General features: G+C 69.3%; 49 protein-coding genes (1 of these 49 running past the window's edge). 20 read left to right on the top strand and 29 right to left on the bottom strand.

Translation table 11 applies throughout. The annotated features are described in order from the left end of the window. Window positions 1–158: 158 nt before the first annotated feature. Complete coding sequence (locus ACGFH8_RS02515; protein ID WP_393362284.1) at window positions 159–2,870, top strand: RICIN domain-containing protein; 2,712 nt, start codon at window positions 159–161, stop codon at window positions 2,868–2,870. A gap of 210 nt (window positions 2,871–3,080) precedes the next feature. On the opposite strand, the gene ACGFH8_RS02510 is transcribed toward ACGFH8_RS02515, so the two are convergent. From ACGFH8_RS02510 to ACGFH8_RS02500, 3 genes are all read right to left on the bottom strand, one after another. Further along, window positions 3,081–5,939, bottom strand: coding sequence for a glycoside hydrolase N-terminal domain-containing protein (locus ACGFH8_RS02510; protein ID WP_393362281.1), 2,859 nt, complete (start codon window positions 5,937–5,939; stop codon window positions 3,081–3,083). 8 nt (window positions 5,940–5,947) lie between these two features. Then, window positions 5,948–8,839 (bottom strand): glycoside hydrolase N-terminal domain-containing protein, encoded by a 2,892-nt coding sequence (locus tag ACGFH8_RS02505; protein ID WP_393362278.1) that lies wholly within the window; start codon window positions 8,837–8,839, stop codon window positions 5,948–5,950. A gap of 515 nt (window positions 8,840–9,354) precedes the next feature. Further along, on the bottom strand, window positions 9,355–10,842 hold the full coding sequence (locus tag ACGFH8_RS02500; RefSeq protein WP_393362275.1) for a serine/threonine-protein kinase: 1,488 nt from the start codon (window positions 10,840–10,842) through the stop codon (window positions 9,355–9,357). Window positions 10,843–11,423: 581 nt separating this feature from the next. On the opposite strand from ACGFH8_RS02500, the gene ACGFH8_RS02495 reads away from it, so the two are divergent. Then, window positions 11,424–12,986, top strand: coding sequence for a family 43 glycosylhydrolase (locus ACGFH8_RS02495; RefSeq protein WP_393362272.1), 1,563 nt, complete (start codon window positions 11,424–11,426; stop codon window positions 12,984–12,986). Window positions 12,987–13,067: 81 nt separating this feature from the next. On the opposite strand, the gene ACGFH8_RS02490 is transcribed toward ACGFH8_RS02495, so the two are convergent. The 4 genes from ACGFH8_RS02490 to ACGFH8_RS02475 all read right to left on the bottom strand — a co-directional run bounded on the left by ACGFH8_RS02490 (window position 13,068) and on the right by ACGFH8_RS02475 (window position 18,544). Further along, window positions 13,068–16,043 carry an immunoglobulin-like domain-containing protein gene (locus tag ACGFH8_RS02490; RefSeq protein WP_393362269.1) on the bottom strand — a complete coding sequence of 992 codons (2,976 nt, stop codon included), beginning with the start codon at window positions 16,041–16,043 and terminating at the stop codon, window positions 13,068–13,070. 135 nt (window positions 16,044–16,178) lie between these two features. Beyond that, entirely contained in the window at window positions 16,179–16,748 is a 570-nt protein-coding gene (locus ACGFH8_RS02485; RefSeq protein ID WP_393362266.1) for a hypothetical protein, read from the bottom strand. Between the two features lie 57 nt (window positions 16,749–16,805). Beyond that, window positions 16,806–17,462, bottom strand: coding sequence for a response regulator (locus tag ACGFH8_RS02480; RefSeq protein WP_393362263.1), 657 nt, complete (start codon window positions 17,460–17,462; stop codon window positions 16,806–16,808). After that, on the bottom strand, window positions 17,459–18,544 hold the full coding sequence (locus tag ACGFH8_RS02475) for a sensor histidine kinase (protein WP_393362260.1): 1,086 nt from the start codon (window positions 18,542–18,544) through the stop codon (window positions 17,459–17,461). The genes ACGFH8_RS02480 and ACGFH8_RS02475 overlap by 4 nt, the downstream gene beginning before the upstream one ends. 313 nt (window positions 18,545–18,857) lie before the next feature. Between ACGFH8_RS02475 and ACGFH8_RS02470 the strand changes: the two genes are divergently transcribed. Both ACGFH8_RS02470 and ACGFH8_RS02465 read left to right on the top strand, forming a co-directional pair. Continuing rightward, entirely contained in the window at window positions 18,858–19,577 is a 720-nt protein-coding gene (locus ACGFH8_RS02470; protein WP_393362257.1) for a transcriptional regulator, read from the top strand. 171 nt (window positions 19,578–19,748) lie between these two features. Beyond that, the gene (locus ACGFH8_RS02465; RefSeq protein ID WP_393362254.1) at window positions 19,749–20,759 is read left to right on the top strand and encodes a mechanosensitive ion channel family protein; all 1,011 of its coding nucleotides are present in this window, start codon (window positions 19,749–19,751) and stop codon (window positions 20,757–20,759) included. Between the two features lie 3 nt (window positions 20,760–20,762). Here the strand turns inward: ACGFH8_RS02465 and ACGFH8_RS02460 are convergent, their stop codons facing one another. From ACGFH8_RS02460 to ACGFH8_RS02445, 4 genes are all read right to left on the bottom strand, one after another. Then, window positions 20,763–21,587 (bottom strand): hypothetical protein, encoded by an 825-nt coding sequence (locus ACGFH8_RS02460; protein WP_393362251.1) that lies wholly within the window; start codon window positions 21,585–21,587, stop codon window positions 20,763–20,765. A 167-nt stretch (window positions 21,588–21,754) separates the two neighbouring features. Continuing rightward, window positions 21,755–22,162, bottom strand: a complete 408-nt coding sequence (locus ACGFH8_RS02455) for a DUF2267 domain-containing protein (RefSeq protein ID WP_393362248.1) — start codon at window positions 22,160–22,162, stop codon at window positions 21,755–21,757. A gap of 73 nt (window positions 22,163–22,235) precedes the next feature. Continuing rightward, a complete protein-coding gene (locus ACGFH8_RS02450; protein WP_393362245.1) occupies window positions 22,236–22,916 on the bottom strand; it encodes a TMEM175 family protein in 681 nt (226 codons plus the stop codon). A gap of 121 nt (window positions 22,917–23,037) precedes the next feature. Beyond that, window positions 23,038–23,619: a type 1 glutamine amidotransferase domain-containing protein gene (locus ACGFH8_RS02445; RefSeq protein WP_393362242.1), complete on the bottom strand. Its 582-nt coding sequence runs from the start codon at window positions 23,617–23,619 to the stop codon at window positions 23,038–23,040. Between the two features lie 231 nt (window positions 23,620–23,850). Here ACGFH8_RS02445 and ACGFH8_RS02440 point away from each other — a divergent pair, with 231 nt between their 5' ends. From ACGFH8_RS02440 to ACGFH8_RS02430, 3 genes are all read left to right on the top strand, one after another. Next, window positions 23,851–24,693: an aldo/keto reductase gene (locus ACGFH8_RS02440; protein WP_393362239.1), complete on the top strand. Its 843-nt coding sequence runs from the start codon at window positions 23,851–23,853 to the stop codon at window positions 24,691–24,693. A 154-nt stretch (window positions 24,694–24,847) separates the two neighbouring features. Beyond that, window positions 24,848–25,336 carry a hypothetical protein gene (locus tag ACGFH8_RS02435; RefSeq protein ID WP_393362236.1) on the top strand — a complete coding sequence of 163 codons (489 nt, stop codon included), beginning with the start codon at window positions 24,848–24,850 and terminating at the stop codon, window positions 25,334–25,336. Then, the gene (locus ACGFH8_RS02430; protein ID WP_393362233.1) at window positions 25,333–26,508 is read left to right on the top strand and encodes a zinc-dependent alcohol dehydrogenase; all 1,176 of its coding nucleotides are present in this window, start codon (window positions 25,333–25,335) and stop codon (window positions 26,506–26,508) included. Before ACGFH8_RS02435 ends, ACGFH8_RS02430 begins: the two co-directional genes overlap by 4 nt. Window positions 26,509–26,663: 155 nt before the next feature. On the opposite strand, the gene ACGFH8_RS02425 is transcribed toward ACGFH8_RS02430, so the two are convergent. Continuing rightward, window positions 26,664–28,100, bottom strand: a complete 1,437-nt coding sequence (locus ACGFH8_RS02425; protein WP_393362231.1) for a DHA2 family efflux MFS transporter permease subunit — start codon at window positions 28,098–28,100, stop codon at window positions 26,664–26,666. 93 nt (window positions 28,101–28,193) lie between these two features. On the opposite strand from ACGFH8_RS02425, the gene ACGFH8_RS02420 reads away from it, so the two are divergent. Then, the gene (locus tag ACGFH8_RS02420; protein WP_393362228.1) at window positions 28,194–28,793 is read left to right on the top strand and encodes a TetR/AcrR family transcriptional regulator; all 600 of its coding nucleotides are present in this window, start codon (window positions 28,194–28,196) and stop codon (window positions 28,791–28,793) included. Between the two features lie 107 nt (window positions 28,794–28,900). On the opposite strand, the gene ACGFH8_RS02415 is transcribed toward ACGFH8_RS02420, so the two are convergent. Next, on the bottom strand, window positions 28,901–29,395 hold the full coding sequence (locus tag ACGFH8_RS02415; RefSeq protein WP_393362225.1) for a hypothetical protein: 495 nt from the start codon (window positions 29,393–29,395) through the stop codon (window positions 28,901–28,903). Between the two features lie 96 nt (window positions 29,396–29,491). Here ACGFH8_RS02415 and ACGFH8_RS02410 point away from each other — a divergent pair, with 96 nt between their 5' ends. Beyond that, complete coding sequence (locus ACGFH8_RS02410) at window positions 29,492–30,238, top strand: CbrC family protein (RefSeq protein WP_393362222.1); 747 nt, start codon at window positions 29,492–29,494, stop codon at window positions 30,236–30,238. 64 nt (window positions 30,239–30,302) lie between these two features. On the opposite strand, the gene ACGFH8_RS02405 is transcribed toward ACGFH8_RS02410, so the two are convergent. Together ACGFH8_RS02405 and ACGFH8_RS02400 are read right to left on the bottom strand one after the other, a co-directional pair. After that, window positions 30,303–31,283: an aldo/keto reductase gene (locus ACGFH8_RS02405; protein ID WP_393362219.1), complete on the bottom strand. Its 981-nt coding sequence runs from the start codon at window positions 31,281–31,283 to the stop codon at window positions 30,303–30,305. A gap of 43 nt (window positions 31,284–31,326) precedes the next feature. Continuing rightward, entirely contained in the window at window positions 31,327–32,259 is a 933-nt protein-coding gene (locus ACGFH8_RS02400; protein WP_393362216.1) for an NADP-dependent oxidoreductase, read from the bottom strand. Between the two features lie 279 nt (window positions 32,260–32,538). Between ACGFH8_RS02400 and ACGFH8_RS02395 the strand changes: the two genes are divergently transcribed. Then, window positions 32,539–33,162, top strand: a complete 624-nt coding sequence (locus ACGFH8_RS02395; RefSeq protein WP_393362214.1) for a TetR/AcrR family transcriptional regulator — start codon at window positions 32,539–32,541, stop codon at window positions 33,160–33,162. A gap of 42 nt (window positions 33,163–33,204) precedes the next feature. Here ACGFH8_RS02395 and ACGFH8_RS02390 read toward each other — a convergent pair whose 3' ends face one another. From ACGFH8_RS02390 to ACGFH8_RS02365, 6 genes are all read right to left on the bottom strand, one after another. Continuing rightward, the gene (locus tag ACGFH8_RS02390; RefSeq protein WP_393362211.1) at window positions 33,205–34,596 is read right to left on the bottom strand and encodes a nitrate/nitrite transporter; all 1,392 of its coding nucleotides are present in this window, start codon (window positions 34,594–34,596) and stop codon (window positions 33,205–33,207) included. A 53-nt stretch (window positions 34,597–34,649) separates the two neighbouring features. Further along, complete coding sequence (locus ACGFH8_RS02385; protein ID WP_393362208.1) at window positions 34,650–34,979, bottom strand: Rieske (2Fe-2S) protein; 330 nt, start codon at window positions 34,977–34,979, stop codon at window positions 34,650–34,652. Next, window positions 34,979–37,495 (bottom strand): nitrite reductase large subunit NirB, encoded by a 2,517-nt coding sequence (nirB, locus tag ACGFH8_RS02380; RefSeq protein ID WP_393362205.1) that lies wholly within the window; start codon window positions 37,493–37,495, stop codon window positions 34,979–34,981. The genes ACGFH8_RS02385 and nirB overlap by 1 nt, the downstream gene beginning before the upstream one ends. After that, complete coding sequence (locus tag ACGFH8_RS02375; RefSeq protein WP_007462233.1) at window positions 37,495–37,842, bottom strand: hypothetical protein; 348 nt, start codon at window positions 37,840–37,842, stop codon at window positions 37,495–37,497. The genes nirB and ACGFH8_RS02375 overlap by 1 nt, the downstream gene beginning before the upstream one ends. Window positions 37,843–37,858: 16 nt before the next feature. Beyond that, window positions 37,859–39,985 (bottom strand): molybdopterin oxidoreductase family protein, encoded by a 2,127-nt coding sequence (locus ACGFH8_RS02370; RefSeq protein ID WP_393364431.1) that lies wholly within the window; start codon window positions 39,983–39,985, stop codon window positions 37,859–37,861. Window positions 39,986–40,123: 138 nt separating this feature from the next. Beyond that, entirely contained in the window at window positions 40,124–42,334 is a 2,211-nt protein-coding gene (locus ACGFH8_RS02365) for a hypothetical protein (RefSeq protein ID WP_393362202.1), read from the bottom strand. A gap of 260 nt (window positions 42,335–42,594) precedes the next feature. On the opposite strand from ACGFH8_RS02365, the gene ACGFH8_RS02360 reads away from it, so the two are divergent. Beyond that, complete coding sequence (locus ACGFH8_RS02360) at window positions 42,595–43,797, top strand: low temperature requirement protein A (RefSeq protein WP_393362199.1); 1,203 nt, start codon at window positions 42,595–42,597, stop codon at window positions 43,795–43,797. Window positions 43,798–43,819: 22 nt separating this feature from the next. On the opposite strand, the gene ACGFH8_RS02355 is transcribed toward ACGFH8_RS02360, so the two are convergent. The 3 genes from ACGFH8_RS02355 to ACGFH8_RS02345 are packed head-to-tail and all read right to left on the bottom strand — an operon-like array spanning window position 43,820 to window position 46,125. Next, window positions 43,820–44,500 carry a GPP34 family phosphoprotein gene (locus ACGFH8_RS02355; RefSeq protein ID WP_393362196.1) on the bottom strand — a complete coding sequence of 227 codons (681 nt, stop codon included), beginning with the start codon at window positions 44,498–44,500 and terminating at the stop codon, window positions 43,820–43,822. Next, window positions 44,497–45,216 carry an ABC transporter permease gene (locus tag ACGFH8_RS02350; RefSeq protein ID WP_393362193.1) on the bottom strand — a complete coding sequence of 240 codons (720 nt, stop codon included), beginning with the start codon at window positions 45,214–45,216 and terminating at the stop codon, window positions 44,497–44,499. Before ACGFH8_RS02350 ends, ACGFH8_RS02355 begins: the two co-directional genes overlap by 4 nt. A 27-nt stretch (window positions 45,217–45,243) precedes the next feature. Continuing rightward, the gene (locus ACGFH8_RS02345) at window positions 45,244–46,125 is read right to left on the bottom strand and encodes an ABC transporter ATP-binding protein (protein ID WP_393362190.1); all 882 of its coding nucleotides are present in this window, start codon (window positions 46,123–46,125) and stop codon (window positions 45,244–45,246) included. A 107-nt stretch (window positions 46,126–46,232) separates the two neighbouring features. Between ACGFH8_RS02345 and ACGFH8_RS02340 the strand changes: the two genes are divergently transcribed. The 5 genes from ACGFH8_RS02340 (at window position 46,233) to gap (ending at window position 49,698) form a co-directional block, all read left to right on the top strand. Continuing rightward, on the top strand, window positions 46,233–46,988 hold the full coding sequence (locus tag ACGFH8_RS02340) for a histidine kinase (RefSeq protein WP_393362187.1): 756 nt from the start codon (window positions 46,233–46,235) through the stop codon (window positions 46,986–46,988). 72 nt (window positions 46,989–47,060) lie between these two features. Beyond that, window positions 47,061–47,375, top strand: a complete 315-nt coding sequence (locus ACGFH8_RS02335) for a hypothetical protein (RefSeq protein ID WP_393362185.1) — start codon at window positions 47,061–47,063, stop codon at window positions 47,373–47,375. Beyond that, window positions 47,372–47,974: a DNA-binding response regulator gene (locus ACGFH8_RS02330; protein ID WP_393362182.1), complete on the top strand. Its 603-nt coding sequence runs from the start codon at window positions 47,372–47,374 to the stop codon at window positions 47,972–47,974. Before ACGFH8_RS02335 ends, ACGFH8_RS02330 begins: the two co-directional genes overlap by 4 nt. 120 nt (window positions 47,975–48,094) lie before the next feature. Beyond that, a complete protein-coding gene (locus ACGFH8_RS02325) occupies window positions 48,095–48,691 on the top strand; it encodes a TetR/AcrR family transcriptional regulator (protein ID WP_393362180.1) in 597 nt (198 codons plus the stop codon). After that, window positions 48,688–49,698 carry a type I glyceraldehyde-3-phosphate dehydrogenase gene (gap, locus tag ACGFH8_RS02320; protein ID WP_393362177.1) on the top strand — a complete coding sequence of 337 codons (1,011 nt, stop codon included), beginning with the start codon at window positions 48,688–48,690 and terminating at the stop codon, window positions 49,696–49,698. Before ACGFH8_RS02325 ends, gap begins: the two co-directional genes overlap by 4 nt. A gap of 102 nt (window positions 49,699–49,800) precedes the next feature. On the opposite strand, the gene ACGFH8_RS02315 is transcribed toward gap, so the two are convergent. Continuing rightward, window positions 49,801–51,219, bottom strand: a complete 1,419-nt coding sequence (locus ACGFH8_RS02315) for an MFS transporter (RefSeq protein ID WP_393362174.1) — start codon at window positions 51,217–51,219, stop codon at window positions 49,801–49,803. An 85-nt stretch (window positions 51,220–51,304) separates the two neighbouring features. Here ACGFH8_RS02315 and ACGFH8_RS02310 point away from each other — a divergent pair, with 85 nt between their 5' ends. Continuing rightward, window positions 51,305–52,270, top strand: a complete 966-nt coding sequence (locus ACGFH8_RS02310; RefSeq protein ID WP_393362171.1) for an Lrp/AsnC family transcriptional regulator — start codon at window positions 51,305–51,307, stop codon at window positions 52,268–52,270. 115 nt (window positions 52,271–52,385) lie between these two features. Here ACGFH8_RS02310 and ACGFH8_RS02305 read toward each other — a convergent pair whose 3' ends face one another. Continuing rightward, window positions 52,386–53,267, bottom strand: a complete 882-nt coding sequence (locus tag ACGFH8_RS02305) for a hypothetical protein (protein ID WP_393362169.1) — start codon at window positions 53,265–53,267, stop codon at window positions 52,386–52,388. 191 nt (window positions 53,268–53,458) lie between these two features. Here ACGFH8_RS02305 and ACGFH8_RS02300 point away from each other — a divergent pair, with 191 nt between their 5' ends. After that, window positions 53,459–53,866 (top strand): nitroreductase family deazaflavin-dependent oxidoreductase, encoded by a 408-nt coding sequence (locus ACGFH8_RS02300; RefSeq protein ID WP_393362166.1) that lies wholly within the window; start codon window positions 53,459–53,461, stop codon window positions 53,864–53,866. A gap of 30 nt (window positions 53,867–53,896) precedes the next feature. On the opposite strand, the gene ACGFH8_RS02295 is transcribed toward ACGFH8_RS02300, so the two are convergent. Further along, a complete protein-coding gene (locus ACGFH8_RS02295) occupies window positions 53,897–54,616 on the bottom strand; it encodes a VOC family protein (RefSeq protein ID WP_393362163.1) in 720 nt (239 codons plus the stop codon). Between the two features lie 202 nt (window positions 54,617–54,818). On the opposite strand from ACGFH8_RS02295, the gene ACGFH8_RS02290 reads away from it, so the two are divergent. After that, on the top strand, window positions 54,819–55,088 hold the full coding sequence (locus tag ACGFH8_RS02290) for a hypothetical protein (protein ID WP_393362161.1): 270 nt from the start codon (window positions 54,819–54,821) through the stop codon (window positions 55,086–55,088). A 92-nt stretch (window positions 55,089–55,180) separates the two neighbouring features. Here the strand turns inward: ACGFH8_RS02290 and ACGFH8_RS02285 are convergent, their stop codons facing one another. Further along, window positions 55,181–55,480 carry a hypothetical protein gene (locus ACGFH8_RS02285; protein ID WP_393362158.1) on the bottom strand — a complete coding sequence of 100 codons (300 nt, stop codon included), beginning with the start codon at window positions 55,478–55,480 and terminating at the stop codon, window positions 55,181–55,183. A 197-nt stretch (window positions 55,481–55,677) separates the two neighbouring features. Next, window positions 55,678–56,805 carry a hypothetical protein gene (locus ACGFH8_RS02280; RefSeq protein ID WP_393362155.1) on the bottom strand — a complete coding sequence of 376 codons (1,128 nt, stop codon included), beginning with the start codon at window positions 56,803–56,805 and terminating at the stop codon, window positions 55,678–55,680. 188 nt (window positions 56,806–56,993) lie between these two features. Between ACGFH8_RS02280 and ACGFH8_RS02275 the strand changes: the two genes are divergently transcribed. Further along, on the top strand, window positions 56,994–57,006 hold the beginning of the coding sequence (locus ACGFH8_RS02275; RefSeq protein ID WP_393362152.1) for an ABC transporter substrate-binding protein. The gene runs 887 nt beyond the window's last position; the window shows 13 of its 900 coding nt (coding positions 1–13); its start codon is at window positions 56,994–56,996; its stop codon lies off the right edge, out of view.

Here is a 57,006-nt window from a genome sequence, read left to right as displayed (position 1 = left end):
TGCGCCTTTTGATACAGGTCTATGTATCTGGGCCGCAACCATCCTTCCCGGATGGTCGGCGACGCCGGCAGATTTGTCGAATCGATTCGAGTCTCGGCCGTGAGGCTGTGCCCTGAACCGGTGTTGCGGAGCTGGCGGATGAGTCACAGGAGGTAACCGTGCATCGTACGAACGTCCACTGGGGTGGCCGATTGTCGGCAATGGCCAGAGGGCTGGCCGCGACCGTGGCGCTCGCCCTGCCCCTGACGCTGGGCGGCCTGACCCTGACGACCCCCGGGTCGACCCTGGCCGCGCCGGTCGCGAAGCAGAGTGTCGCGGCCGCCGGTGTTGACGGTGTGGCGGCCGGCAACGCCGCGGTCGCCTCGGTCGACCTGGCCGGGACGTGGAACTTCACGCCCGCGGGCCGGGGGGCGACCACGATCGCGGTACCCGGTGGCGGCTGGTACAAGCAGGGCTTCACCACCGTGAACGAGGCGGTGTACTCGCGCAGCATCACCGTGCCGGACTCGGGGCAGCCGCAGTCGACCTGGATCGAGTTCGGTGCCGTCAACCACCAGGCGACACTGTCGGTCGACGGCCGCGTGGTCGCCACCCAGACGACGGCGTTCACCCCGTCGAACTTCGACATCAGCGCATACGCGGCGCCCGGCACCACCCACACGATCACGGTGAACGTGAAGGGCCGCGGCGCGTTGAAGGCATCCAACGGCCGGTACCTGGTGCCCGACGCCGCCACGTGGTCCGAGGCGGTCCCGCAGGGGATCTTCGGGTCCGCGTTCCTGCGGGTGTACCCGGCGGTGTACGTCAGCGACACATTCGTGCGTACGTCGGTGGCGAACAAGACGCTGACCTACGACGTGACGGTGCGGAACACGTCGGGCAGTTCCCGGTCGGTGACGTTGACCGGGTCGCTGTCGTCCAGCAACGGAACGGCCTTCAGCTACCCGGCACTGCCCAGCCGTACGGTCACCGTGGCGGCCCGCTCGACCGCGACCGTGACCGTCGGGCCGGTCGCGTGGAACCTCGACAGCACCTCGTACTGGTGGCCCAACGTGCCGTACCGGTCGGGGTACCGGGCGCAGCTGCACGGGCTGACGGTGCATGCCGCCACCGACGACGGCCGGACGAGCGACGCCGAGTACCGGTTCGGGTTCCGGGAGGCCACCCAGAACGGTGACTACTACTACCTCAACGGCGTGCGCGTGAACTTCCGCGGCGACAACCTCCAGGGTGCCGACTATGACCGGATCAACAACGGCGGCAAGGGCGACGCGTACCACACCCTGCCCGGCTTCCTGCCCCCGTCGTCCGGCAACGGCGGCTGGCCGCAGGCGGTGGACAACTACCAGCGGCTGAACTACAACGTGGTGCGCATCCACCAGGAGCCCGGAAGCCCGTACATGTTGGATGTCGCCGACGAGATGGGCCTGATGATCATCGACGAGGTCGCGATTCGCGGCTCTCAATCCTCGCAGGAGTGGCAGAACTCCGTCGGACGCGACAACATGATCAACCACGCCCGTGCGCTGGTCCTGCGCGACCGCAACCACCCCGCGATCATCCGCTGGAGCCAGAACAACGAGCCGAACCAGAGCGGCCAGGACTCCGAGCAGTTCGAGAAGGACCTGTACGCGGCGATGAACGGCGCCGACGGCACCCGGCCGATCATCGTCGAGGTGGGCGTCGGCAACAACGTCAGCCTGTATCCCGGGATGACGTACGCCAACTTCGCGGTCATCCCGCACTACGTCGACGGCTTCGGCAGGTACGGGGAGGGCCTGGTCACCGTGAACGGGCGGCCCGACGGCGAGGGCGAGTTCATCTGGCCGGCATGCAACAACAAGCAGGGCTTCGAGTGGTTCGCCACCGCAACTGCTGCCAAGCGCGGCAAGGGCGCCACCGACCTGCGCCCGTACACGCTGCTGTCCGCCTGGGCCAGCGTCGTGCCCGGCGTGCGGTCCACCGACTTCACCCCGGAGGAGGGCGGTCACCCCATCTACGGCGTCGACAACCTGCCCGACCCGTGGAGCAACCCGCAGATCCAGCGCGTGCAGGCGGCGTTCAACCCGGTGGCCGCGATCGACCTTCCCTACTGGTCGGCCTCCGGCAATTCCGACTCCAACGGCAACTTCCCGCTGGCGCAGGCCGTGCCCACCTACGCCCGCAACGCCACGGTGACCCGCAACATCACCGTGTTCAACGACGACCTCACCAACACCTCGGTGGGCTTCACCTGGACCGCCCGGCTCGACAGCCCCACCGGCGCGGTCGTCGCGTCCGGCAGCACCACCCTGACCGTCCCGCTCGGCTCACGGGTGACCCAGCCGGTGTCCTTCACCGCTCCCGCCACCGGCAGCCGCGTGTACCTGCAGCTGTCGACCGCCAAGTCCGGCAGCACCGTCTTCACCGACGCGGTCGAGTACGTCAACCTCAGTGGAAGCGGCGGCGGAACCGGGCCCGCAGCGGGCACCTACCGCATCGTCAACCGCAACAGCGGCAAGCCCCTCGCCATCGCCGGCAACTCCACCGCCGACGGTGCCAAGGCGGTCCAGCAGAGCGGCACCCCCACGTGGACGATCAGCGCCACGCAGGACGCCTACACCCTGCGCTACACCGCCTCCGGAAAGATGCTCGACGTCAACGCCGGCAGCACCACCCAGGGCCTGCAACTACAGCAGTGGTCGGCCAATGGCGGCGCGAACCAGTCGTGGTACCTGCGGCCTACCGGTGACGGCTACTACACAATCGTCGCCCGCAGCAGCGGACTGGTAGCCGATGTCTCCGGTGCCTCGACCAGCGACGGGGCGCAGGTCGTGCAGTGGGCCGCCAACGGCGGGACCAACCAGCAGTGGCAGTTCGTACCCGCCTGACCAGTGGCAGGGGTGAGCGTCAAGTTCGGCCGCCGGTAACCGGCTGCCGATAGTCGCGCCGACTCGGGGGCACGGTTTGTGCTCCCGAGTCGGCCGCGATCCAATCACCGTGGAACGCCGCGATTGCGGCGGCGCTGACAACACACCCGATACACCGACGCGCGGTGGGTCAACCGGCCCTTGCGCGGTCCGTAGCGGTGAACCAGCCGGCTAGATTCGTTGAAGTTTGAATCGCTGGTTGGCGCCGGCGCCGGGGGTCCACTGGGAGATGCGGGCACCGTCGGCGGTCGAAGCCTGCCACACGTCCATTGCCAGGCCGCTTTGCCGGTTGATGAGTCTGACCACCCCGCCGCCCTGGTCGTCGACCCGCCATTGCTGGCTGGCGGCGTTGGATGCATCGGGTTGCTGGGTGATGTCGGCGCCGGTGCTGTTGCTGGCGGCCTGCAGGAACAGGCCGCTGTGCCGCGCCCTGATCCGGAAGTGGCCCCCGTCCGCCGACACGAACTCGAACTGCTGGTTCTGTCCGCTGGAGCTCTGCCACTGGATCAGCAACCCGCCGGCGGCGGTGGACGCACCGTTGATGTCGGCGGCCTTGCCGCTGTGCTGGGCCACGAGCCGGTAGTACGCACCAGTCTCGACCGGCCCCGAGTTGACCCCGGACGCGCGGTAGGTGTGGCCGGCCAGCCCGGTGAACTCCACGAGATCGGCCTCGATCCGCGTCGGCTGGACGGCGCTGCCGCTCGTCTCGTCGCGCAGTTCGAAGGTGCCGGCGAAGATCCGGTTGCGAACGCGGATGGGTCCGGCGCGATCGGGAACGACGACGAGCTCGGTTCGGCTGCTGCTCCACGAGGCGCCAACGGTGTATCCGCCGCGGCCCCGGAGCCCGGTGACCTGCCCGGTTGGCCAGGCGGATGGTAGTGCGGGCAGGAGGTGTAGTTCGCCCGCGTGGCTGTGGAGCAGCATTTCGGCGATGCCGGAGGTGGCGCCGAAGTTGCCGTCGATCTGGAAGGGCGGGTGCAGGTCGAACATGTTCGGCGCGAGCCGGTCGGTGCGCACCAGGTCGCGGAGGAGCTTGTGGGCGCGGGTGGCGTCTTCGAGTCGTGCCCAATAGTTGATCTTCCAGGCGAGGGACCAGCCGGTGCCGTCGTCGCCGCGCAGTTCCAGGGTCTGTCGTGCGGCCTGGTGCAGTTGTGGGGTTCCGCGTTTGGTGATCTGGTTGCTGGGGTGCAGCCCGTACAGGTGGGAGACGTGCCGGTGAGTCCGCTCGGTCTCCACCCAGTCGGCGAGCCATTCCTGGACGTTGCCGCGGGACCCGACACGCGTCGGCGGCAGCCGGTCCCGGGCGGTCAGTACCTGGGCGCGGTAGGTGGCATCCACATTGAGGACCTCGGCGGCCCGTGCGACGCCATTGAACAGGTCACGCAGGATCTGGTTGTCCATCGTCGGCCCCGCGCAGACGCTGGCGTTCGTGTGATGACGCAGCTCGGGCGAGTTCGACGGGTTGGTGACGAGGTAGCCGAGCGTCGGGTGGCTGACCAGCGTGTCGAGGAAGAACTGGGCGGCGCCCTTCATGGCCGGGTAGTTGGCGCGCAGGAACTCGACGTCTCCGGTGAACTGGTAGTGGTCCCAGATCATGGTGGCCAGCCAGGCGCCGCCGGTCTGCCACATCCCCCACAGGGCTTCGTCGACCACCGACGAGCCGCGCCACGCGTCGGTGTTGTGGTGGGTGACCCAACCCCCCGCGTTGTACTGCACCTGAGCAGTACGGGCGCCGGTCACCGTCAAATCTTTGATCAGGTCGAAGACCGGCAGGTAACACTCGGCCAGGTTGGTGGTGTCGGCCGGCCAGTAGTTCATCGGCAGGTTCGCGTTGATGGTGAACTTCGAGTCCCAGGAGGGCGCCATCTGGTCATTCCAGATCCCCTGCAGGTTCGCCGGCTGGCTGCCCGGCCGTGAGGAGGAGATCAGCAGGTAGCGACCGTACTGGAACAGCAGCGCGGAGAATTGCGGATCGTTGACGCTCGCGTGCTGCGCGATCCGTACGTCGGTGGTTTGGTCGGCCGCCGTCGTGCGTCCCAGATCGATCGACACCCGGTTGAACAGCGCCTGGTAGTCGGCCACATGGCGAGTGCGCAACTGGTCGAAGCCGATGGTACGGGCCGCGTCGAGGTGCCGCCGCGCGATGCCCTGGTAGTCGCCGTTGACGGTCCGGTAGTTGACGTAACTGGAACCGATCGACACCAACAGGGTGACGCTTGTCGCGCCGGAGACCCGCAGCGTGCCACCGGAGCTGCTGACCGTGCCGCCGCTCACGGCGGCATTGGCCAGGGCAAGGAACCGGACCTGCCCGTTGATGCCCTCCATGTTGCCGGAGACACCGTCGAGGCCGATCGTGGCGGCGTCCGGGCTGGACACGGTCGTCCGTTGCGGGCTGCTGAACGTGGCGGTGAACGTGATCGCGTTTGCCCGGTCGGCGGTCAGGCGGATCACGATCACCTGGTCCGGTGCGCTGGCGAAGACCTCACGCTGAAACCGCACCCCGTTGAGCACGTAGCTGGTGGTCGTGGTGGCCGTGGTCAGATCGAGGGTCCGCTGGTACTGCGACGCCCCGCTGGCACTGCCAAAAGCCAGCCGCAGGTCGCCGACCGGCTGGTAGGCCAACTGCCCGACCGGACTGCCCAGCATGGTCTGGTTGATCAGATCCTGCGCCTGCGTCCACTGATCGGCGAAGACCCGCCGCCGAATCTCCGCCAGGTTGGCCGCACCACGGGTGTTGGCCGAGTCGTACGGGCCACCGGCCCACACGGTGTCCTCGTTAAGCTGCAGCCGCTCGGTGTCGACATTCCCGAACACCATCGCGCCCAACCGGCCGTTGCCGATCGGCAGAGCCCGTAGCCAATCCGTACCCGCCGCCTCGTCGTACCACAACGCCAGGTCGTTGGCTGCCAGCACGCTTGGGGGTGCGGTCGACCCGGCCCGAGCGGCTGCGGTCCAACCCGCCGGCAGCAGCATGACACCAGCCCCCGCCGCCCCGGCGCCGAGAAGTTTCCTTCGTGTCACTTCGGACATGTTGCCTCCTAGACATCAACGATCTGCCATTCCTGGCTGATCTCGGAGCTGACCGGTTGCTGGATCACTCTGGCGCCGTCCGCGGTGGAGCCGCCTTCGACCCCGACACACCAGCCATTGCTCACATTGACGAGCCGGTGGTATCCGCTTGTCGTCGCCGGGACGAGATTCCACCACTGGTTACGTCCGCCGTTGTCGGCCCATTGCACGAGCGCCGCGCCCTGGCCCGAGCCACCTGGACTGTCCAGGACCTTCCCGCTCTTGACACCGGACAGCCGGAATGAGCCGTCGCTGTTGGGCAGCAGCCGCCACTGCTGGTTGGCCGCGCCAGTCCACGGCCACTGGATGACGGTTGCCCCGTCCGTGGTGGAGCCGCCGTTGACGTCCAGCACCTTCGCGCTGCGCCGGTTGACAAGTCGAACGACGCCGCTGGCGGCGGCGGCCGGCAGGCCGACGACGACCTGTATCTGTTGCCCGGCCGTCAACGAGATCACCCGGGCGTGCGGGCCGAGCGGCGAGGAGGTGACAGTCGCGGACGTGGTGATGGATGCCATCCCGCGCCGGCTGATCAGGGTGATCGCCTGGGTGATCGTCGAGGTGAGTGCCACGGTTACCGAGCGACCGGGCAGGTCCCAGGAGAGGCTGTGGATGCGGACCTGGTTGCGTCCGCGGACGCCGGTGATGGTGCCCCTGGCGAGCTGGCCGGGCACGGCGGGCAGCAGCTCGATGATGCCCGGCCTGGTGTAGACAAGCGCCTCGCTGAGTACGGCCGGCAGCGTGTTGGCCGCATCGGCGTTGTAGGTCTCCAGGTTCGGGTTGTGTGCTGTCATCAGCGACCGGAAGATCATGTTGTTGCCGATGATCTTCCGGAGGTTGCTGTAGACGCCCGCGGCGTCCTTCAGCCGAGCGGAGGCGAGGGCTCGATGCAGGCTGCCGTGCGCCGAGGTGTTCTCGTCACCCCGCAGCGCCAGCGCCCTGAGCGCGGCGGTGACCAGCCCGGGCGCCTCCTCGGGATTGATCTCGTGCAGGGGCCACGCGCCGTACAGGTGATGGACGTGCCGATGGTTGTAGCGGTCCGTGAGCCCCGGCCAGGACCATTCGGCGAGGGCGCCGCTGCCGTTGACCGTGTAGGGCGGGAGCTTCGCCAGCAGGGCCGTCCAGCGTGCGACACCCTGACCGGCACCCTGCTCGACACCGAGCGTGTTGGCGGCCTCGACGGCCGCCCGCAGGGCGTGTCTGCCGGCCTGGATGTCGCCGGTGGCGTTTATCGCCAGCAGGACGTTCGTGCTGGCTGGCGAGTTCTCCATCGAGAACGACGGCACGAACACCACACGGCCGGCCGAGTCGGTGCGGGTCAGGAAGTCCTCGTAGAACAGCGCCGGCTCCATCAGCGCCGGTCCCAGCTTCTCAGCCAGGAACGTCCGGTCCCCGGTGACCTGGTAATACTCCAGCAGCGGGTAGAGCAGCCAGTCCGCGCCGCCGGTCCAGCACTGGCCGGGGAAGCCGGGGTCGAAGTGCAGCATGTACCCGTACTCGCCGTCGGTGCGCGATGGGGCCAGGAAGCCGCGGGCGCCGTACAGGTTGCGAGCGTTGGTGCGCCAGTGCGCGAGCTGGCCGAGGATCAGGTTGAAGTAGCCCTGCATGGCGTCGGTGAGGTCGAGAATGTTGCCGCCCGCGACCTGCAGGTTGATGTTGGCATCGGTGGTGAAATCGTCGGCCCAGGCGCCATTCCAGGTGCCGGCCCAGATTCCGGTCAACCGCGGCGGCAGTACGCCGCTGGAGCTGATGAACAGGTACCGGCCGCTGTCGTAGAGGCGCTCCAGCAGGGCCAGATCGATGGTGTTGCGGTTGGCGTTCTGCCGGGCGATCAGCTGGGTGGTCGACAGCTGTCGGTCGGCGGCGGAGACGTTCAGGTCCAGGCGGGAGCGGTCGAACATCGCCGAGTGCAGGGTGACGTGCCGGGTCCGCAGCTCGGCATAGTCGGCGCGCACCGCGGCCAGCGCCGCGTGCAACGGCCTGCTGTCCCAGGCGGTGGGTGACTCGTACCGGTCGAGTTTGGTCAGCAGGACGAGCCTGGTCGCCGCGGTGACGACGATGCTCGACCCGTTCGCGGCTACCGTGCCACCGGTGGCGACGACCCGGGTGACGCCCTCGAAGCCGAACGCGCCCTGCCCGGACGGGTAGGTGCCGCGCAGGTTCAGGTAACCGGAACCGTCGATGACGCTGGCCAGGGTGGTGAAACGGACCGAGCCGGGGACGCCCGCGAGGGAGGTGTTGACGCTGAGCGTCGCGTCGATCGAGCGGCCGGACGCCGGGGTCAGTTCGTGTACGACGACGTGGTCGGCTCGGGAGGCGAAGGCGCGGCGGGTCCAGGTGCCGTAGCTGTCGGTCCAGGTGGAGGTGACCTCCCCGGTCCGGAAGTCGGTGCTGCGGGCGTACCCGTTGGCGGTGGTCATGCCGGGCGTACTGATCTGCAGCTCGAAGCCGGGGTGGTAGGTCTGGGTCCAGCGCAGGCTCCAGCCGGCCGCGAAGTCCGTGTTGGCTCCGGCGTAGTTCCCGGCCAGTGCCTTGTCTCGTACGCCGGCCAGCCGCCCGGAGATTACCGGCGGGGTCACGCCGCGGCTGCCGTTGGGCAGCACGAAGCGGTGGTGATTGAAGATCACCTTCTCGAGGGTCGGGGTTCCGTACAGGACGGCGCCGTACTCGCCGTTGCCGGTGAGGAACCCGTCCGTCCAGGTCGTCGCCGCCGACGCGTCGTAGATCCCGCGCTCGGGCAGCGTGGCCTGAGGCGCGGCGGCGGCGGCCCGTCCGGCGCCCACGGCCGGGATCAGGGCCGCCGAGCCGGCGGTCAGCGCGGCGGTGGCGAGCAGGTGCCTCCGGCTCACGGGCAGGTCTGTCATCAGAAGTTCCTCTCGATACCGCGCGCCGTCACTGGTTGCCGCGGCGTATCGATCGCGGCGTTGCCGGCCGTCACGTCGTCAAGTCCCGCGGCCGCGACACTTCGCGTCGCGACCGGCACGGCCGGGGCCGACCCGGGAGTTGCCAGGGTCAGGCCACCCAGCGTCAGGGGGAGGCCGAGCTCCACGGTCGCGGCCAGCCCTCTGACCGACGCCGACAATCGGTCACCCCAGCGGACGTTCCTACGATGCACGGCAACCTCCTGTGGCTCACCCGGCAGCCTGACGACTTCGGGTCAAGGCTTCGCTGCCGGCGGTCGTCGAATCGATTCGACGGCGCGCCAGCATCGTCGGTCACCCGGGAGGGCGAACATGGCCGACACGTAGATGTGATTAACCGGCAACATGGGCACTGAGTCAAGGATTTAGACTGATCTATCTTACGACGAAGCCTGAAATTCCATCAATCCCGACAAAAGCCTCAACAAAGGTAGGATGAAAGGCCGCACCGGGCGCGTTCACTGGCGGCTCTCCTTGATCTTCGGCAACGGCGTGCCGTTGTCGCACCGCGCCTTGATCTCGCTCTTGTTGTCCGTGGACAGCAGCACCACGCGGATCTCCTTGGTAGGACCCGATTCGTACTCCGTGACTCGGTAGCCGGAGGCAGGAGCGACGTTCGCAACGTGAGCCTGGCCGCCGGTGCAGAGCACGGTCACCAAGCCACCGAGTGCCCGAACGGGGCTGCCCGGCTTCGCGGCCGCCGGTGCCGGTGCGGCAGTGGCCGTCATCTGCTCGCCGCTCCGTGGCGCGGTAGGGGGAGTGGTCGACGACCCGGCTCCGACAGGTGCAGCCGGCCCAGCCGGAGCGGCGAACGTTCGGCTTGGCCGTGAAGGTGGTGCGGGCTCCGCGGAGGTCTGCCGGGGAGTGGGTGCCTCAGTGGCAGGCGCATCGGCGGCGCCCGGTGGGGTGGCACCGTGTCGAGAGGCGGCCCCGTCCGACCTGCCGTCGACAGCCGAGAAGTGGGGGAGGAGGAGCCAGATGATCCCTGCCGTCACCATCAGAGCGGGGATCGACAACGAGCCGAGGAGGCGGCGACGCCGGCCGGTGGAGGAACTGGCGGTGGCCGAGGCCGGTACGAGCGGGACGGGCACCTGCTGCGCCGTTCGTGCCACCTGCCGCTCGGCGTCGTCGCTCAGACCGTGCAGGGCCGTCGCCACCTCCCTGGCGTCCGGCCGGTCAGCGGGATCCCGGGCGAGGCAACGGTCGAGGAGACGATGAGCCTCGGCTGACACTCCCGCAATGTCCGGCAGTGGTGCCGGATCGACGTACACGTGCGCATCCAACATCTGCGTGGGGGTCTCCGCCGACCAGGGCAGCTCGTTGGTGAGCGCTCGGTACAGCAACAGTCCGAGCGCGTACACGTCGGAGGCAGGCAGGACGGTGCCACCGGTGAGCCGTTCCGGCGCAAGGTAGGCCGCGGTGCCCAACAGTTTCCCGTCCGCCTCCAGCTCCGGCCGACCGACGGTGGCGGCCAGACCGAAGTCGACAACCTTCACGCCAGCGGGTGTCAGCATCACGTTTGACGGTTTGATGTCCCGGTGCACCAGATTGCGATCATGCGCGGCGGCCAGCGCCTCGGCGACCTGCGCGCACGTCCGCATCGCTGCGGGCGGCGGCAGGGGACCGGCGGCAAGTCGCTGAGACAGGGTCTGGCCGGGCAACAGTTCCATCACCACGTACGACACCTGACGCCCAGCGGCATCGGTGTGTTCGCCGAAGTCGTACACGCTCGTCACGTGGGGGTGCCAGAGGCCCGCCGCGGCCCTGGCCTCCGCATGGATGCGTTGTCGTGCGCCCTGGGCGGCAGCTTGCGCGCCGGCCAGGACCTTGACGGCCACCGCGCGTTCGAGGACCCGGTCCCACGCCCGCCAGACGACCGACATGCCACCGGCGCCGAGACGGCTCTCGACCTGATACCTGTCGCCCAACAGATCACCGACGATCACTGGGACAGCTTGCCAGAGCGGACTCGTCGTGGCATGGCGACCTGCTCCGACGCGTGTCACAAACCGTCCTGCACCACCCTGCTCGACACCATGATCAGTCTTGTCGCATCGCATTGATGCTCTTGACACGCTCCAAATAGCACCGTTAACATCACCGAAACGTTGTTAGCGCTAACAGCCGCCGGTCGCTGATTCGCGCCGGACGAGACCGAGTCGATGGGCGTGTGCGCGGGAAGCCCATCTGGTCGAGCGGAAATCCTTCTCCCATCCTTCGTGATCAGCGTCGAACGATGCCTCACCTCCAGCAATTAACCACGCCAGTCGGGCTGTTCGTAAATCGGACTGCCCGTTGTCAGCGCTAAATGCGCCCAGACGGAAGGTGGCAATTAATGGTTATCGAGAGGGCCGCCGGCAATCGACGTCGAGGGTTAGCGGCTATTGGCCTTGCTCTCGTGGTAGGAGTGGGCGTGGGTCAACTGACGCCTATCGTGTCGGCCTCGGCGGAGAAACCCGCGCCGCCGGCGGCACCCGGCGCCGGGGCTCACACCCCGTCCGCCAAGGTGCCACTGGCCGGTGTCGACATGTCTCAGACGTACGTCAACCCGATCAATCTGCCCGGGATGGCCGTGCGCAACATCGTCGGAACGATGCCGCCTACGGACCAGAATGTCGCAGACACTTCGCAGATCCCGGCCAGCCTGGACCTGGAGACGTGGACGGCGGCGTCCGGGCGGACTCTCGCGAGCCGATCCACCGCCGGGTTCAGCAGGATTTCCGAGAACTCCGCACGGACCGGGGCGGACTGGTCCGCGCTGAACGTCGACGGGACCATCTACCTCTACGCATCAGGCGCCATGCAGAACGCGCCGAACAACAACCGCACTGTCTGGTCCACCACCGACTACCTCACGTGGACGCCCCACCAGATGAACCTCGGCCTGGTCGCACCAACAGTCGTGCAGCTCGGCGACACGTTCTACATGGCCGGCAACAACACGCCTGTCTATCAGGCGGACTCGCCCACCGGGCCGTGGACCAGCATGGGAAGTTTCCTGCGCCCGAACGGCCAGACCCTGAGCGTCGGCGACGTGCAGTTCTTCCCGGACACGGACGGTCGGCTGTACCTGACGTACAACATCGGCTCGCCGATCATGGGCGCCGAACTCGACCCGAACAATCCTCGGCAACTCCTCAGCGACCCGGTCGTGCTGTGGACCTTCGACCCGCGCCAGGAGTGGCAGCACATCGGTGACAACAAGGCGACCTACACCCATGGGTACGTGGAGGGTTCGCAGCTGTTCAAGGTGGGGGACACGTACTACCTGTCGGTCGCGTCCGGCGGCACGGAGTTCACCACGTACGCGACAGGTGTGATGACGTCGAAGAAGCCACTGTCCGGGTTCAAGGTCACCCAGCAGAACCCGATCGGCTACGGAAACAACCACCCGAGTGCGGTATATCCGAACGCCGGGCACGGCAGTTTCGTCGTCGACAAGTCCGGCAACCTGGTGTTCTTCTACACCTATGTCATCGCGTACGAGGAGTTCTTCGAGCGGCGACTGGGGATGGACATCTGCACCGTGAATCCCGCCGGTCCGAAACGGGGAGCGATCGATTGCGAGTTGTCCAACACCCCGCAACTGGCCCCGGGGAAGAAGATCTCGGGCAGGGACGACACCGGACTCTACAATGTCGCCACCAACAGCCAGGCGTACTGGGCAAGCAGCTATGCGCCCGGGCGCAACCCGTACTACGGAAGCGACCGCTCCCTCTCCACCTGGTGGGAGCCGGCTGACGGCGACACCGCGCCCACGTACATCAGGGGCTTCGGGACCGTCTTCCACATCTCCGCCGCACAGATCCAGTGGAAGGAACTCGGACGCGCGTTCACCAAGGACAACGCGGTGCGGTACACGCTGGAGTACAAGGACATCCCCACCAACACGTGGCGGCCCCTGGTCGACAGGAGTACGAACTCCACCGCGTACACGGCTGACTACGTCACCTTCGACCGGGTGCTCACGAACGCGGTCCGACTGAAGGTCCTGGGTACGACCGAGAACGTCAAGGTCGGAGTCCACGAACTGAACGTTTTCGGGGAGAACTACAACCTGGCCGTCGAGAAGGGCATGCTCACTCGATAGTCCGGTCGCTGGGCCGTGCGGTAGGAGCGGGCGAGATCAACAGACCTCGCCCGCTCCTACCTGTGCCGCATCTCCGCACGCCTAGGGGTGCCGGTGTGGCTTCCGTACCGTCAATTTCTGGGAATCGGCGGCATGGGGCTGGTAGGTCGGGTTGCCGGAGTAGGCAACGTGGACCCGGTAGGACCCGGGCTGCAGATCGGCGGTCGGCAGCTCGACGACGGCCCTACCGTCCGCAAGTGGCACGACGTGCACGGTGCCGCCGAAGGTGACGGTGACCTCGCCGGTGGGGGTCGGAGCGTGGTGCTTGCGCCCGCCCGGCTCAACTGTCACGTTCAATCTGAACGTGTCCCCGCGGACAACCGATGCCGGCGCGGCCTTCGCCTGGACCTTGACGGCGGTCGGGCCGGAGGGCACCCCGAACGATGCCGTACCCGCCGACGCCAACAGGTAGTCGAAGCCGAGGTACTCGGCCTTTACCGTCCGGGCACCCGCCGGCAGACCTGTCGGCAGCGTGACCGTCGCTGCGCCGTCGGTCAGGTGGACGAGCGTCGACCACGAGCCGATGCTGAGCCGCACCTGACCGCCGGTCTCGAACCCGTCGGCCGCCGTGACTGTCACGGTTGCCGTGGTCGTCTGGGCGCCGTTCGCGTACGGCTCGACCGCCACCTCGGTGGTGGTCGTGACGTCGCTGTTCGGGATTCCGCGGATGTCGTTCCACTCGCGAACGGTCAGCGGGATCACGGTGCCGTGACGCGGACGGACGACACCCGCGTTGGTCATCGTGATCGCCTTGGCGTTCCAGGTCGGGGCCTCGATGTTCTCGTGACACGCGGCCTGGTATCCGCCACCGTTCGTGTACCGGTCACCCCAGAGGTAGAACTGGCCGGGGCAGGAGGTGTCACCGGGGTTCGCCTTGAAGATGACAGGTCCCTCGTACCCCTGGTTGGCGACCCACGTCGTGCGACCCAGAGCCGGCGCGACCAACGTCCAGTTGTCGATGTCGCTGTCCAGGAAGTCCGTGTGCTTCTCCGAGAAGATGTCCGAGCCCTGGTTGCCGGCCTCGTTCTTGGTCACCCGGTAGTAGTGGTCGCCGACCCGGATCGCGGTCGTGTCGATCCGCGACAACGGGGCCGGATCCTGCCAGACCTGGGGAGCGGAGAACGTCTGGAAGTCTCGCGTCGTGGCGTACCACATCTGCGCGTTGCCCTGACCGGTGCGGTTCACGGGGTCGCTCCACAGCGACTGCGCCCAGAACACGACGTAGGCGCCGATCTCCTCGACCCACAGCGACTCTGGCGCGAAGGCGTTGCCCGCGTTGTCGGGCGCGACCTTCACGTGCCGCTGAGGGGTCCAGTTGACCAGATCGTGCGACTCGAACACCTCGATGTACTGGGTGTCGTTGATCGCGTATCCGCCCTGGTCGTACCAGTTCAGGTCGGTGGCGATCATATAGAAGGTGTCGCCGTCGGGTGAGCGGACGATGTGCGGGTCACGAAGCCCCTGGTCGCCCAGTTGGGAGATGAGCGACGGCCGACCTCCGGTCAGACCGGTCCAGTCCAGGGCGGTGTTTCCATTGGATGTGGCGAACATGATCTGCTCGCCGTCGGCAATTCCCTCGCCCTTGAAGTACCCCATGAAGTACCGCTCGTACTCCTCGGACCGCGGCAGGGCCGCGATGGTCACCGGGAACGACTTCTTCTGCGAAGCCGTACCCCTGGTGATGGTCGCCGTCAGGGTGGCGGCGACATCCTCGTGGCCGAAGGCCGGGCGGCTGACCGCACCCGTCGGGGTGACGAGGCCGGTGGTCGACGTCCAGGTGATCGTGGATCCGAACTCGCCCCTGGCGGCGAGGTCGAGGTTTCCGCGTACCTCGTCGGTGGCGTCCAGGGTCAGGTCGAAGGCGTCCCGGTCGACCGCCTGCGCATCGTCGAACTCGGCCTTCACCACGACGGGGATCTCCCGAGTGGTGACCTCCTGGGCGCCCTTGCGGACAGTCGCCGTGAGGGTGGCTGTCGAGTCGGGCTGTCCCCGCGCGGGCCGGGTGATCCTGCCGGTCACCGCGACCTTGCGTGCGCTGGGGAGGGCTGGCGGGGCGTCGACCTCGACGACCGACGGGTCCGAACTCGTCCAGGTGAGGGTCGAGCCCGCCACGGAGCCCACCTTGGGCAGAACGACATCGCGTACGACCGCACTGGTCCGGCCGAGGTCGATGGCCGCGGCGTCGGCGCGGACCCCAGCGGAGACGGTCTTCTCCGCCAGGACGAGTGTCTCGTCGAGACCCACCGCCCGGTCGTAGACGCGGAAGTCCCGGATCGTTCCACGGAACGAGTAGTGGCCCGACGTCTGCGAGCGACCGAGGAAGTTGCAGTTGGTCCCCGCCGCGTTCACCGACGGCGCCGTGGTCAGGTCGGCCGACGTCGCGTGCAGCACGCCGTCGAGGTAGAGCCTGCCGGTCCAGCTCGTGCCGTTCGAGTTCAGTGACTGGGTGTAGGTGACATGAGTCCACGCTCCCTCGAGCATGCGGACCCGGTTCTGTTGGAGGTTCGCCGGGCCCACCGCGACGCGGAACCGCTGGGTGTTCGACGCGAAGATGGAGCCCTCGGCGCCGGTGTCGACGTCGCACGAGCCGGACTTGCGGCCGAAGCCCCACATCTGGTGCTCGCCGACGTTTGCCGGGTCGACCCACACGTCATAGTCGACGGTGAGGTTGGACATGCCCGCGGTGATGTCGTTCGGCAGTGCCACGTATGCGCCGTCGAGGGCGCTCTCGTAGGAGTCGGGGTTGAGCCGGACTCCTTCGCCGGTCAGGGCCGCCTTCTCGGGATGCACGAGCGTGGCGTTCGCCGCCGCGCCCGCGCTACCCGAGTTGACGAGCGTCGTCCCACTGGTCTCGTCGAGGGCGAAGTGGTGCACCAGACCCTCGTCGAGCTGCTCCTCGGCGGCGTGCGAGGGCGTCGCCGCGAACGAGACCGACAGAAGCGCACCCAGTGCCAGGACCGCGACACCTCTACCCTTGCGACTCAGCCCGAGACGTGGCCTTCGCTGTCGCAGTCTCAACTGATCCTCCTCGATCGTGGTGGCGGTTCCTCTGACGTGGACGGAATTGATAACGCTAACTACGGCGTGCTGCCTGGTCAACGGAGTCCGCTGCGACCCGAGGGCACATACGTGGCGCGGCGAGCGGCCGGACCGCTACCGGGGAACGACAGCCTGCTCCCCGGCCGACGAGTCACGCGTCATCGACCGCAGCCCCAGGTAGAGGAACGGCAGCAGCAGGAACAGGTCCGCCAGGTGCGCGATGGACGCCTCCCGGGTGATGCGGCTCAGCGGGAACACGACCGCGCCCAGGCTGACCATGATTCCGACCGGAAGTGGCGCCGCGCGCACCCTGGCCAGCACGAGGCCCAGGACGAAAAGGCTGACGGGAAACAGCGGTCCGCACGTCCAGTACACCGCGAACGCGGCGAACGGGTGCTCACCAAGGCGTTCGACCGCTTCGGCGTGGGAGACGGCGAACAGTCCCTCGTGAATACTCTGTACGCCGTAGGCCACCCCGCCGATCGCACCGAACACCGTTGCCGGCAACCCGACCGCGACGTACTTCGGCGTGGTGGGCCGCAGCCGCTCGAACAACCCGATCAGCCCGATGAGCCAGCACGCGCTCGACAACACGATGATCGTGCCGGCGGTGACGCCTTGAGTGTCGTTCTGCCAGAAGAAGCCGGCGAGCAGATTCAACGCCGGACCCAAGATAAGAAACATGACCGGAACGCTACGAGCGGCGTACCCGTACCGGATCTGCCATCGGTGGGCCTCGGCCTACCGCGGTCGCGGTAGGCCGACAAGCCCGCTGCGGTACGCGAACACGACCAGCTGTGCCCGATCGCGGGCCCCGAGCTTCGTCATCGCCCGGTTGGTGTGGGTCTTCGCCGTGGCCGGGCTCATCCGCAGCCGGTCCGCCACCTCCACCGTCGACAGGCCGTCGGCGACGAGGCCGACCACCTCCCGCTCCCGCGAGGTCAGGCTGTCGAGGCCCGGTACTGGAGGACCGCTGGCGAAGGCGGCGATGAGCCGTCTGGTCACGGCGGGCGCCAGCAGCGCGTCACCGGCGGCGACCACGCGTACGGCTCTGCGCAGTTCGTCCGGCTCCAGATCCTTGAGCAGGAACCCGCTCGCGCCGGCCTGCAGCGCCGCGAAGACGTACTCGTCCAACTCGAAGGTGGTCAGCAGCACAACGCGTACGTTGGGCAACCTGGCATCGGCGAGGATGCGCCGGGCGGCCGTCAATCCGTCGGTGCCCGGCATCCGGATGTCCATCAACACGACGTCCGGCCGGTGCGCCCGGGTGAGAGCGATCGCCTCCTCCCCATCGGTTGCCTCCGCGACAACCTCGATGTCCGGCGCCCGCTCCAGCAGGACCCGGAAGCCCGCGCGGACGAGGGTCTGGTCGTCGGCCAGCAGGACTCGGATCGTCATACCGGCAGCCACCCCCGCACCTCGAAGCCTCCCCCGTCGGCCGGTCCCGCTCGAAGCCACCCGCCCAGCCCGCCGGCGCGCTCGGCCATGCCACGCAGCCCGTTGCCGGCTACCGGGACGCCGCCCCGCCCGTTGTCACGCACCGTCACCGACAGTCCGTCGGGGCGGTATCCGACACGCACCTCGATCTGGGCCGCACCGGCGTGCCGCAACGCGTTCGTCACCGCCTCTTGAACGATGCGGTAGGCGGTGGTTTCCACGGCCCGCGGCAACGCGCGCGGCTCGCCGTCGCAGGTCACGACCGCACCTGTCGACTCGGCGAGCGCGGGCAGCCGATCGAGCGTGGGCGTCGGCGGCTCCGGCCCGGCCGCCGGGGTGCCGTCGCGCAGCACGCCCACCGCCGCGCGTAACTCCACCATCGCCTCGCGGCTGGCCCGGCGTACCTCGCGCAGCGCGGTCCGGGCCTGGGCGGGATCCTCGTCCAGCACGTCGGCCGCGACGCCCGCCTGCACCGACACCACGGCCAAGGTGTGCGCCGTGACGTCGTGAAGCTCCCGCGCGATGCGGATACGCTCCTCGACGACCCGCTGCTCGGCGGCCCGACTCTGGTCGGCCGCCAGCAACGCCAGCTGGGTCCGGCGCCCGCGCACCACCTCGCCGAGCAGCAACGCCGCCACGAACACCACAGTCGAGCTGTCCAGCGACGCGTCGAACGGCCTCGCGCCGGTCACCGCCACCCGCCCCTGGGCATCCAGGAGCACGAACAGGGCCGCGACGACGAGACCCACGCGCTGCCGCGACGCCGCACCGACGGCGTACAGCGCCACCCACGCGGGCACCGCCGGCGCGCCACCCGGGTAGTGGAAGATGTGGTAGGCCAGGTAGAGCCCGCCCACGATGATCAGCACACCGACCGGCCACCGCCGTCGAGCGGGCAGCACGAACACCATCGCGGCGGCGACACCGTACGCCCACAGGTCCGGCGCTCGGTCACCCAGCGCCACCGGCGTCGTCGCGAGCCGGTACGCGGTCAGCACGCCCACGGCCGCCACGATCATCGTCTCCACGACCCAACGCCGCATACCGCCAGACTGTACGGACCGCCGGACCCGTCGACATACCACGAACGTCGTATCCGCCTCGCGTGAGCCGGTACCCGCAGCCCCTGCGCGACCTGCGGTGCGGTCACCCGCCGATCGACGGGCGCGGTGTGGGGAAGTCCGGCGGCGCCCGCGTACTAGGTTGGGTGCTGCCGAGGGCCTTTGTCGGCGAGGTTCGGGGGAACCGTACGGGGGGATGCCGCCTTGACTGTCAGCCGCAACAGGGTTGACCTTGCCGAGTTCCTGCGAAGCCGGCGGGAGCGCATCTCGCCGGCACACGTCGGTCTTCCGGTCGGTGCTCGACGCGATAGCGCGGGTGCTGCAGTTGACCGACGACGAGCGCACCCACCTCTACAACCAGGCGCGTCAACGGCCCGGGGTGCGGCGTCGGCCCCGGCCCGAGCAGCTCCGGCCCGCGGTCCGGACGATGATCGAGGCCTTCGGCCGGGTCCCCGCGCTGGTGATCGACCGCCGGGCCGACGTGTTGGCGTGGAATCGACTGGGCCACGCCCTGCTCGCCGGCCACCTGCCCTTCCTGGCACCGCGCAGCGAACGCGAGCGGCCCAACCTCGGCAGGTTGGTCTTTCTCGACCCGCACATGCGTGACCTCTACGTCGACTGGCGGGGCAAGGCCCGGGACGCGGTGGCGTACCTGCGGATATCGGCGGCCCGCTATCCGCACGACAGCCGACTGACCGAGCTGATCGGCGCCCTGACGGTGCTCAGCCCGGAATTCGGCGGCCTCTGGGCGGCCCACCCCGTCCGGGAGTGCGCCCACTCGGTACGGGAGTACCGGCACCCTCTGGTGGGGTCACTGCGCCTTCGGGACGAGTTGTTGTGGCTGCCCGACGACGAAGGCCAGCAAATGGTGATCTACGGGCCCGACGCCGACGACCCGCCTACCGCTGCGGCGTTGGCCCTGCTCGCCGACTTGACCATCGAGCAGGCGCAGGCGGGTGGACCGGACGCGGGCGCCGCGGCCGGGACCGCCGGTCGCCGCCTGCTGGCCACGTGAGCCGTCGTCGCGTGCGCCGCCGGACCGTCCGGGTCCTGGGCCGCATGGGGATGAGCAGGGGTTGTTCGCCGATGTCGGCCGCCTGCCACGGGACGGGGTGGCACCCTGGGCACGTGGACTGGGCAGTGAGCCGGGGGAATCTGGCCTCGGGGTTACGGTGAACGGCCTCTGATGCGTACCGCGTTGATCGTGGTAGCCGCGTTGGCGGCGGCGGTGGTCGTGGACCTGATCTCCGGCGTGCTGGTCCGTCATGTGGCCCGTGGCCGTTACCGGTGGTTGCTGGAGCCGCTGCGGCATGCCTGCCGCCGTCCGGCGGCAGCGGTGCTGATGGCGGGGGCGCTGTACTACGCGCTGCCGTTGGGTCCGGCTGGGTGGCAGGATCATCTGCGGCACCCCGTTCTGGTGGCTCTGGTCGCATCCGGGGCATGGCTCGTGATCAAGGCATTGCACGTCGCCGAGGCGGTCGCGTTCAGTCGACTGCCGGACGGCGTGGTCGCCAGCCGGCGGGTCCGGCGGGCCCGGACGCAGATCCGTCCCGTGCGGCGGCTCACCGTCGCCGTGATCACGATTGTCGCGATCGGCCTGATCCTGATCACCTTCCGGCCGGTCCGCCTCTTCGGCGTCTCCGTGTTGACGTCGGCGGGGGTGGTCGGGGCGTTGATCGGCCTGTCGGCCCGTACCGCGCTCGGCAACGCGTTCGCCGGTGTCCAGATCGCCTTCGCCGACGGTCTGCACGTCGGCGACGTGCTGGTGATCGACGGCGAATGGGGCCGGGTTGAGGAGGTGAAGCTGACAAACGTGGTGATCCGGCTCTGGGACGAGCGGATGCTCATCCTGCCGACCACGTACTTCACCGAGCGGCCGTTCCAGAACTGGACCCGGAACGAGTCTCGGGTCCTCGGCAAGGTGCAGATTCACGTCGACCACACCGCCGACCTGGACGACCTGCGCCGGGAGACGCGCCGGCTGGTCGAGTCCTCGCCGCTGTGGGATCGCGGCCAGTGGGTGCTCCAGATGGTCGACTCCACCCCGCAGACGGTGGTCATCGAGGTCCAGGCCTCGGCTGCCGACGGCGCCAGCGCCTGGGACCTGCGCTGTGACCTGCGCGAGGGACTGATCTGCTACCTGCGCGACAGTCATCCCCAGTGGCTGCCCCGCACCCGAAGCCAGTATCAGCCCTGACCTTCACTGCGGCTGCTGTCCCCGCGGTCCTGCCAGCCGCGTCGTGACCTGCCTCAGTGGCTGACTGCTGTCGACGGTCTTCTTCATTCGTCGCCACGCCGCTCGGGCCGGAGTCCCGCCCAGCACCCTGCCGAGACCCTCCGCGCCGCCGCCAGCCGTCGTCCCGCTGGTCTGAGCCAGTTGCTGGGTGGTCTGTCCGAGTTGTTGACCGACCTGCTGGGCGGCCTGCTGCAGCGTCTGCGACAGCGGGCCACCGGGCCCCAGCGCCTCCTGCGCTGTCTGCCCCACCTGGTCCACGGCCTTGCCCACCGTCTTCACCACCGACTCGATGAGCTGAGGGTTGCGCTCGATCACGCGGAGGGCGCTGTCCAGAATGCCCCGTATCTCATCGAGCCGAACCTCGAGCATCGCCTCGGCCTCGACGCCCTTGATATCGATCTTTACCGTGCCGAGATGCGCCTGAACGCCCACGTCGAGCTGGAGCAGGCCACCCAGCCGGGCTCGCAGAGAAACAGAGGCGTCCAGATCGTCGACCTCGACGTAGATCTGTTCGATCTTGACCTGTGGAATCTGGAGGACGACGTCCGGGTCTGACATCGTCTTGCTGCTGTGCCCGCCAGTCGGCTGAGGAAGGCCGTGCTCACCACTCGTCGGGACGACGCGGCGTTCGCCGAGCGTGGCACCTGTTGGCCCTCTGGCGGCGTCGAGGTTCTGGCCCCGACCGGCGGATTCCGCGCCTTCCTCGGCATCGCGCTGCCGATCAACCTGCTCACGCGGGTGCGCGGGCAACTCCCGTGCGCCCGTGTCCCGGCTCTCCGGTTCGGTCATCCCGCACTCCTCGGGCCTCGCCCAACGTCCGGACCGAATGGAGTCCACCATCGGAATGCGGCTCCGATCCTCGGCCCGTCCCCCTCGGGGCCGGTCGCGATCTACCCGTGCACCAACGCGTCAAACGGCACAGGGCCGCACCCAAGAAGACGGCGGATGGGTGTGGCCTAGGTGCCGATCCGGCGGGGCTGGAGCTGTCCCGACCCGGGCCCGGTCAGCTGCCAGAACTCCTGCGGCAACTGGTCGACAAAGTCGCCATACTCCTTTGCGCTGGCAGCCTCACGGAGGGTATCCATGACGGCCCGTGCTCCGTCCGTGGCCACCTGGCGATCCACCCCTGCCCGAGACTGCACCCGTTCCAGGAACTCGGTGAGACCGAACCGTTCCGGATCTTCGGTGGGTCTGGACACCAGGCCTCGTAGCTCCTCGGGGAGCTGGGAGGCGAGGTCCCTTGCCTGGCCACCAGTGATCCTTCGTGCCACCGTCTCGAGCGTGGCACGGGTGATCGGTTCCGCCTGCCCCGGTGAAACCTCGGGTCGTGCTGCCACAGACTGAATGAACTCGCTGTAGTTCACCTCGGATCCCCTCTCGAAACGGATTGCGGCGGGTTCCCGCCGCCGCCCGGGTGAAACAGCCACTCGCCCGCCCTCAGGGTGATGGCGGAGGGCGGTGGGCGATTCGCCGGGTCACCCGCAACTGGTACAGGCCGGCGCTGGTGAGGGCATAGAAGACGGGCAGGAAGAGGAAGATGACCAGGCCGATCAGGGGTGCCACCAGGTAGCCGATCATCCCCGCGAGGAGGTACAGGACGACCCCGGCAAGGGCCCGGAACCGCTCGCCGTGGAAGAAGCTGCCCTTGACCTGCTCCTTCAGCAGATCAGGGTGCCTGGCCAGGTAGTGGTAGAACGCCAACCACGTCGCGCACAGCAACGCGCCGATGAGCGCGTAGAAGGCGATGGCCACCCGCTGGTCCGCGTTGTTGTGCTCCTGCAGCGCGTGCGATACGACGACCGTTGGAAACGGCAGCAGCGCCGTGCTGAACAGGACGAGCAGGTTCGTCCAGTGCAGCCCACGATCGACCTGCCGAATGCGGTTGAACGCCGCCTTGTGGTTGAGCCAGACGACGGCCACGTACGAGTAGGACGCGAGATAGGCGACGTACGACGGCCACTGGCTGAGCAAGCCGGACAGGAGGTGACCAGGCGGGACGTCCGGTATCCCGAGGTCCAGGACGAGCAGCGTGATGATGATGGCGAAGATCGCATCGCTGAACGCCACGGCACGGCTGGTGTCCGATCGGGTGCCGAGGTCTGTGTCTGGCCCGCTCACCGATCTCGCCTACCCAGGGTCGTCTGCGGCAAACAGGTCGCACCGGCGGCGCAGTCCAGGTCACAGGCGTCGCCACGGGCTCAGGGCCGGCCGCCTCATCCTCCGGCCCCGAGCACCGGCGTCAGGCCGTCGACATCTGGCGGACGTTTTCACCCTGGGTGAACTCCTCGACCATCTTCGCGCAGAAGGCTGGTAGGTCGCTCGGGTTGCGGCTGGTGACGAGGCCGTTGTCGACCTGCACCTGTTGGTCGACCCAGGTCCCGCCGGCGTTGCGGATGTCGGTGCGCAGGCTGGGGAACGAGGTGAGGGTCCGGCCGTCGACCATGCCGGTCTCGACCAACGACCAGGGGCCGTGGCAGATCGCCGCCACCGGCTTCTGCTGTTGGAAGAACGCCCGGACGAAGTCCATGGCCTGCGGGTTCATCCGGAGCCGGTCGGGGTTGACCGTCCCGCCCGGCAGCAACAGGGCGTCGTAGTCGGCCGCATCGGCGTCGTTCACGGTCCGATCCACCCGATAGCGGTTGGCCGGGTCGATGTCCTGGTTCATCGACTGGATCTCGCCGGCCTGCAACGAGATCAGGTGGACCTCTGCTCCGGCCTGCTCCGCGGCGGCTCGGGACTGGGCGTACTCCACGTCCTCCACTCCGTCGGCGGCGAGGCAAGCGACTCGCTTGCCGGTCAGTGGCTGCTGGCTCTGCGCCATCTCTGCGGCCTCCCCCTTCGCGGCACCGCCCCGTCGGCGGCGCGTCGCTGGATCGCGGTGGTCTTCCCGGTGCGGGAACCGGCAAACTGGGCAGCGAAGTCCGATCAAGGGCGGATAATCCGGGCCTGCGCAGCGACTGCCTGCGGGGAGTGGGCCGCGCTACCCGCGCGTGTTACCCCTCGCGACGGGTAACCCAGACCACCTATCCCACTGTTACCCGGAGAGGTCGACATGACGCTGCCTGCCGACGCGATCGAGCTACCGTCCGGCCAGACCATGCCCGTGCTCGGGCAGGGAACGTGGTATCTCGGCGAGAACCCGGCAAGGCGGCAGGACGAGCTGGCCGCCCTGCGTACCGGGCTCGACCTGGGCATGACCTTGATCGACACGGCGGAGATGTACGGTGACGGCGCTTCCGAGGAACTCGTCGGCGAGGCGATCGCCGGACGACGCGCCGACGTCTTTCTGGTCGACAAGGTGCTGCCATCAAACGCCAGCCGGCGGGGAACCGTGCAGGCCTGCCGCCGCAGCCTGCAACGACTCGGCGTCGACCACATCGATCTCTACCTGCTGCACTGGCGCGGCGCGCATCCACTCGCGGAGACGATCGAGGCGTTCGCCGAACTCGTCGACGCCGGTGAGATCGGGCAGTGGGGCGTGAGTAACTTCGATCTTTCGGACATGACCGACCTCTTTGAGGCCGGGGGAGGCGCCTGCGCGACGAATCAGATCCTGTACAACCTCACCCGCCGTGGTCCCGAGTACGACCTCCTACCGTGGCTACGCGAGCACCACATTCCGGTGATGGCGTACTCGCCGATCGAGCAGGGTCGACTGCTCGGCCACCCCCAGGTGGCGGAGGTCGCCGCCCGGCACGAGGCCACGCCAGCTCAGGTCGCGCTGGCCTGGCTGCTACGGCAGGAGATGGTCGCGGCCATCCCAAGGTCGTCCAAGCCCGAACACACCCGCGAGAACGCGGAAGCACGCGACGTGCAGCTGGCCGAGGAGGACTTGGCGGCACTCGACACGGCGTTCCCGCCCCCGGCGGACCCGCAACCGCTGGAGATGTTGTAGGGCCAACGGCCGCTCCGGCGGGAGCCACGGAAAGCAGATCCCGTTGAGTGCCAGAAGCGCCCCGCGCCGGTCGCCCTTTATGAAAGGGTTTGCTGTGGAAGGTCGCCAATTATCGACGGCACGTACACGAGTGGATGAAGCGATAGGGGCGGACATGAGGTGGCTGATCGGCGGAGCGGTCGTGGTTGCCGGCGGGATGGTCGCGCGGCGGCTGCTCGGCGGGACTGACCAGGGTGGTGGCCACTGGCAACAGGGTCAGGCACGGAGGCGCGAGCCGGGGTGGCACATCGCGACGGTGAACCGACAAGCCAATGACGTCGCTCCCGGCGGGCGGCTCCCCGAGCCGCTGGCCGGGCTTGGCGACGCCGTCGAGGTCCAGGTCCGGCCCGCCGCCGGCGGCCGGGGGACAGAGATCGCGGTACGGCTGCGCGATGGTTCCCGACTGCCTGTTGCGGCCGTCGCTCGACGGGTCACCGGCCGGGATCCGGAGCAGGCGATCCGGGCTGCGCTGCGAGAGTCGAAGCAGCTCATCGAGACCGGTGAGGTCCTGCACCCGGACTATCCACCCACCACCCAGCCGACTCCGATGAACAAGCCACTGCGGATGGCCACCCAACAGGGTCGGCGGGAGGGACGACTGTGAAGGCGCTGGTCTGGGAGGGAGCCAACGAGCTCGCGGTGCGGCAGGTTCCGGACCCGCAGATCCGCAACGAGCAGGACGCCATTGTCCGGGTCCGTCGGACGGTGACCTGCGGTTCGGACCTGCACCTGCTCGGCGGGTACATCCCGTTCATGGAACGCGGCGATGTCCTCGGGCACGAGTTCCTCGGCGACATCGTCGAGGTCGGCCCGCAGGTACGCAACCACAAGGTAGGCGACCGCGTCGTCGTCTGTTCGTTCGTCTCCTGCGGCAAGTGCTGGTACTGCCAGCAACAACAGTTCTCGCTGTGCGACAACGGCAACACGAACCCGATGATCACCGAGAACGTCTGGGGCGCCGCGCCCGGAGGCTGCTACGGCTACTCCCACGCACTCGGTGGCTTCGCCGGCAGCCACGCCGAATACATCCGCGTCCCCTACGCCGACCAGGGCGCCTTCACCGTCCCGGACGGGGTGAGCGACGAGCGCGCGCTGTTCGCCTCCGACGCCGCGCCGACCGGCTGGATGGGCGCCGACCTCGCCGGAGTCAAACCGGGCGATGTCGTGGCGGTCTGGGGCGCCGGTGGGGTAGGGCAGATGGCGGCCCGCGCCGCCGTGCTGCTCGGTGCCGATCGGGTGATCGTGATCGACCGACTCGACAACCGGCTCCAGATGGCCCAGACCCATCTCGGCGTCGAGACGCTGAACTACGAACAGCAGGACGTCAGCGGCGAATTGCTGGAACGCAGTGGCGGCCGAGGCCCGGACGTCTGCATCGAGGCTGTCGGCATGGAATCGCACAGCAGCGGTCCGCAATTCCTGTACGACCAGGTCAAACAGCAGCTGCGCATCGAGTCCGACCGCCCGATCGCCGCCCGGGAGGCGATCTACAACTGCCGCAAGGGCGGCAGCGTATTCATCCTGGGCGTGTTCGCCGGCCTGGTGGACAAGTTCCCCCTCGGAGCGATCATGAACAAGGGGCTGACACTGCGCGGCGCACAGCAACACGGACAACGCTACATTCCCATGCTGCTGGAACGGATGGCCCGCGGCGAACTCGTCACCGAACATCTCGCGACACACACCATGACGTTGGAGGAAGCTCCGCGCGGCTACGAGATGTTCAAACAGAAAATCGACGGATGCGTACGAGCCGTCTTCCAGCCCACCAGCTGATCGGGCCTACACCCACTGATCCTCCACTGTGGCAATACCACCGTGGTCACGGTGCCCTCGTAGCGGAGCCCGAGCGCCCGGCTCAGTGGGTTTTCGGGCGGGTCGGTGTGCCAGTGTCGTCGCACCGTTGTCCGTCAGCGCTCTCCGCTCAGTGTTCAGTTGTCGACCGGGCTGGTTCGGGGTAGCCAAAGGGCGAGTACGGCACCGAGGGCGACCACGGCCGCGCCCACCGCGACCGCTGGCCTCAGGCCGTCCACGAAGGTTGTGCCGGTGGCGTACCCGCCGTGGGCGGCGAAGACCGAGGCGAGCACGGCGACTCCGACGGCTACGCCGAGTTCGCGGACCGAGTTGTTGGTGCCGGAGGCGACGCCGCGGGCGCCTTCCGGCACACTGGCCATGGTCGCGGTGCTGATCGGGGCGAAGGTCAGTCCCATCCCGATGCCAGCCAGGGCCAATGGCACGGCGAGCACTCCGTAGGCGACGTCGGCCGTACTGACCAGGGCGATCCAGCCAAGTGCGATGGCGAGGGCGCCCTGACCGGCGACGATCAGGGTGCGGACACCGAGCCTGCCCACCAGGAGCCCGGCCAGCGGGGCAACCACCATCGGCGCCATGGTCCATGGCATCGTGCGTATCCCTGCCTCCAGTGGACTCAGTCCCTGCACCACCTGGAAGAACTGGGCGAGCAGAAACACCGAGCCGAAGACGCCGACCGAGAACGTGAACGCCACCGCGTTGACGAGGCTGAAGGTGCGGGAGCGGAAGAGCCGCAGCGGCAGCATCGGGGTCGAGGTTCGCCGCTCCCACCAGAGGAAGCCGCAGATCAGCGCGGTGCCTCCGACCAGCGCCGCCACCACCCCGGGCGAGGTCCACCCGTGCTCCTCGCCGTGCACCACGGCCCAGACCAGGGCCAGCACGCCACCGGTGGAAAGGCCCAGGCCGGGCGGATCCAGCCGGGACGACGGGCCACGTGATTCGCGCAGGGTGATCGCGGCCAGTCCGATGGCGAGCAGTCCGACCGGTACGTTGAGCCAAAAGATCCACGTCCAGTCCAGCCCTTCGACCACCGCTCCGCCGACCAGTGGGCCGACAGCGACACCGAGACCGCTGATTCCGCCCCAGATTCCGATGGCGGCGTTGCGGAGCCGCTCGGGGACGGCGGCGGCGAGCAGGGTGAGCGACAGCGGCAGCACGGCCGCTCCGGCCGCTCCCTGGACTGCCCGGGCGGCGATGAGCATCCACGGTTCGGTGGCCAGGGCGCAGGTGGCGGACGCCAACGTGAACAGGCCGATGCCGGCGAGGAAGAGCCGACGACGGCCGATCCGATCGCCGAGCGCGGCGGCGGTGAGCAGCAACGCGGCGAAGGGAAGCGTGTACGCGTTGACGAACCACTGAAGGTCGGTCAGGGAGGCGCCGAGTTCCGTCCTGATCACCGGCAGTGCCGTCGTCACGACGAGATTGTCCAAGGTGACCATGAACATCGGCACGCCGACGGCGGCGAGCACCGCAGCCAGGGATGGGCCGGCGGGCCGGTCGGGCGGGCCGGGAGGAAGTATGGCGGCGCTCTCCGTGACGGCGTCTGCACCGGGCATCAGGGACTCCTTGTTGTTATCGGATGATAACTAGGCTCCAGTGAAAGTAGCTATCGACTGATAACCTGTCAACGTCCCTCTGAAGGAGCACCGATGACCAGGACCCGGCTGACCGCCAGCGAGCGCGGCGAACAACTGGTGGCCGCGGCGGTCAAGGCGTTCGCCGCCGCCGGTTACGCCGGCACCACCACCGATGACGTGGCTCGGCTGGCCGGCGTCTCGCAGCCGTACGTGGTCCGGTTGTTCGGCTCCAAGCAGCGACTGTTCATTGCCACGGTCGAGCACGCCGCCGGCCGGATCGAGCAGGCGTTCCAGCGGGCGGCCGAACGGCAGAAGGACCTGACGAGCCTGGCCACCGCCTACGAGGAACTACTGGCCGAGCACGACCTGCTCGCCGTGCTGCTGCACGGGTACGCGGCCAGCTCCGACCCGACGATCGGTTCCGCCGTCCGCGCCTGCTTCGGCCGGATCTACCAGCTGGTCCGGGACCTGACCGGGGCGACCGCCGAGGAGACCCGCGAGTTCCTCGCCACCGGGATGCTGCTCACCGTGATGGCGTCGATCCGTGTCATCGGAACGGACGCGGTTGCGCCGGAACCGTGGATGTCGGAGATCGCCGCGACTATCTACAAGCCCGCCCCGGAAAGCGGATCCGGGCCTGACGGCGAGGCGGCGAAGCAAGCCGGCAGGTAGTGGCGGGTGGCGAGAGGCGCCGACCCGGGTGCCGCGGGCCGCGTGGACATGCGAATCGGCGGTGACCGTCCGGGTGACGGTCACCGCCGATCGCGTGGTCGAACCGGTCAGGCGGCTGAGCAGGCGGCGTCCAGCTCCTTGATGGCAGCTTCCAGGGCCTTCTTGCTGGGCTTGGCGTCGGCGTCCTTGTTGTACGCGTCGCTCAGGCCCATCATCTCGTTCTGGATCTTCTCGGACGCGGCGCTGACTGCCTGGTTGGCACCCATCGCGTGCGCCAGGATCGCGACCGAGCCGGCGGCCCACTGGGCACTGACCGCGAAGTGCCCGGCTGGCGGGCCGATCTTCTCGGCTTTAGTGATCTTGGCCGCGTTGTCCTTGATGTCCTTCTTGATGTCGGCGCAGGCCTTCACTGTGACCGCGTCGTTGGCCGCGGCGGCGCTGGTCGCGGTGGTGGCCGCCGCACCGCCGGTCGGGGCGGCGCTCGAGGCCACCGGGGACGGCGATGGTGCGGTGCCCTCAGTCTTGGGCTGCGGATCGCAGCCGGACATCGCGATCGCCGCCGCGACGGCCAGGCCACTCAGGACGAGTCGAGCTCGGTTCATCGATGTTTCCCCCATGATCTTCATGTTCGGCGCACGCTACCAGCCCCGGTCGATCGGGTGGGAGCAGTTAATGGGCCGACGAGGATCGAGCCCCAGGTGTCCGCTGGTGACGCCCTAGGATCGGCGGGTGCTAAGGCCTTTTTCAAAGAACTGGCCGGCCTGCGGCGGGCCCGGACGACGACCTGCGGCGTTGCGGCTTCGCCCGGATACAACACCGGTATCCGAACGAAGCCGCGCCTTGCCGGATCGCCGTCCGGACTCCGCCTCGGCTCGGCCGCCCTTATGAAAAAGGCCTTAGCTGACGAGGAAGGTCTTCCGCGGTTTCCTTATCACCCGGATCCGGTCGGGACGGGTTCGATCGTGGCCGCCGAGGTGGTGTGCGCGTGCTGCGGACGGCGGCGGCCGTTCACGTATGTCGGCCCGGTCTACGCGGTGGAAAAGTTGGCCAGAGCGCTGTGTCCGTGGTGCATCGCGGACGGCCGGGCGGCGGCGATATTCGACGCGCAGTTCACCGACGCGAGCTGGCGGGTTCCGGACGACGTGCCTGCCGGCGTGACCGAGGTGGTTCTCCGCCGGACGCCCGGCTTTGTGGGGTGGCAGCAGGAGCGGTGGTTGCACCATTGCCGAGACGCGGCGGAGTTTCATGGCTCGGTCGGGGCGGACGAGTTGGCTGACTTTCCGGACGCGCTGGAACACCTTCGGCGGGAGCAGGCCGGGTCTGGCTGGTCGGCCGAGGACAGGGACTGGTATCTACGAGCGCTGAGCAAGGACGGCCCGGTCACCGCGTATCTCTTCCGTTGCCGGCACTGTGGCAGTCACCTCGCGTACTCGGACTCGACCTGACCGCCCGTTCTCTGTCGCGAGGGCTCCGGCCTGCAACCAACCCACGTCTTGCCGCCGATCCGATTCAGCGGCGCGCCAGCGGTGGCTGCTCCGGATAGCGGCCGCCGGCCGCGGCGCCGGGCGGTGTGGCCGCGTCGATCGCGTTCAGCTCGGCCTCGGTCAGCTCGACGTCGACTGCCTGGGCATTTTCCGTGAGGTAGCGACGTCGCTTGGTGCCCGGGATCGGCACCACGTCAGGGCCGCGGCTGAGCACCCAAGCGAGTGCCAGCTGGGCGGCGGTGACGCCCTTGGCGGTGGCCAACTCGCGCACCCGCGCCACCAGCTCCATGTTGTGCCGCAGATTGTCGCCCTGGAAACGGGGCGTACCGCGCCGGTAGTCGTCGGCTTCCAGCTGGGTGAGGTCGGTGATCGCGCCGGTCAGCAGCCCTCGCCCGAGCGGGCAGTACGCCACCAGCCCGATGCCCAGCTCGCGCAGGGTGGGCAGCAGTTCGGTCTCCGGCTCCCTGCTGAACAGCGAGTATTCATACTGTCCGGCGGTCACCGGGTGCACAGCGTGCGCCCGGCGCACCAGGTCCGCCGGGGCCTCGGAAATGCCGAGGTGGCGCACCTTGCCGGCCGCGACGAGCTCGGCCAGCGCGCCCCAGGTCTCCTCAATGGGCACCTGTGGATCGACGCGGTGCTGGTAGTACAGGTCGATGTGGTCCACGCCGAGCCGGCGCAGCGACGCGTCGCAGGCCCGGCGCACGTAGTCAGGACGACCGTTGATGCCGAAATAGCCATCCTCGGGCCGGCGTTCCACGCCGAACTTCGTGGCGATCACCGCGTGCTCGCGGCGGCCGGCGACGGCCTTGCCGACCAGTTCCTCGTTGGTGAACGGGCCGTACATGTCGGCGGTGTCGAGCAGGGTGACGCCGAGCTCCAGCGCCCGGTGGACCGTGGCGATCGACTCGACGTCGTCGCGGTCACCGTAGAAATCGCTCATGCCCATGCAGCCGAGGCCGAGAGCGGAGGTGGTCAGGTTCTGGCCGAGCACACGGTCACGCATCGCGGGGGTTACCTCGCCTCTCGGGCGTCGTGGTGGGAGACGGTCAGAAGGTGATGACGACCTTGCCGCGGGTGTGCTTGCCGGCGAACTCGGCGACCGCACGCTGCGCCTCGGTAAAGGGGAAGCGGGCGCTCACCTCGACCCGCAGCCGACCCGACGCTGTCGCCTCGACGATCCGCTGCAGCAGGCCGTCGGTGGCCTCGATGTGGGCGTACGAGGCGCGCACCTCGCGGTCGAAGACCGGCGGACCGCCGGCCGGAGAGATGAGCAGCCCGCCGGGCTTGACGGCGGCTGCGGTTGCGGCCAGCGCGGGACCGGCATTGATCAGGTCGACGGCGACGTCGACGCCGCCGGGAACGTGGCGCAGCGCCTCCTCGGTCGTGTCGCCGGAGGTGTAGTCGACGGTCGCCGCGGCACCAAGGCCACGCATGTGGTCGGCGTCCGACGGCGGCGCGGTCGCCACCACGCGGACGCCGGCCTGGGCGGCGAGCTGCACCACGAACGAGCCGACACCCCCGGTCGCGCCGACCACCAGTAGCGAGTCACCGCTGTTCAGCCCGGCCTGCTCGACAATGCCGGCCGCGGTCATCGCGGCCACCGGCAGAGCAGCGGCGTCCACCGGGTCCAGCGTCTCCGGCCGGGCCACCACCTCGGGACCGTCCAGCGCCAGCGTGTACTCCGCGACCGCGCCGGCGACCGGGTGGGTGAACGCCACCACCTCGTCACCGGGGGTGAATCGGGTGACGCCCTCGCCGACCGCTTCGACTGTGCCGGCCGCGTCCAGACCCAGCACGAAGGGATGCAACACCGGCATCATCTCGCGCAGCACTCCGGTGGCGAGCTTGACGTCGAGCGGGTTGAGCGCTGCCGCCCGCAGCTTGATCAGGATCTGGCCCGGCCCGGGCGCCGGCTTGGCCAACTCGGCGATGGTGAGCTGGTCGATCGGGCCGTACGAGGGTGCGACGAGTGCCTTCATGGTGACGAGCCTTTCTGCGGTTCCGAGCCGACCATCCGGGCCGGCCCGTGCGGAGAGAGGTAACGGGACCCGTCGCGAAAGACGAGATAAGTGGAATCTGTTCCACTTAATCGGAAGGCTATCCGGAAAGGTTTCCGATTGCAACGGTTGCGGCACCGCTGGCCCCGACCCGGTGAAGGGCTGCGTACACTGCCGCGACAGCGCAGGTCACGGCAGAATGGGCGGAAGGGCGCAACCGGCTGCCGGACATGTGGCCGGGGGAGAGAGGACCGTCGGGTGGTGGGAGAGCCGGAGGCGTCATCGACGCCGGCCCCCGCGACACTGTCGATCGCGGGACAACCGGGAATCGAACGAGCCGACGCCGCCCGTAACCGCCGCAAGATGCTCGACGCCGCCGCGCGCATCGTCGCCACCGAGGGCGTCAAGGCGCTGGCCCTCGACGAGGTGGCGCGGGCCGCGGGAGTGGGCACCGGCACCGCCTACCGGCGCTTCGGCGACCGCGCCGGGCTGATCTTCGCGCTGCTCGACGAGGAGGAGGCCGTTTTCCAGGCTGCCTTCCTGCAGGGCCCGCCGCCGCTGGGCCCCGGCGCGCCGGCGGCGGAGCGGATCCGCGCCTTCCTGCATGCCCTGGTGGACCGGGTGGAGGCGCAGCTGGAAATGTTGCTGGTCACCGAGGCCAGCTCGCCGGTGGCGCGATATCGCAGCGGGCCGTACATGATCTACCACACCCACCTGGCCAGTCTGCTCGGCGAGGCACGCCCCGACGTCGACCCGCACTACGTCGCGGCCGCGCTGCTCGCGCCGGTTTCGGCCACCCTGATCAGTTACCAGCTGCGCGAGCGCGGCCTCGGCACCGACGCGCTCAAGAGCGGTCTCGACGACCTGCTGCGCCTCAACCTCTGATCTCACCATCCACGGTGGCGCGACGAGTGTGAGCCGCGGCGGTCAGACTCCCGCAAGTCTCCTGGGCGACGGGCGCAGGTACACGTACCAGGTGATGACGAAGCAGATCGCGTAGAAGGCGATGAAGGCGACGTAGGCCGCGTCCGCGGTCTGGTAGGCCAGGAACGACTGCCGGAACGCAAGATTGACGAGGACTCCGCCGAACGCGCCGATGGCGCCGGCGACGCCGATGAGCGCGCCGGAGAGGCGCCGGGCCTCGTGCTCCGCCGCCCGGTCATGCGAGTCGGCCGCGCCGCCGGCGGTCACCCGCACACCACACCTGGCCCGGAAGATCGCCGGGATCATCTTGTACGTCGAGCCGTTGCCGATGCCGCTGAACACGAACAGCGCGATGAAGCCGACCAGGTACAACGGCAGCGAACGGTGCTGGGAGGCCAGCAGGACGATCGACGCGCCGGCCGCCATCGCCACGAAGTTCACGAAGGTGACCCGAGCCCCGCCGAGCCGGTCGGCCAGGACACCGCCAACGGGACGGATGAGCGAGCCGAGCAGCGGTCCGAGAAACGTCAGGTACGCGGCCTTCACCGGGGTGTCGAAGGTGTCGGCGAACTGCACCTGAAGCACCTGGCCGAAGGCGAACCCGAAGCCGATGAACGACCCGAACGTGCCGATGTAGAGCAGGGACATGATCCAGGTGTGCGGTTCGCGGGTGACGTCACGCATGGCCCGCTTCTCGTTGCGGGCATGGCTGAGGTTGTCCATGAACAACGCGGAACAGAGTGCGGCCAGCACGATCGCCGGCAGGTAGATGCCGGCGACGATTCCGGGACTGGCCGACCCCAGGACTACCAGCACGAACAGGCCGACGAGCTGGACCGCGGCGACGCCGAGGTTGCCACCGCCAGCGTTGATGCCGAGCGCCCAGCCCTTGAGCCGGTCGGGGTAGTACGCGTTGATGTTCGCCATCGAGGAGGCGAAGTTCCCGCCGCCGACGCCGGCCAGCGCGGCGATGAGCACAAGCGTCGCGTACGAGACGCCGGGCCGGATCAGGAAGGCGCCGAGCAGACTCGGGACCAGCAGCAGCGACGCGCTGATGATCGTCCAGTTGCGGCCGCCGAACCGGGCCACGGCAAGGGTGTACGGGATCCGCAGCACCGACCCGACAAGCGCGGGCACGGCGGTGAGCAGGAATTTCCCGGCCGGATCGATGCCGTACTGCGGCCCGAGGAACAGCACCAGCACCGACCACATCGTCCAGATGGAGAAGCCGATGTGCTCGGAGTAGATGGAGAAGATCAGGTTGCGTCGGGCAATGCGGGATCCCCGGCGTTCCCAGAAGATGGGGTCCTCGGGCCGCCAGTCGTCGATCCAGTGCCCGCGAAGGGTCAGGCTGCGCCGGTCCTGCTCGATGCTGCCGGAAACGGCCGTGGTCATGGTTCCTCCCAGGTGAGTCCTCGGTCCGCTCGACACCGTGCGTGGTTCGCTCCTCAGGCCGGCGGCAGACCCACCACCAGGCGTCCGTCGGCGTCGGCACGGACCGGGTACACGGCGAGTGGGGGCTGTCCGGTGGTCGAACGGCCGGTCGCCAACTCGAAGGTGTTCTGGTGCAGGGGGCAGACGACGACAGTCATGTCCACCAAGCCGTCCGCGAGCGGCCCGCCGGCGTGCGGACAGACCGCCGACACCGCGCGCAGGCTGCCGTCACGCAGCCGGAAGATGGCGATCATGTCGTCGCCCACGGCGTAGGCGCGCCCCTCCCCGAGGGGGATCTCGTCGACCGGCCCCAGCCGGTGTTCCACGGCGATGAGCCGGGCCATCACGCCCGCCTCGGGGAGGCCGGAGGAACCGGTACGGCTTCGCGGACCGGCACCTGGGGCAGGACCGTCAATGGCAGGGAGGTGCGGAACTGCCCCGGAGTGACCGGGTCGCGCCGTTCCAGCCACGGGTCCCGGTACGCGGCCACGGAGGCGGCCATGGCCGCGTCGAGCCGCTGCGCGATGCCGTCGCTGTCGTCGACGACCACCGCCCGGATGTGGTCGATGCCGAGCCGGGGCACCCACGCGTACGTGCGTTCCAACCAGTTCGCGCTCTCCCGGTAGTACTGCAGGAACCGGCCGGTCAGCGTGATCACCTCGTCGGCCGAGTCGACGACGGCGAGGAGGTCCCCCTTGCGTACGTGGGCGCCGGCGGCCCCGCCGACGTAGATCTCCCACCGGCCGCCGTCGATGGCGACCACACCGAGATCCTTCACGTACGCCTCGGCGCAGTTACGGGGGCAGCCGGTGACGGCGAGCTTCATCTTGCCGGGGCCCTCGATGGCCTTGAACCGGTCCTCGATCGCGATGCCGAGAGCTGTGGAGTCGCCGACGCCGAAGCGGCAGAAGTCGGAGCCGACACAGGTCTTGACCGTCCGGAAGCTCTTGCCGTACGCGTACCCGGACGGCATGTCGAGGTCCGCCCACACCCTCGGCAGGTCTTCCTTGCGGATGCCGAGCAGATCGATGCGCTGGCCGCCGGTGATCTTCACCAGTGGCACCGAGTACTTCTCGGCCACCTCGGCGATCCGCTTGAGCTGCGCCGGTGTGGTCACGCCACCCTTGATCTGGGGGACGACCGAGAAGGTGCCGTCGCGCTGGATGTTGGCGTGCACCCGGTCGTTGATGAAGCGGGCGTCGCGTTCGTCGACGTACTCGTCGCCCCACATCATCCGCAGTAGCGAGGCCAGGCCCATCTTGCTCTTCGCGTCCTCCTCGCCGCCGGGCACGAGGGTGGCGAACACCGCGGAGACGGATTTCAGGCCGTGTTCCCGGATCACCGCCATCAGCTCCGCCTTGGGCATCGGCACACCGGGGACGTACCAGCTCGCGGCCGGGTCGTCCTCGACCTTGCCGTCGGCGGCCCACTCGACGATCTGGGCGACCAGGCCCTTGCACGACCCGCAGCCCTTGCCGGCACGGGTGGCGTCCATGACACCGGTGAGCGTCTTCACGCCGCCGTGCACGGTGCCGACCAGCGCCCGCTTGGTGACGCCGTTGCAGTTGCACACCTGCACGTCGTCGCCCAGCTCCGCGGCACTCACCTCCGCCGACGGCGCGCCGAGGTCGAACAACATCTCGACCCGCTCCTTCGGCAGGGCCAGCCCACGGTCGAAGGCCTGCATGAGGAACGCGACCTTCCGCACGTCGCCGAGGAGGGTCGCGCCGACGAGCCGGTCGTCGCGGATGACGAGGCTCTTGTAGACGCCCTTGCGCGGCTCGGCGAAGACGATCGTCTCGTCGTCGTCGCGTTCCGCCTCCTTCAGGCCCATCGAGGCGACGTCCACGCCCGCCACCTTGAGCTTCGTGGCCAGCCGAGAGCCGTGGTACGCAGCGTTCGGGTTCGTCCCGGTGATGTGGTCGGCGAGCACTCGCGCCTGCTCCCACAGCGGAGCCACCAGGCCGTACGTCTCGCCGCGGTGCTGGGCGCACTCGCCGACCGAGTAGATGTCGACCTCGTCCTGCACGCGCATCTGGTCGTCGACGACGATGCCCCGCTCCACCGGCAGCCCGCTGGTCGCGGCCATCTCGGCGTTCGCCCGGATGCCGGCGGCCACGACGACGACGTCGCAGGCGATGGTCCGACCGTCTTTGAGCTTGACCCCCGTCACGGCGTGCTTGCCGAGCACCTCGGTGGTGTGCGCGCCGAGGACGACCTCGATGCCGAGTCGCTCGATGCTGCGCCGCAGGATCGCGCCCGCCTGAGCGTCCAGTTGCGCGTTCATCAGGTGGCCGGCGGCGTGCACAAGGGTCACGTGGGCCAGGTGGTTCTGCAGGCCGCGGGCGGCCTCCAGCCCGAGCAGGCCGCCGCCGATCACCACCGCGCGCTCGTGCTCGCGGGCGTACCGGATCATGTTGCGGGTGTCGTCGATGGTGCGGAACGCAAACACTCCCTGGTGGTAGCCGCGCCCAGGGCGGTGGATGCCGGGAATCGGCGGGACGAACGCCCGGCTGCCGGTGGCGATGATCAGCTTGTCGTACGGCGTCTCGGTGCCGTCGTCCGCGTAGATCCGTCGCGCGAAGCGGTCGATGCGGGTGACCCGGGTGCCGGCGTGCAGGGTGATGTCGTTCTCGGCGTACCACGACATGTCGTTGAGGAAGATGCCCGCCTCGTCGTCGACCCCGGAGAGCACGTTGGAGAGCAGGATGCGGTTGTAGTTGCCGTACGGCTCCTCGCCGAACATCGTGATGGCGAACTGGTCGCCCCCGCCGCGTTCGAGGATCTCCTCGACCGTGCGGGCGCCGGCCATCCCGTTGCCCACCACGACGAGGCGCCGGCGCTTGTCGACGGCGTCCATCAGACCTCGACCAGCCCCAGGTCGACGATCACGGTGCCGGACACCCCGGCGGGCGCCGCCACGTGCACCTCGAGACCGGTGCCGGAGTCGAGGTCCTCGACCACCCGCAGCGGCACGTGGACGTCGGACTTGGCGCCGATCGGGAAGTAGCGCATCGGCTGGCCGTCGCGCATGAGCAGGACACAGATCAGCTCGTCACTGGCATTGCCGCCCCGGAAGTAGACCGGCTGGGCGACGACACCGCCCGGCACCACGTAGCTGAGCGTGCCGTCGACGAGGCCGGGCCGGTCGAGGCCCTTGCCCTCGAAGCTGTAGACGCCTTGCAAGAAACGGGGAGTGGTGTGCACAGCGACGCTCCCTTGCTCACAGAGATGCTGGATTGGGCGGTGGGTTGGTCAACAGGTCGGTGTCGTCCGGGCCGCCCGCGCGCGCGATCGACACCGCGCAGGCCTTGAAGGCAGGCATCCGCGAATGGCGGTCCAGCGTCGGGTCGGTCAGCGCGTTCACGGCGGAGCTGCCGGCCCAGTGGAACGGTGCGAAGATGGTGTCGCGGCGGATGCCGTTGGTGAGACGCGCCCGAAAGAGCGCCCGCCCGCGTCGGCTGCGCAGCTCCACCACGTCGTTGTCGGCGATGCCGTGCCGGCGGGCGAGGTCCGGGTGCAACTCCGCCCGGGCGTCGGGCAGCGCCATGGTCAGGGCGCCGACCCGGCGGGTCTGGTTGCCGCTCTGGTACTGCTGCATGTTGCGGCCGGTGGTCAGCACGTACGGATAGTCGGCGTCGGGCAGTTCCGCCGGATCCCGGTGCTCCACCCGGAAGAACGTCGCCCGCCCGTCGGCGGTGGGGAACCGGTCGATGAACAGCCGTGGCGTACCGGGATGGTCCTCGCTCGGACACGGCCAGAAGACCCCCTGCTCCGCCTCGATGCGCTCGTACGTGATTCCGGCGTAGTCGGCGGTCCCGCCGGCGCTGGCCCGCCGCAACTCGTCGAAGACGCGGCGCGGATCGTCGTCGAAGTACTGGCCGCGCCCGAGCCGGCCGGCGAGGTCGGCGAGCATCCGCAGGTCGGTGCGGACCTGCGGCGGTGGCGACAGGGCCCGCTTACGGCGGATGACGCGTCCCTCCAGATTCGTCATCGTGCCGTCCTCCTCCGCCCACTGGGCCGTGGGCAGCACCACGTCGGCCACGGCTGCGGTCTCGGAGAGGAAGATGTCGGAGACGACAAGCAGGTCCAGCGCCCGCAGCCGGTCCATCACCCGGTTGGCGTGTGGGGCCGACACGGCGATGTTGCTGGCGAGCACGAGCAGCACGCGTACTCCGTCGTCGGTCCCGAGCCGGTCGAGCATCTCCCAGGCCGACCGGCCCGGCCGGGGCAGCTCGTCCGGGTCGATGCCCCAGACGGCCGCGACGTGCGCGCGCGCCGCGGGGTCGTCCAGGCGCCGGTAGCCGGGCAGTTGGTCGGCTTTCTGCCCGTGCTCGCGGCCACCCTGCCCGTTGCCCTGCCCGGTGATCGTGCCGTAGCCGGAGAAGGGCCGTCCGGGCAGGCCCAGGGCGAGGGCCAGATTGAGGTACGCCTGCGCGGTGTCCGTGCCGTTGCTGTGCTGCTCGGCGCCGCGAGCGGTGAGCACCATCGCCGACGTCGCGGTCGCCAGCAGCCGTACCGTCTCCCGCAGGTCCCGTTCCGGCACGCCGGTCATCCGCTCCACCCGGTCCGGCCAGTACGCCGCGACGGTGGCCCGGACCGCGTCGAAGCCGCTCGTGCGGTCGCGCACGTACGTCTCGTCGACCAGGCCCTCGCGGATCGCGACGTGCAGCATTCCGTTGGCCAGTGCGAGATCCGTGCCCGGCAGTGGCTGCAGGTGGAGGTGAGCGCCCCCCGCGGTGGTCGTACGGCGGGGGTCGACGACGACGTGCCGCGCGCCGGCGGCCCGTCCGGCGTCGAAGTACTGCATGGAGGGCGGCAACGCGTCGGCCGGATTCGCGCCGACCAGCAGCACGGCCTGCGCCTGGGCGATGTCGGCCAGGGGGAACGGCAGCCCACGGTCGATCCCGAGGGAGCGGTTCGAGGCGGTCGCCGCGGACGACATGCAGAACCGGCCGTTGTAGTCGATCGACGCCGACCGCAGCGCCACCCGGACGAACTTGCCCAGCGCGTACGCCTTCTCGTTCGTCAGCCCGCCACCACCGAAGGCCCCGACGCTGTCCGGGCCGTACCGGTGTTGGCTGGTACGGATGGCGTCGACGATACGGTCGAGGGCCTCGTCCCAGCCTGCCTGTCGCAACGGGCTGGTGCGGTCGGCGGGATCCTTGCGGACGAGCGGGCTCAGCAGCCGGTCACCGTGGTCGAGAAGGTCGGCGGCAGTCCATCCCTTGGCGCACAGACCGCCCCTGTTGACCGGGAACTCGGTGGGCGCCAGCTGAGGCGGCCCGTTGCCGATCGTCAGGGATATCCCGCACTGCATGGCGCAGTAGGGACAGTGCGTATCGATCATGGACGATGCGCTCACCCGTCCGATGCTTGCCGGGCACTGTTTCCGATCCATACCAAGGTCGTAACGCTCTGCGACCCTCGGGCCGCGTACGGAGGGCTGGGGTGGACGACGCGCGGGAGCCCGCCCGCCACTGCTCGCTCAGCGAAGGTGGTCGGCGAGCTCACGCACCGCCTCGTCGAACGCCTTGTCGGATTCGCAGGGGCTGTGTCCCTTGATCGGCGGCGGAAAGATGTCGCCGGCCGGAGCGGTGACGCCGCGCGGGTCGCGAAGCCGTCGGTCCACCGTCGCATTCTTCGCGGATGCGGCGGGCACCTCGTCGGGTCGTTGCGGTGGAAGGACGCGGCCGCCGATGGGATCGGTGTCCCGCCACAGGTTCACCCACCGCCAGTCGACCCGGTCGGCGATCTCGTGGATCACCTCGTCGTTGAGGTACGCGGGAAACAGCCGGGCGTACAGCCGTCGCAGCGGCGAGCCGTGGGTCAGCAGGGCGATCCGGTCGGTGATCCGTGGTGGCAGTTGGAGCACTGTCGCGGCGATCAGGACGGAGCCGTGGCTGTGTCCGGTGAGCACCACCGTGTTGCCGGAGTCGACGAGGTGGGTGATCCGGCAGGTCAGTTCGGGAACGGCCCGTTCGGCGTAGCACGGCGGCGCGAACGGGTGGGCGGCTCGGGGCCAGAAGGTGCCCAGGTCCCACAGCACGCCCACGTACCTGCGGAATCCAGGGGTGCGGTAGGCGAAGATCCCGCCGATGACCAGGCCGACGATGATCGCGGCGATCAGGTAGCTGCCGACACCGATGCCGAAGTCGACGAAGCTGGCCGGCAACCCCACGTAGCGCTGGATCAACTCGCCCGGTGGCGTCGGCAGCAGGGCGAGCGCGACCATCGTCATGCCGATTCCGGCAAGGCAGGCGTAGAGCACCGCGAGCGGCACCAGTCTCTCGGTGAACCGCGCATGGGCGATGCTCCTGCGCACCTGCCGCAGCCGTGGGGTGGCATCGGCCGGCGCGTCCGGGAAGTCACGAGCGAGGATTGCCGACGCGGCACGGATCCGTCCCGGTCGTGACGCCAGCGAATCCAGGCCGGCGACGGCCAGCGTCACCAGCACCGCCAGTGAGAAACCGAAGATCGCCCAGACGCAGGCACGTGGTGGGCTGGTGATCAGCGCCTCCGCGGTCGGTGCGCCCCGGTTCAGGACGTCGGACACGCGGTAGGCCAGTTCGGCGGAGAACGTCAGTGCCAGACTGATCGCGGCGACGGAGGCCGCCAGGGCGCCGAACCCGAGCGAGGGCGCTCCATCCCGCTGTCGGTCCCGGTGCCAGAACAGCGCCGCCCCCAGGGCGGCCAGCAGCACCGCCTGACCGATGAACAGCCCGACAACCGTCAGGTTGTAGCCGGGTAGCCCGTTCCGCTCCGGCCAGGAGGCGGAACTGGTCAGGACGTGGATCCAGACCAGCACGGTCAGCGCGAGGGCGACCGTACACAGGGCGCTGACCAACCGGTCGAGCCGCCACTCCGTGGGCGCGCTCAGCGGTGGAGTGCAGAGCAGCACCGCACACGTGATCAGCAGAAGCCCGGCAGCCGCCGTCAGCGCGACGGTGCCGGTCGACAAACCCTGTGCGGCTCGGGCGCCGAGCAGGCTGAGATCCAGCGTGGCGAACGCCGCCGCGACGTGAATCGAGCGCAGTCGGCCGACCAGCGGGTCGTTGTCCCACCGACCGACGGCGGTGAGCCGGTGCGCCGCGAGAGGCTGGCCGGCCGCGCGGAAGACGTGGAAGGGGAGCGCCGGCCGCGCGCTGAGCCCCCACACCAGGCTGATGGCCGCGACTGGCGCAAGCGCGAGCACCGCCAGGCGCAGTCCCGCCGGGCGGCCCCCGAGCCAGGAGAGCCAACTGCGTCCGGCCAGACACTCGGGCGAGGACATGCACTTCCACGCGATCACATCCAGCGCGATCCCCACCATGCTGAGCACGTACATCCCGGTCAGGGTGAGCGCCAACAACCGGCACAGGGCCTTGATCACCGGGTCGGAACCGGCTCTGGCCGGACGCATCCAGATGGCCAGGTTGATCAGCATGAACGGCAACAGGATCACCATCGCCAGCGTTCGTACCGCGTTGCCAGCGGGCAGGTTGTTCCAGCGGTAGGCCTCCAGCGTCACTCCGTCCGCCGCGCCGTCCTCCTGGTTTCCCGGCCGCGGTCGGTAGAAGCCGCCCCGGTGGTCACCCGCCACCTGCTGCGCGTGCGGTCGATCCAGCAGGGCCTCCGGGCCGGTGGCGGACACCCCGTGCACCCGTAGTTCCACGAAGCCGTCAGCCCCGGCGCGTCCGCCCGCCTCTCGCCGATCCATCCGGTAACAGCCCCCTGGCGTGTACGCGGCTGACGCCGACCCGCTCGGCTGATCCGACGGCGCCCGCGTGGCGGACCGCGCGTACCCCACGAAGGGGGAAACAACCCTGAGCTGTGGGCGGGAACGCCCCGCCGTCGGCGCGGAATTGACGACGACAAGCGACGGTATGGCCCGACGGCATTCTTCGGGTATCGACTCGACGGCCTGCCCCGTGTGGTACCAATACCCAGGCACGCGAAGCCGGCAGAAACGGGCGGCCCATGTCGACAAGGGCAGCGGCGCTGCTTCGAAAGCCGGGGCAACCGCAGCGACCCAGTCTGCTGGAACTCTTCTTCGACCTGGTGTTCGTCTTCGCCCTCAATCGGGTCTCACAACGGCTGGTCGAGGAACTCACCGAGCAACGGATCGTCCTTGTCGAGGCCGGCGAGACGCTGCTGTTGCTGCTGGCCTTCATGGTGTTGTGGTTCGTCACGGCGTGGGTCACCGACCTCTACGATCCGCAGCGACCGCAACTCCAGTTGCTTGTCTACACGGCCATGCTCGGCGCGCTGGTGATGGCGGTCGCGGTGCCGCAGGCGTTCGGTGACCGGGGTCTGGCCTTCGCCGGCGCGTACGTCGCGGTCCACATCATTCGTGGGCTGGTCATCGTCCCGCTGCTGCGTGGCCACCCGGCTCAGCGTCGAGCGGCCGGAGTGTTCTTCTGGTTCACGCTGTCGGCCCTGCCGTGGATCGCCGGAGCGATCGCGACGGACCTGGCCCGCAGCCTGTTGTGGACGCTCGCGATCGCCATCGACTGCGCGGCACTGCTGCTGTTCTATCCCGCGCCGTGGTCCCGACCCACCCAACAGCAGTGGCCCGTACTGGCCGAATATCTGTCCGAGCGCTACCGACAATTCTTCATCATCGCTCTCGGCGAACTCATTCTCACAACGGGATCGGCATACAGCGACACGTCGTTTCGGCACAGCGGAGCCGCGGCGGCCTTCGCGGTCGCATTCATCACCACCGTGCTGTTGTTCCGCGTCTACCTCTTCCGGGCGGGCCAGTTGTTGCCCGAAGCCATCAGAGCCTCCGTCGAGCCCGCGCACCTCATCCGGGAGGCTTTCCTGGCGCACGTCCTCATGGTCGCGGGGATCGTCGCCGTCGCCGTCGGATACGAGATCGTGATCGAACATCCGTTCGGGCACACAAACGCGGGGTGGATCCTCGTCGTCCTCGGCGGACCGATGCTCTTCCTGATCGGGCGAGCCCTGGTGGAATACGCCGTATTCGACCGGGTGTCCCACTCGCGGATCATCGGCGCTCTGACGCTTGCCGGCGCCTCGCCGTTCATGATTCTCCTGCCGCCGCTGGCCGTGGCCGTCACCGCCGTCGTCGTCCTCGCCGGCATCGCCGCTTCCGACGCCATCCACGCCAGGGGAAAACCGCCCGAGCGGCCCCATCCGCCCAACCCCAGGCGGTGAGCGGCTGCCGCTGACAGAGGTCCTAGCTTCGAGGAAGCACGGTGCTGGCCGCGATGGCGCTGTTGACGACGGTGGCCGTCACGGTGCGGGTCACGGCTGCCGCCGCGGCGTCGGCGCCCCAGTCGCCCCGCTCGAGTTCCTTGGCACGGCTGATCACCGATGACGTCCACGGGATCTCGCGGTCGAACTGCGGGAGCGTTCCGCTCGCCGAGAGCAGCGCCGTGAGCGCGGCGACCCGGGCTTGCGGCTCCGCACCGTCCACGAGGACCCGCCGAACGTCGGCGAGCACGCGGGCCCGTCGTTCGGTTCTGCCGTCCCGTAGGGCCGTCGTCCGGAACAGGCCGAGCACCTTACGGGCCTCCTGGTCGATGTCGCCTCGTGCGATGAGCCGCTCCAACACCGGCTCGCGCAGGGCGGGACCGATCGCGGCCAGTGCCGTCTGCACCCCCCTCGGTTTCTCGGCGAGGTAGTCCCACGCCGGGCGCAGGAGGTCATCCGACGGTGGGCGACCCGCCACGCTGCTGACCCGTCCTCGGTCCGTGGTGGTCAGGTGCTCGCCGAGGGCGAGGTCCGCGAGGACGGCTCCGCCGAGGACGTAGAAGAGGGTGTTCTCACCCGCGATGGTCCCGGACCTGGGTTGGAACAGAAGCAGTAGGAGATCTTCCACCAGGGTCGGAGTGTGCGAGCGGAGGTCGGTGCTCATCGGCGGGGCTCCCAGCGGAAGAGGCGGGTGGCGAGGGCGACGGCGATGACGACCCAGCCGAGCGTGGGGGCGAGCAGAAGCAGTGATTCGGCCACGGCGACGCCGCCGTTCCAGGCGTTCATCGTCAGTTCGGTGGCGGCGCCGCCGGGCAGCAGCCGCTTGAGCCAGGCGAGGTCCTCGGTGCCGGAGATGCCCACCCAACTGGCCACGGCGATCACCCCGAGGGTGACGGGCAGGGTGGTGACCTGGGCGTGTTCGGGGGAGTTCGTCAGCCCGGCCGTGGCCAGCGCCAGGCCGATCATCATGGCCGCGGTCGCGAGGACCGCCACCACCAGCAGGGCGACGTTCGCCGGTCCGCCGGCGACCACGGCCAGGGCGGTCAGGATCGCGGTCACCTGCACCACGGTCAGGAGGAGTACGGGCAGCAGGAGGCCGGCGAGGATGCCGGCGTCGCCTTCGGCGGTGGAGCGCAGCCGCTTGAGGAAGAGGTTCTGCCGCCGGGACGCCAAGGTGGTGACGGCCGTGGCGTAGAGCCCGAACGCGGCGATCGTGAACATGACGATCGCGGCGATGTAGCCGAGGCTGCCGAGGGCGGCGTAGGTCTCGTGCTGGCGGACGAAGAACGCGCTGACCACTACCGGGATGATGAGGCTGGTGATCAGTACCAGCCGGTTGCGGAAGATCTGGATCAGTTCGCTGGACGCGATGGACAACACGGTGAGGCTCCTGTCGGAAGAACGAGATCAACTGTTGATGGCGCGGAAGACGTCGTCGAGCCGGGTCGGCCCCGCCGCCAGGTCCCGCAGCTCCACGGCGTGGTCCTGCGCCCAGCCGAGCAGGAGGTGCAGGTCCTTCTGCAGCTCGAAGGTCTCGACCACGACCTTCCCGTCCCCGTCGACGGCGGCCCGTACCGGCAGCGTCGGCGTCGGCGCCGCGAGGGAGAAGCGGATGACCGCGGGCAGGGTGCGGGTCAGCTCGGAGACGGTGCCCTCCCGGTGGAGGGCGCCCTCGTGCATCAGCCCGATCCGGTCCGCGCGCTGTTGTGCCTCCTCCAGGTAGTGCGTGGTGAGCACGACGGTCGCACCGTTCTCCCGCAGCCGGTCTACCGTCGTCCAGACGGCGTCGCGGGACTGGATGTCGAGGCCGGTGGTCGGCTCGTCCAGAAAGATCAGCTCCGGGCTGCCGTAGACCGCGGTGGCGAAGTCCAGCCGCCGTTTCTCCCCGCCGGACAGCTGCGACACCTTGCGGCCGGCCCGGCCGGTGAGGTCGACCAGGTCGAGCACCCGGTCGACGTCGTCGGTGCGTCGGGTGAGCCGGCCGACCAGACCGACGGACTCACGGACGGTGAGATCGGGGGAGAACCCGCTCTCCTGGAGCATGACGCCCATCCGGGGACGTACCGCCCGCCGGTCGTCGGGGCTGCGCCCGAAGACGCGTACGGTGCCCGAGGTCGGCGGGCGGTGTCCCTCGACAACTTCCAGCGTCGAGGTCTTCCCGGCTCCGTTGGTGCCCAGCAGTGCGTAGAGCTCTCCGGGCCGTACCTCGAAGGAAAGATCCTTCACGGCGTGGAAGTCGCCGTAGGTGAGGTTCAGCCGTTCGACTTCGATGACGGGTGTGGTGGACATGCACCCATGACAGCGCGGGGACGGCCGACCCGTCAGTGGCACCACGTCATCACCGGATGTGACGTGGTGTCACTGGTCGTGGCCCCGGGCTGCCGGATACTGAGACGGTGACCGCGAGATCGCCGCGCTTCACCGAGTCGACGCAGGGAAGGCTGCGCCGGCTCAACCTCGCCACGGCACTGCCCCCCGTGGTGTTCGCCGCGGTGGTCCTGCTCTACACCGACGCGCAAGCCTGGTGGCACCTCGCCGTCCTCGCGCCCGGGGCCGCGGCGGCCGTGGTGGCCTTCGAACGGTGGACGGCCAACGACCTCGCCCGGGTCGCGCTGCCCTGCCTGGTCGTGGCGGCAGCGGTCTGGCCGCTCGGGGTCCTGGTGACCGGCAGCCCCAACGCCTACTGGGGTGTCTGCGCCGTCGGCTCGCTCGCCCTGCGCGAGGTGCGACGGCACCGGGCCTGGACGATGGCCGGGCTGTTCACCTACGTCGCCGCCGTCGGTACGGCGCGGCTGCTGGTGCAGCGGGACGACATCGGCCACGTCCTGTTGACGTACGTCCTGATCCCGACCGTCCTCACCGTCGTCGTGACGGTCTTCACGGTGGTGGGCGAGCGGTTCTACGACCTCATCCGGGAGCTCGAACAGACCCGGGAACGCGAGGCGGAGCTGGCCGTGGTCCGGGAGCGCGTGCGGTTCGCCAGCGACCTGCACGACATCCAGGGCCACACCCTGCACGTGGTCAAGCTGAAGATCGCCCTGGCCCAGCGACTGCTGCTTCACGACTCCGCTCGGGCGGAGAAGGAACTGCGCGAGACGTACGCGCTGGTCAGTGACACCATCGCGCAGACCAAGGAACTCGCCTACGCGTAACGGCGGCTCAACCTGACCGCGGAGATCGAGAACGCGAAGAACCTGTTCGAGGCCGCCGGCATCCGGGTCCGGGTGACCCGGGAGGCCGAGGTCGATGCCCGCGCCAGCGAACTGCTCGGGCAGGTGCTGCGGGAGACGACCACGAACATCCTGCGGCACGCGCAGGCCACCCACGTGCAGATCACGCTCACCGGCTCGGGCATCACCATCGTCAACGACGGGGCAACCGACACCACGCCCCCCGAACTCAGGGGACTGGCGGCACTGCGGCAACGGGTGGCCGGCGACGGAGGTGAGCTGACAGTGGAACAGCAGCAGGGACGGTTCCGGACAGCGGCGACGTTCCCCGCCGTGCGTGCCGACGCGGAGCGGAGTGACGGCCGATGACCACGATCGTGCTCGCCGACGACGAGGCGCTGCTGCGCACCGCCCTGTCCGCGCTGCTGCCGATGGAGGGCGACATCACTGTGCTGGCCGAGGCCCAGGACGGCCAGGCGGCGATCGACGCCACCCTGCGCCACCGGCCCGACGTGCTGGTCATCGACCTGGAGATGCCGGGCGTGGACGGCCTGGGCGCGGTCGCCGAGATCCGCCGCGAGCGTCCGGAGCAGGTGATCCTCATGCTGACCCGGCACGCCCGCCCCGGCGTGCTGCGCAAGGCGCTGAAGCTGGGCGTCCAGGGATTCGTCAGCAAGTCCGCCGAGCCAGGCCACATCACCTCGGTCATCGCCACGCTGCACGCGGGGAAACGCTGGATCGACCCGGACGTGTCCGCGCTCGCCGTCACCGAGGACTGCCCCCTCACCGATCGTGAGGCCGACGTCCTGCGGGTCACCGGCGAGGGTTACTCGGTCGCCGACATCGCCGCGCGGCTTCACCTCGCCCCGGGCACCGTCCGCAACTACCTCTCCAACGCGATGCGCAAGACCCAGACCCGGACCCGCCACGAAGCGGCCCGCTACGCCCGCGAACACGACTGGCTGTAACCGGCGGTCCGGCCGGGGCTCCTGTCACGACCGGTTGGCCGAGGAGGTCGCGATCGCCACGTGGTGACCGCAGTGGGCGCTCCGGGGTGCGCTGTACATACCAGTAGGTACACTGCGGGAATGGATTCGCGGAAACTCCTTGTCGACACGATGAGCGAGCTCATGTGGGAGCGCGGCTACGCCGACACCAGCCCGCGTGACGTGCGCGAACGCTCGGGTGTCGGCCAGGGGAGCATGTACCACCACTTCCCGTCCAAACGCGACCTGGCGCTCGCCGCGCTGGAGCGCAACGTCGGCGACCTGCTGCCGGCCGTGTCCGAACTGGACGGCCCGGGCGACCCGATGGCCCGCATCGAGGCGTACCTGATGCGCACGCGCGACGCCCTCAAGGGCTGCAAGGTCGGCCGGATGACCCAGGACCCGCAGGTTCGGGAGGACCCGGTGTTACTTGCCCCGGTGGCACGCGCGTTCGCTCAGGTCCACGTCAGCTGGGTCAGGGTGCTTCGGGAAGCCATCGCCGCGGGCGAGCTGCGGGACGACCTCGACCCCGAGCGTCTTGCCCACACCCTGATGGCCGTCCTGCAGGGCGGCTACGTGCTCGCGATCGCTCAGCAGGATCCGGGCCCGTTCGACGACGCCCGCGCCGGCGCACTCGACCTGCTCCGGGCGGCGGCGCCACCCGTACTCACGACACAACAGGAGGAACTGAAGCCATGACGGTACGCATCGGCATCAACGGGTTCGGACGGATCGGGCGCAGCTACCTGCGCGCGGCCCTGGCGAACAACGCCGACGTCGAGGTGGTCGCGGTCAACGACCTCACCGACGCCCGCACGCTGGCTACCCTGCTCGAGTGGGACTCGGTCTCCGGCCACCTCGACGGTGTCGCCTTCGACGGCGACGCGATCGTCGTCCAGGGCACTCGCATGAAGGTTTTCGCGCAGTCCGATCCGGCCGTCATCCCCTGGGGTGAGGTAGGCGCCGATGTCGTCATCGAGTCCACCGGCCACTTCACGGACGGCCTCGCCGCGGCGGCCCACCTCAAGGGTGGCGCGAGGAAGGTCGTCATCTCGGCGCCGGCCAAGGGGGACGTCCCCACGTTCGTGCTCGGGGTCAACGACGACAGGCTCGACCCGGACAGCCACGACGTCTTCTCCAACGGCTCGTGCACCACGAACTCGCTGGCGCCGCTGGCGAAGGTGCTCAACGACTCGTTCGGCGTCGAATCCGGACTGATGACGACGGTCCACGCCTACACGAGCGACCAGCGGCTCCACGACGCCCCGCACTCCGATCTGCGCCGGGCCCGTGCGGCAGCCCTGTCGATCATTCCCACGTCGTCGGGCGCGGCGAAGGCGATCGGCAAGGTCATCCCGGAACTCGACGGCCGTCTCACCGGCTCCGCTCTACGCGTCCCCATCCCGGCGGGGTCGATCACCGACCTCACCGTGGTCCTGCGGCGACGTGCCGATGCCGAGGAGGTCAACGCGGCGTTCCGCGAGGCGGCCAGCTCCCCGCGGCTGCGGCGCTACCTGCAGTACTCCGAGGCGCCGCTGGTCTCGGCGGACATCGTCGGCAACCCGTACTCGTCCATCTTCGACGCGCCGCTGACCGAGACCGTCGGCAACCAGGTGAAGGTGCGCGGCTGGTACGACAACGAGTGGGGGTTCTCCAACCGCCTCGTCGAGTTCTCCGAGCGGATCGCCGGGACAGCGGCGGCCTGACCGTCGCGGATAGTCCACACCTGCCGGGAGGTCGAGGTAGGTGCACATGCCCGGGTGAACGGCGTCACACTCGGTGCGCCGCACACCCGGGGACGAGCACCCTTATCGATGGGCCGAGGGTTCCGCCGGTTCCGGGGCCGGTGCCGCGACCGGCGCGGCGGCGTGCTTGCGGACCAGGACGAGCACCAGGACCCCGCCGGCCAGGGCGGTTCCGGAGGCGATCAGCAGGGTCGCGTTCAGTCCGTCAGCGAACCCGTCCGGCGAGCCGTGCCCGTCGGCGATCCGGTTGGTGAAGACGGTCCCGAAGACCGCGACGCCGAACGCGAGCCCGAGCTGGCGGAACGTGTTGAGCGCCCCGCCGGCCATCCCGCTGCGCTCGCGTGGCACTTCGGCCATCACCGCCGAGGCGTTCGTGGGCAGCACGCAGCCGACGCCGAGACCGGCCACGATCAGTCCGGGGATCAGGGTCGCGCCGGTGCTGTCCGTGTCGATCCTGGCCTGCAGCAGGTTTCCGACGGCGATCAGGAGCAGCCCGAGGCCGACGGTCCAGCGCGGGGCGATCCGCGGCAGGAACCGGCCGGCGGACGCGCCGACGACCAGGGCAGCGGCGGCCATCGGAAGGGCGCCGTACAGGCCGGCGTCGACGGGGCCATCGCCGAGTACCCGCTGCAGCCAGATCATGCTGAACGGCAGGTAGCTGAACGCGGCTGCGTGGGCGAGGAACGCGGCGACGATCAGCACGGTGAACGGCACCCGGCGGAACAGGGTCAGGTCGAGCATCGGGTGGTCCGAGCGGGTTTCGGCGAAGAGAAACAGGACCAGGGCGAGCAGGCCGGCGGCGAACGCGGCCAGGGTTACGCCGTCGGTCCAGCCGGCTTCACCGGCGCGGATCAGACCGTACGTCAGGGCGGCTGCCGCCACGGTGAAGCTGATCGTGCCGGGCAGGTCGAAGCGGCCACCCCACGGCGCCCGGGACTCGCTCACCCCGCGGATCGTGAACCAGACCGCGACCAGGCAGATCGGCAGGTTGATCAGGAACACCGAGCGCCAACTGAAGTGCTCGGTGAGCAGGCCGCCGGCGAGCGGGCCGGCCGCGGCGGCGACGCCGTTGACCGCGCCCCAGATGCCGAACGCGACGCCCCGGTCGTGGCCGTGGTAGGTGAAGTTGAGCAGGGCGGCGGTGCACGCGAACATGGCCGCGCCGCCGAAGCCCTGCAGGATCCGGCCGGCGATCAGGGCCTGCTCGTTCGGGGCGAGCGCGCAGAGCAGCGAGGAGATCGCGAAGATGCCGATGCCGCTCAGGTAGGTGCGGCGGCGGCCGAACCGGTCCGCGAGCGAGCCGGCGCCGAGCACCAGGGCGGCCAGGGACAGGGCGTACCCGTCGATGACCCACTGGAGGTCGGTGTAGTCCGCGTGGAAGTCGTCGGAGATCGCCGGTAGGGCGACGACGACGATGAGGACGTCCACCAGCAGGAGGAAGGTGCCGAGGCAGACGGCGATCAGTGGTGACCATTTGCGCATGCACTGCAGGATGCCGGTCCTCGCACAATTATCCCTAGTCGGAGTCATCATTCCTGCGGATCTCGACGTTCGATAAAATGAGGCGGTGGAAATCGACGATCTGGACCGGCAGGTGACGCACGCCCTGCGGATCAACGGCCGGGCCGGGTACCGGGAGATCGGCACAGTGCTCGGCGTCTCCGACCAGACGGTCGCCCGGCGTTACCGTCGGTTGCGCGCCGAGGCGGGGCTGCGGGTGGTCGGCATGCCCAACCCCATCGAGCTGGGGTACGAGACCTGGTTGATCCGCCTGCGCGCCGCCCCGGACTCGGCGTTGCCGATCGCTGGCGCATTGGCCCGCCGCCCGGATACCGGCTGGGTGTCGATCACCTCGGGTGGTACCGAGATTGTCTGCAACGTGCGGGTGCCGGCCTCGGTCGACCGGGAGACCCTGCTGCTGCAGAAGCTGCCCCGGACCCCGCGGGTGACCTCGGTCAGCGCGCACTGCGTGGTTCACCAGTTCGTCGGCGGGGCGGTCGGCCCGGACCTTCATGACGACGCGCTGACCGCCGAGCAGATCGCCGCGCTGACCCCGGTCTGGGCGGCACCGGGCGGTGGCCGGTCGGCGGCGCACCTCACCTCCACCGACGCGCCGCTGCTGGAGGCGCTCGCCTGGGACGGGCGGCTCAGTTACGCGCAGCTGGCGGCCTCCACCGGCTGGCCGGAGTCGAGCGCCCGCCGCCGGATGCAGGAGCTGTTCGAGTCCGGGTCGCTCTACACCGACGTGGAGGTCGAGCCGGAGCTGTACGGGTTCCGCGCCGCGGTCCTGCTCTGGCTGGCGGTGAGTCCGTCCCGGCTGGCGGCGGTCGGTGCGGCGCTTCGCGAGCACGAGGAGATCGTCTTCGCGGCGGCCACCACCGGGCCGACGAACGTGCAGGCCTTGGTGCTCTGCCGGGACATGCCGGCGTTCTACCGGTACCTGACCGAGAAGCTGAGCTCGCTGGAAGGCGTGGAGCGGGTCGAGTCCGAACCGCTGCTACGAAGCGTCAAACAGCTCGGCACGGTGCGATGACACTTGGTGTAGGCGGCGGCTGGATCTCCTCTCGTGGTGAGGGATCGGGCGACGGACAGTCAGGCGTGGGCGGCCACGGACACGGTGCTACCCGTACGGAGCTTTGCTGATCGACTCAGATGAGGAAGACGTAGCAGTCACGGAGGATGCTGACGTCGTCGTCCGACTCGGGCCAGGCGACAAGCGGCTGACCGTGCACGTCGAGGTCGTCGGGCCAGCCGGTGAACACCGGGTCGATGCTCAGCTCGGCCGCGACCTGCGGTGCCGCGCACTCGCCGACGAAGTCCCACAGCTCGTCGGCGTCAAGCCGTTCGGGCGGCCCGGTGCGACCGAGACGGGCCAAGGCGCGCTGCTCGATCGGCAGCGGCTCACCCGTCGACGTCTCCGGCTTCGCACTGCTGAAGCGGCGCACGATCTGACCACACGAGCCGACCAGCCATGCGTCGCCGTCGCCCTGGCTGCCGTAGAAGTAGGCCTGCGCGTCGCCGTACCGGGAACTCAGCTCCTGGACCCAGCCTTCCACCTGAGGATCGTCGTCGGGACCGCAACTCGGGCCGGAGACCACCGTCCAGCCGTTGAGCATCGGTGAGATGAAGACGTGTCGCCACGTACGCGATCGGTCGGGCCCGCCGTGACCGAGGTGGGCGACGAGCGTCTCGCCGAGGCCGTAGGTGGCGGGCGCGGACCTGGTCAGACCGAGCACCCGCATGATCTCCTGCTGGTCACCGCCACGCACGGTCAGCCACGAGTTGAAGCAGCCATCGATCGAGTACGGCCGGTCGTGGGGAAGCTTGATCGCGATGAGCCGTCGCAGCACGGCCAGGTCCGCGGGGTCGAGCGCCAGTTCGCCGCCGAGGTGCAGCAGAGCGAGCAGCGCGGGCCGCCGGGCCGGCGCGGGACCATCTCGGCGGATCGCCCGTAACTCCGGCAGCATGGCCGCGTCCAGGCCACCGAAGCCCTTGTCCGCCGCGTCGGTCAGCAGGTCCACGAGATTCACAGTGGACACCCTAGCCCCGGCGACTCACCCCGGGATTGGGCCTCGTTTCGAGGTGATGCCCGATCTGGTGGCCTCGTATTGCTCCGACGGCTGTGGTCGTCGGCCCATCGGTGGGTGCTGACAGTGCCGCGCCCCGTCGGGGCTGTCAGAATTGTGTCGACGGAGCCGGTGTGCGAAGGCAAGGAGAAGACGTGAGCGACTGGAACGACAAGATCATCGCTGAGTTCCGCGCCAACGGTGGGCAGGTCGGCGGTCAGTTCGCCGGCGCGCCGCTGCTGCTGTTGCACAGCGTCGGCGCCAGGAGCGGCCAGCCCCGCGTGCACCCGATGATGTACCAGGAGGTGGACGGCGGCTACGCCGTGTTCGCCTCCAAGGGCGGTGCGCCGACCAATCCTGACTGGTACCACAACCTGCTGGCTCACCCGAAGGCCCAAGCGGAGATCGGTACGGACAAGGTCGAGTTGGTCGCCAGAGTCGCCACCGGGGACGAGCGGGAACGGATCTGGAGCGCGCAGAAGGCCGCGTATCCAGGCTTCGCCGACTACGAGCGGAAGACCACCCGCCAGATCCCCGTCGTCGTCCTGGAACCGGCGCCGTAGGCGGAGACGGCACAGGGGTCGTACCGCGAGTCACCGCAACGCCGCCGCGAGTTCGGCGGCGTTGTCGTACGCGGATGCCGCCCTTGCGGATTCGTCTTCCGTGAGCGTGACGGACCGGGCGCGGGTCAGCATCTCGGCCGCAGTCTGTGGATCGTGCAGCACCATCGCGAGTTCGGCGCGGTAGACGAGGACCTCCACCTGCTCGACCGGATCGTCGTCGGCGTGTGGGCGGGCCAACGCGCTGTCGAGGATCCGTACGGCCTGTGCGACGCTTCCCCTGGAGTCGGCCTGCACGACAGCATTCGCCAGGGTCTTGGCCAGCCGCCCGGCGGGTGTGGCGGCCGGCATGGGCGCGGTGGCGGCGTCCCGAAAGACGCGGATCCAGTTGCCGCCCGGGTCGATGACGCTGAATCCACCCAACCCGTCGGCGTTCTTCCGCGCCCTGGGCCGGGTCATCCGCGGCGTGCCGGACACCAGTACCTTGCCGTACGCGGCGCGCATGCCGGCTGCGAATGCCCGATGTAGTCCCTCGATGTCCGCGGTGATCACGAGGCAGGAGCCGTAGGACTGCTCCGGGTCGAATCCGGGGATCTCGAAGAACTGCAGATGCAGGTCTTCCCGCTGCACCCCCACGCACGCGTTGGGCTTGCGTTGCTTGTAGGTGGTGTGGAAGCCGAGAACTCCGTAGAAGGTCTCGATGTCGTCAATTGATGCACACGGCAGCAGGGGAACGGTCCGTTCGTTTGTCATGCCTCCTTCCTAGGCGTCCCAGGGTGTCGGTCGCACATGGAAATAGCCGTCCATCGCCGTCGGCCATCCGATCGGCCGATGACTCAGAACGCGACGATGCCCGGCCGAGCCGCCGGCTGACGACGTCTTCGGGTCGGTCGGTCCGCGGCGCGGTTGGGCATGATGGACAGGCATGCGGTGCGCTGAAGCGAGGGGGTACGCCGTGGAGCTGCAACTGCGCATGACCGACAGGGCGCGAGATTTCGTCGAGCAGATCCTGCACGAGATGCTGGTGCGCTTCCCGATCACCCGGGACGAGGCGGTGGGCCGGGTGAACCAGGCGTGGGGACACCTCGACCACATCGGCGACAAGGACCTGATCTTCCACGAATCGCCTGACGAATGGGCTCGTACCATCTACTACGGCAAGGACTCGCGCTGGTGGCAAGGCGAGGACGGGCTCACGCCCCTGCCGTACGAGTCGGACGCGTGATCGGGCACGTGCTGCCCGGGTGCGCCGGCGTGGTGCGGCCGGGCGCACGTCTCAGAGTCGCCCGGAGGGTGGCAACTCCGGCTGCGCGACGTTCAGCTCTTGGGCAGCCGCAGCCGCGCGATGCGGCGCTCGCCGTCCAGGGCGCGCATCGCCCGGGCCAGCGTCGCGGCGTGCAGCTCGTCCTCGCCGCGTTCGAGCATGGTCTCCGCCGCCACGCCGATCGCCCTGGCCTCCGCCGCCAGCGCCTGCGCGGCAAGGACACAACCCCGCGCGTCGAAGTGGCCGCTGTCCCGAGCCGGGTTGAGTCGAGCCACCAGGTCGATGATGCGCAGGTAGCGGTCCACGAGTTCCTGCTCGGCGCGGGTCAGCGCGGGAAGCTCTCGTTCCGTCATCGCACTCCTTCCGTGGGCATCCCGCGTGCCGGGCGGGGAGGGAGGCGCAACCCGTGCGCGGCAGGATGGGGAGAGCCTATCCACCGCTGACCGGGCCATCCGGGTGCCGTCCGCCGCCGTGCGGACGGCCCTCATCGCCGGCGCAGACCTGCCGGGCGTTACCCACTCCACCTGGGCTGAGCCCCACCGGCGCCCGCCTACCTGCCGCTGTGGGACTGCCCGCCCTTCTCGTCCCGCCAGCCATCGGGTTGGGGATGGTAGCCGTACGCGGCAGCCCGGACCGTCTCCTCGTTTTCCAGCCCGGAGCCGATCGCGCCGCCGACGGTGGCCAACGAACTGGTGATCCAGGCCAGCGTCAGATAGTCGGTGACGTCGACCGGCCGCTGCAGGATCTGTTCCAGCACGGATGTGTCGATCAGCAGTGCCGCGACGAGCGCCGTTCCCACGAACAGCACCACGTAGGACACTGCCGTGGCCAGAGTGAGGGTGAGAACCGTACCCAGGTTGAACAGCCGTGCCAGCTCGGTCGGTGTGTCGTGGTCTGGCTTCTCCCACAGGTTGTGCGCGACGATCAGCCAGGCCACCAACGCGGCCAGCCCGAGCACCATGATCACGGCGAGCCGGAGTCCGCCGAGCGCGTCGCCCATCTGCCAGATGGTGTCCGTGGTGAGCGCGAACGCGGCGGTGCCGAACGCGCCGACCAGCAGCTTGGACAGGCCCAGCAGGGCACGCCCGGGGCGGTTGGCGCGGACCATGCCGGTCAACAGCCGCGCCCGGCCGATCAGGCGGGAGGCGACGTAGCGCCGCTCGCCGGTGTCTGCCTCGCTGACCACTCGGTGGACGGCGGGAATCCGCCGCGGCATCTCGGCCGGCGTCCCGTCGGCCGGCGGCACCCGCCTGTCGGAGGTCTCGGTCAGCAGCCTGCTCACCAGATCCGGGATGGCCGTGCGGGCCGCCCGCAGCTGGTGCAACCCCAGCGCGGGCAGGGACACCACCGCGACTCGACGCCTGGCCGAGGTCTGCGCGACCAGCGGCACCCGTTCGGCATGCAGTGGCAGGTCGGTCAGGCAGATCGCGACATCCCACTGGTCATCGGAACGCCGTCGGGCAAGATCGTCGAGCAGCGCCTCGACGCCGCTGTCGCGGCGCGGCGCCACCTCTCCCCAGCCTTGCCGTACCGTCCACCGCACGTTCGCGTCGACCCGTTCGGCGAGACCGCGGGCCAGCTCGGCGGTGAGCCGGTCGGCCACCCGGGCGGGGTGGTCCGGTGGGATCGCCACCAGCCCGACAACGATCTCCGGGTGTTGGTGTTCGCGGGGGGTCATCGGTGCTCCTCACCGGTAGCGGGCGCGCCGCCCAGACAGCCTAGAAGCTCACCCTGACCGTTGCAGCGGATTCGGGAGAAGGAACCGCGCCACGCGGAGCGCGAACCGGGTGCCGCAGCGTGAACCGATGGCCGGCCGGCACCTGCGCGGGAGTGGACGTGCCCGGATGTGCCTGGTAGGCACAGAGCGTGCGGATCCTTT

This window comes from Micromonospora sp. NPDC049175, from assembly GCF_043197345.1.
Classification (GTDB): domain Bacteria; phylum Actinomycetota; class Actinomycetes; order Mycobacteriales; family Micromonosporaceae; genus Micromonospora.
The sequence above is the reverse complement of the archived record's forward strand: the minus strand, read 5'-3'. Positions and strand labels throughout refer to the sequence as shown.

Excerpts from the sequence above, each read along its gene's own strand:
- ACGFH8_RS02510 (WP_393362281.1), bottom strand. The coding sequence starts at position 5,939 with ATGTCCGAAGTGACACGAAGGAAACTTCTCGGCGCCGGGGCGGCGGGG.
- ACGFH8_RS02505 (WP_393362278.1), bottom strand. The coding sequence starts at position 8,839 with ATGACAGACCTGCCCGTGAGCCGGAGGCACCTGCTCGCCACCGCCGCG.
- ACGFH8_RS02495 (WP_393362272.1), top strand. The coding sequence starts at position 11,424 with ATGTCTCAGACGTACGTCAACCCGATCAATCTGCCCGGGATGGCCGTG.
- ACGFH8_RS02485 (WP_393362266.1), bottom strand. The coding sequence starts at position 16,748 with ATGTTTCTTATCTTGGGTCCGGCGTTGAATCTGCTCGCCGGCTTCTTC.
- ACGFH8_RS02480 (WP_393362263.1), bottom strand. The coding sequence starts at position 17,462 with ATGACGATCCGAGTCCTGCTGGCCGACGACCAGACCCTCGTCCGCGCG.
- ACGFH8_RS02475 (WP_393362260.1), bottom strand. The coding sequence starts at position 18,544 with ATGCGGCGTTGGGTCGTGGAGACGATGATCGTGGCGGCCGTGGGCGTG.
- ACGFH8_RS02465 (WP_393362254.1), top strand. The coding sequence starts at position 19,749 with ATGCGTACCGCGTTGATCGTGGTAGCCGCGTTGGCGGCGGCGGTGGTC.
- ACGFH8_RS02460 (WP_393362251.1), bottom strand. The coding sequence starts at position 21,587 with ATGACCGAACCGGAGAGCCGGGACACGGGCGCACGGGAGTTGCCCGCG.
- ACGFH8_RS02445 (WP_393362242.1), bottom strand. The coding sequence starts at position 23,619 with ATGGCGCAGAGCCAGCAGCCACTGACCGGCAAGCGAGTCGCTTGCCTC.
- ACGFH8_RS02440 (WP_393362239.1), top strand. The coding sequence starts at position 23,851 with ATGACGCTGCCTGCCGACGCGATCGAGCTACCGTCCGGCCAGACCATG.
- ACGFH8_RS02435 (WP_393362236.1), top strand. The coding sequence starts at position 24,848 with ATGAGGTGGCTGATCGGCGGAGCGGTCGTGGTTGCCGGCGGGATGGTC.
- ACGFH8_RS02425 (WP_393362231.1), bottom strand. The coding sequence starts at position 28,100 with ATGCCCGGTGCAGACGCCGTCACGGAGAGCGCCGCCATACTTCCTCCC.
- ACGFH8_RS02420 (WP_393362228.1), top strand. The coding sequence starts at position 28,194 with ATGACCAGGACCCGGCTGACCGCCAGCGAGCGCGGCGAACAACTGGTG.
- ACGFH8_RS02415 (WP_393362225.1), bottom strand. The coding sequence starts at position 29,395 with ATGAACCGAGCTCGACTCGTCCTGAGTGGCCTGGCCGTCGCGGCGGCG.
- ACGFH8_RS02405 (WP_393362219.1), bottom strand. The coding sequence starts at position 31,283 with ATGCGTGACCGTGTGCTCGGCCAGAACCTGACCACCTCCGCTCTCGGC.
- ACGFH8_RS02400 (WP_393362216.1), bottom strand. The coding sequence starts at position 32,259 with ATGAAGGCACTCGTCGCACCCTCGTACGGCCCGATCGACCAGCTCACC.
- ACGFH8_RS02390 (WP_393362211.1), bottom strand. The coding sequence starts at position 34,596 with ATGACCACGGCCGTTTCCGGCAGCATCGAGCAGGACCGGCGCAGCCTG.
- ACGFH8_RS02385 (WP_393362208.1), bottom strand. The coding sequence starts at position 34,979 with ATGGCCCGGCTCATCGCCGTGGAACACCGGCTGGGGCCGGTCGACGAG.
- nirB (WP_393362205.1), bottom strand. The coding sequence starts at position 37,495 with ATGGACGCCGTCGACAAGCGCCGGCGCCTCGTCGTGGTGGGCAACGGG.
- ACGFH8_RS02370 (WP_393364431.1), bottom strand. The coding sequence starts at position 39,985 with ATGATCGATACGCACTGTCCCTACTGCGCCATGCAGTGCGGGATATCC.
- ACGFH8_RS02365 (WP_393362202.1), bottom strand. The coding sequence starts at position 42,334 with ATGGATCGGCGAGAGGCGGGCGGACGCGCCGGGGCTGACGGCTTCGTG.
- ACGFH8_RS02360 (WP_393362199.1), top strand. The coding sequence starts at position 42,595 with ATGTCGACAAGGGCAGCGGCGCTGCTTCGAAAGCCGGGGCAACCGCAG.
- ACGFH8_RS02355 (WP_393362196.1), bottom strand. The coding sequence starts at position 44,500 with ATGAGCACCGACCTCCGCTCGCACACTCCGACCCTGGTGGAAGATCTC.
- ACGFH8_RS02345 (WP_393362190.1), bottom strand. The coding sequence starts at position 46,125 with ATGTCCACCACACCCGTCATCGAAGTCGAACGGCTGAACCTCACCTAC.
- ACGFH8_RS02330 (WP_393362182.1), top strand. The coding sequence starts at position 47,372 with ATGACCACGATCGTGCTCGCCGACGACGAGGCGCTGCTGCGCACCGCC.
- ACGFH8_RS02325 (WP_393362180.1), top strand. The coding sequence starts at position 48,095 with ATGGATTCGCGGAAACTCCTTGTCGACACGATGAGCGAGCTCATGTGG.
- gap (WP_393362177.1), top strand. The coding sequence starts at position 48,688 with ATGACGGTACGCATCGGCATCAACGGGTTCGGACGGATCGGGCGCAGC.
- ACGFH8_RS02315 (WP_393362174.1), bottom strand. The coding sequence starts at position 51,219 with ATGCGCAAATGGTCACCACTGATCGCCGTCTGCCTCGGCACCTTCCTC.
- ACGFH8_RS02295 (WP_393362163.1), bottom strand. The coding sequence starts at position 54,616 with ATGACAAACGAACGGACCGTTCCCCTGCTGCCGTGTGCATCAATTGAC.
- ACGFH8_RS02285 (WP_393362158.1), bottom strand. The coding sequence starts at position 55,480 with ATGACGGAACGAGAGCTTCCCGCGCTGACCCGCGCCGAGCAGGAACTC.
- ACGFH8_RS02280 (WP_393362155.1), bottom strand. The coding sequence starts at position 56,805 with ATGACCCCCCGCGAACACCAACACCCGGAGATCGTTGTCGGGCTGGTG.